Source organism: Bacillus cereus group sp. MYBK139-1, assembly GCF_051916915.1.
Classification (GTDB): Bacteria; Bacillota; Bacilli; order Bacillales; family Bacillaceae_G; genus Bacillus_A; species Bacillus_A pacificus.
In genome coordinates, this window is record NZ_JBQAHO010000002.1 from 516,705 (window position 1) to 574,375 (window position 57,671).

The following is a 57,671-nucleotide window of genomic DNA, read 5'->3' on the forward strand; positions in this document are numbered from 1 at the left end:
TATATCAATTGCTGTATAAACAAACAACGGATGAGAATTATAAAGAGTTCTTCGACGGTAGTCGAGAAATTCGTTATATTGATGCGCATACTGGGGAGAAAATTTGGAGCAAGTAAAATAAAAAGAGTTATTTTTCAAAGAAAATAACTCTTTTTATTTTTATAATTTGCCTGTTCGTTTTTCAAATGTAAATGTGATAGGAAGGTTGGAAGGAGAACTATCACTTTTAAATGTTACTTTCCATTCTTTAGAGTGGGCTTTAATTTCGAAATCAAGAAGATTCATTGCTCTACGTTTATCTATTTCTAAAAACATATTATGAATTTCTGGTTCCTGCTGTAAATTAAGAGCCTTTAGTGTGACTGTTAATGTGAAAAAATTTCGCCCTTCATATACTATTTTTGATATTTTTGTTTTTTGTGTATTTAACAGTATATAAAAACGGTCTGATGGAGTTAATTGTACAGAGTCATCAGTAATTTCATCCTCCATATTATGAAGTTCAACTAAGAAAGATGTACTATGGGAAGAATCTTTTTTACTTGTAATCTGTAATTCAGTAGGAATCATCGGTATTTCATAAAAATCATTCCTTATTATGTTGTTGTAATCCTCTGAAAATTTACGGACTTCTTTTGGGAAAGAGTCTTCTTCTTGTGTACTTAAAAAAGTTTTATGTTGCTTTGGAATTTTTTCACTAAACTTTAATGTTTCTTTAAAGTAATAATTGGATCCAGTTAAAAATAAAAAACTACAAATTAATAAAAAAATTCGATAGGGATTTTGAAAGTGAAAGAACAATAGTATACATGTAATAAATCCAATTACATAGAAAATAAAGATAAGTAGTTCTAGTTTTGAGTGAAAGGAGAAACCATAGTTATGAAAAAATTTCATTCCAATTATAATTTGAGCTCCAAAAAACAAGGAAATTCCAGATTGAAAAAATAATAAATCAGGCCCTCTCTTAATAACAAAAGTAATGAATGAAATGAAAAGTAAAAATACCCCTAAATAAATTGTTACATTTAATAATCGATCTAATGTAAGCATGAATAGTGTCCCCTTTAATAGCATATTCATATATAAATAACAATTTTATATAATTATAATATAACAATAAAATATTTTAAATATTGGAAGTGTTGAGTTTTATAAATAAACTGTACAGACACAAACAACCCCACGCCCACATACACTTAGTAAAGACCACTATTTTGGCGGAGGTGAAAGGTTTGAGTCTATTCGCCGCAATTGGATATATGGTTCGAGAAGTGTTTGTTTTTGTTTCTTATGTGAAGAACAATGCGTTTCCGCAGCCGTTATCATCAGACGATGAGAGAAAGTACTTAGAGTTAATGGAGCAAGGTGATGCTCAAGCGAGGAATCTGTTAATTGAACATAATTTACGGCTTGTAGCTCATATCGTTAAAAAATTTGAAAACACAGGGGAAGATGCAGAAGATTTAATTTCAATTGGTACAATCGGGCTCATTAAAGCGATCGAGAGTTATTCGGCAGGAAAAGGAACAAAACTTGCGACGTATGCAGCACGCTGTATTGAAAATGAAATTTTGATGCATTTACGTGTACTAAAGAAAACGAAAAAGGACGTTTCACTTCATGACCCGATCGGGCAAGATAAAGAGGGGAATGAGATATCGCTTATTGATATATTAAAATCAGAGTCTGAAGATGTAATTGATATGATCCAGCTGAGTATGGAGTTAGAAAAGATTAAAGAGTATATCGATATTTTAGACGAACGAGAGAAAGAAGTTATCGTGAAGCGTTTTGGACTGGGGCTTGATAAGGAGAAAACGCAACGAGAGATTGCAAAGGCGCTTGGTATTTCCAGAAGCTACGTATCAAGAATTGAAAAGCGCGCTTTAATGAAAATGTTTCATGAATTTGTAAGAGCAGAGAAAGAGAAAAAAGCAAAAGAATAATGTACATTGCAAGCAGCCGTATTTTAAAATGGGCTGCTTTTCTTTTTGTAAATAAGGAAAGAAAAAGAGTTGTGTTCAGAAGAAATCCATGTTCACTGTTGAAAATGACGGATTCTATCTGTAATATTAGAAGGTGCTAAACAATTTAAGAATAATACCATACTTAGCTTTCCGCATGTATACTGAAACAGTTCTATATGATATGTGGGAATAAGAACCAATTTTACATATGATATAGGAGGAAAAGAAGGGGAAGCTAAAGTTATAGACTAATTAGGAGGTTCCGCAATTTGCGACGTACATTATATCGACTTATGATCGAACTTACAAATGGTCGTTTTACTTCTTATATATTACGTAAATTTGCACAATCTCGTTTAAGCTCTATCATTATTCCATCGTATGCGAAAGTGTTTCAAATTAATCAAGATGAGATGGAAAAGGGTTTGAAGGAATATAGAACATTGCATGAATTATTTACGCGTAAGCTAAAAGAAGGAAAGCGTAGTATTGATACAGATGCATCGAGTATTGTTAGTCCTGTTGATGGTGTTTTTGCTGATCACGGTCCTATTGAGGACACAAAAACATTTGATATTAAAGGCAAGCGTTATTCGATTGTGGATATGCTAGGTAATGAAGAACGTGCACAGCGATATGCAGGTGGTACATACATGGTTATTTATTTAAGCCCAAGTCATTATCATCGTATTCATAGTCCGCTTTCTGGTTCTGTGACTGAAAGATTTGTACTCGGTAGAAAATCATATCCGGTAAATGCAGCTGGTATGGAATACGGGAAAGAACCATTGTCCAAAAATTATCGTTCTGTTACAGAAGTGAATAGTGACGGTGAACATATGGCGCTTGTAAAAGTAGGAGCTATGTTTGTAAATAGTATTGAGCTGCTGCATGAAAGAGACACTGTTCAAAAAGGTGAAGAAATGGCATACTTTACATTCGGTTCAACAGTTGTGTTATTGTTTGAAAAAGATATGATAGAAGTAGTGCAAGAATTGAAGAGTGGACAAGAGCTTCGCCTTGGTGAAAAGATTGCTACTCGATTGGCTCATAAGTAAAAAAGATTTCATAACTGTAAGTAAGATTTATGGACAAAGATGCGTAATGATGAAATTCCCTAGATGGGAGTACTTGTTTATTCGAGAGCCATCGCAGGATGGCTCTTTTTACAAGTTAGTTACTTGAAATTTCACTTTATATGTAATCAAGACGATTTGACAAGCTTGTCCTCTAATGAGCGTCTAATAATTTCTTGTTTTATAAGTAAAATGAAGTCGGGATTTAATTTTAGTTCTTTTGCTTTATAATAAGACTCAGTGAGTAACTCAGTAGATAACTGTTCCATATGTTTTGTTTTCAAGGTGAGTCACCTCCTAATAATATAAGGATTGATTCGTTGTTGCATTTAATGTACCAAAAAAATATGACAGTCACAAACGAGTGGTTATCCACATACCTAGGTGGATAAAATGTGTATAGATTGTTAGTAAATTCCAAATTAACTGAAAAATTAATGTGGAAAATGTGTACAATTTTATCCACAGGCCATATATCGAAATATGTTGTCGAAAAATTTTTATGAAAACTCCTCAAAGAGGTGAAAGAAATTGAAACTATTTTTACCAAATGAATATGTGAAAAATGTATATCATGTTCAACCAGAAGATTTGAAAAAACGTGGAATTAAAGGTGTTATTACTGATTTAGATAACACTTTAATTGAATGGGATCGTCCAAATGCAACGCCACAACTTGAAGAATGGTTTTTGAAAATGAAAGAGCAAGGCATTCAAGTAACGGTCGTTTCAAATAATAATGAGCAACGAGTGAAAGACTTTGCTGATCCATTAGGCATTCCATTTATTCATAGTGCACGTAAGCCATTTGTCCGTGCGTTTAAGCGTGCGATACAAGAGATGCAGTTGCAGCCAGATGAAGTTGTAGTAATTGGAGATCAATTACTAACGGATGTGCTAGGTGGAAACCGAGTTGGACTTCATACAATTTTAGTTGTACCAGTAGCACAAACGGACGGATTAGTAACGCGCTTTAATCGAAAAATTGAGCGAAGAATTATGAGAAACATGAAGAAAAAAGGTTTAATTAACTGGGAGGAATAAAGTTTGACTGAAACAATTAAATGTATTGGGTGCGGTGTAGAAATTCAAACAGAAGATAAAAATGAAGTGGGATATGCTCCTGCCTCATCTTTAGAAAAAGAACAAGTCATTTGTCAACGTTGTTTTCGATTGAAACATTATAACGAAATTCAAGATGTATCATTAACAGATGATGATTTCCTACGTATTCTAAACGGTATTGGAAAATCAGATGCGTTAGTAGTTAAGATTGTAGATATTTTTGATTTTAATGGTAGCTGGTTACCTGGCTTACATCGTTTCGTGGGAAATAATAAAGTATTACTTGTTGGGAATAAAGCTGATTTAATTCCTAAGTCAGTAAAACATGATAAAGTAAAGCATTGGATGCGCTATAGTGCAAAGCAGCTAGGATTAAAGCCAGAAGATGTCTTTTTAATTAGTGCAGCAAAGGGACAAGGGATTGCTGAGCTGGCAGATGCGATTGAGTATTACCGCGGCGGAAAAGATGTTTACGTTGTTGGATGTACAAATGTAGGGAAATCAACATTTATTAATCGTATGATTAAAGAATTTAGTGATGAGACTGAAAATGTAATTACAACATCTCATTTCCCAGGAACAACGCTTGATTTAATTGATATCCCGTTAGACGAAGAATCTTCTTTATATGATACGCCAGGTATTATTAACCACCATCAAATGGCTCATTATGTTGGAAAACAAAGCTTAAAGCTTATTACACCAACAAAAGAAATTAAGCCAATGGTATTCCAATTAAATGAAGAACAAACATTGTTCTTTAGCGGACTGGCACGTTTTGATTACGTAAGTGGCGGTCGTCGCGCATTTACTTGTCACTTCTCAAATCGTTTAACAATCCATCGTACAAAGCTTGAGAAAGCAGATGAATTGTATAAAAATCATGCAGGGGATTTACTAAGCCCGCCAACACCAGAAGAATTAGAAAATATGCCAGAGCTAGTGAAATACGAGTTTAATATTCGTGAACCAAAAACGGATGTTGTATTCTCTGGATTAGGGTGGGTTACTGTGAACGAACCGGGAGCAAAAATTGTTGCACACGTACCAAAAGGAGTAAGTGTTTCATTGCGTAAATCTTTAATTTAATATGGAGAGGGATTTATGAAACAATTATATGGTGTAATCGGAAATCCAATTGGACATTCATTATCACCCGTTATGCATAACGATGCATTTGAACACTTGAATATGGATGCCCATTATCATGCCTTTCTTGTTAAAGAGGAAGTGCTAGGGGAAGCAGTAAGAGGTTTAAAAGCGTTAGGTATTTCAGGATTTAATGTAACAACTCCGCACAAAGTTGCAATTATGGATTATTTGGATGAGATTGACCCGCTAGCAAAACAAATTGGTGCAGTAAATACGGTGGTTCATAAGGATGGAAAATTGATTGGCTACAATACAGATGGAATTGGTTTTGTCCGAGCGCTACAGTCAATTAGTAGTGAACCACTTCAAGAGAAACGTATTTTATTGCTTGGCGCAGGTGGTGCTAGTCGAGCTATTTATTTTTCACTTGCTGATGTAGGTGTGAAAGAGATTGATGTAGCGAATCGTACAGTAGATAAGGCGAAAGAACTTCTTGCTGCATGTACGGCTACTGTCCATTCTGTTGCTCTATCGCTAGAGAAAGCAACAGAAGAACAAGAGAATTATGATATTATCATTCAGACGACAACAATAGGTATGCATCCACGCGTCGAACATACGCCGTTACAAATTTCTTCGTTGAAAAAGGGAACGATTGTATCAGATATAATTTATAACCCATTTGAAACGAAAATTTTATGTGAGGCGAAAGAGCAAGGTGCAATGATTCAAAATGGTATTGATATGTTTGTTTATCAAGGAGCGCTTGCATTTGAAATGTGGACAGGGCGCACGCCAAATATCGAACGAATGAAACAATTAGTTATAAGAAAGCTTGGAGGCTAACATATATGTTAACAGGAAAACAAAAAAGATTTTTACGTGCACAGGCACATCATTTAACACCAATTTTTCAAGTAGGAAAAGGCGGAGTAAATGAAAATATGATTAAACAAATCGCAGATACTTTAGAAGCTCGTGAGCTATTTAAAGTAAGTGTGCTACAAAACTGTGAATTCGATCGCCGTGAAGTTGCCGAAGAACTTGCAAAAGGTGCACGTGCTGAAATCGTTCAAGTAATTGGAAGCACAATCGTTTTATACAAAGAGTCAAGAGAAAATAAACAAATTAAGCTTCCTCGATAAAAAGATTAGCATGTGCTATTTTTATCGTTGATGCGTAATGATGTAGAGAGCGAAACCAATTGAACTTTTATTAATAGCAACTCTCTTCTGTTAGGAATGAAGAGAGTTGCTGTACGTAAAAGGAAGGGGCGTTTCTTTTGAGGAAAATTGGCATCATTGGCGGTACATTTGATCCGCCACATTATGGACATTTGCTCATTGCAAATGAAGTATATCATGCTTTGAATTTAGAAGAAGTATGGTTCTTACCGAACCAAATTCCGCCGCATAAACAAGGGCGGAATATTACAAGTGTAGAAAGTCGTTTACAAATGTTAGAGCTTGCGACTGAGGCAGAGAAACATTTTTCTATTTGTTTAGAAGAGCTAAGCAGGAAGGGCCCATCTTATACGTATGACACTATGCTACAATTGACGAAGAAGCATCCGGATGTGCAGTTTCATTTTATTATTGGTGGAGATATGGTTGAGTATTTACCGAAGTGGTATAACATTGAAATGTTACTTGATCTTGTAACGTTTGTTGGGGTTGCAAGACCTGGGTATACATTGCATACACCTTATCCTATCACCATTGTGGAAATTCCGGAATTTGCTGTTTCTTCATCTTTATTACGTGAGAGATATAAAGAGAAGAAAACATGTAAATATTTACTTCCTGAAAAAGTACAGGTATATATCGAGAGGAATGGGTTGTATGAATCGTGAGAAAGCACTTCATATTGTCAAACAACAAATGCATGAAAAACGTTATATACACACAATTGGTGTAATGGAAACAGCAATTGAACTTGCTAAGTTATACGGTGTGGATGAAAAAAAGGCTGAAGTTGCAGCTATATTTCATGATTATGCGAAGTGTAGAGCGATTTCAGAGATGGAAGAGATCATTAAAAGTGAAGGTTTGCCGAAAGATTTACTTTGTTATAACAAAGAGTTATGGCATGCACCTGTTGGGGCATACTTAGTAGAAAAAGAAGTAGGTATTACAGATCCTGAAATCCTGCAAGCTATTACATATCATACAAGTGGTCATGAGAAAATGACGATGTTAGATAAAGTAATTTATGTAGCTGATTACATTGAGCCTGGGCGAAAGTTTCCAGGGGTGGAGGAAGCTCGTAAACTCGCATATACGGATATAGATCAAGCTTTATTATTTGCGCTAAAGAGAACAATTCAATTTTTAATGGAAAAAGATCAAACGATTTATCCATTAACATTCCAAACATACAATGCAGTTATCAAGGAGGAAATGAGTAAATGAAAGATAAAGATTTATTAGTATTAGCAGCAAAAGCAGCTGATGATAAGAGAGCAGAAGATATGGTTGTCCTAAATATGCAAGGTATTTCACCAATTGCAGATTATTTCATTATTTGTCACGGTAACTCAGATAAGCAAGTGCAAGCAATTGCACGTGAAATTAAAGCGAAAGCACACGAGTTCCAAATCGACGTGCAACGTATGGAAGGATTTGACGAAGCTCGCTGGGTATTAGTTGACCTTGGAGATGTAGTTGCTCATGTATTCCATAAAGATGAGCGTAATCACTATAATTTAGAGCGTCTATGGGGCGATGTGCCACGTGAAGATATTACAGAAGAGTTAGGCCAATGAACTACGAGCAATTTGCGTTGCTGTACGATGAACTAATGAATGATGTCCCTTATGATAAATGGGTGGAATTCACAGAGGAAAGCTTACAGCAAGCGGATATGAAAGAGGCGAAGATTCTTGATGTAGCATGCGGTACTGGTAATGTAACGCTTCCGCTTGTACAAAAGGGTTACGATGTAATCGGTGTCGATCTTTCGGAAGAAATGTTAGCAGTCGCACAGCAAAAACTAGGCGAGGCAGGATATTTTATTCCTTTTTACCAACAAGACATGCGAGAGCTTGATGTTCCAGGTGAGTTTGACTGTGTAACGATCTTTTGTGATTCATTAAACTATGTATTGCAAGAAGATGGAGTGCAAGAAACATTCCGAAGAGTGTTTCATCATTTACGTCAAGATGGTTTGTTTTTATTTGATGTACATTCTTTATATAAAATACATCATGTATTTCAAAATGAAACATACACAGTGAATGGAGAAGAAATATCTCTTATTTGGAATTGCTTCCCTGGTGAAGATTCAAACAGTGTAGAACATGATTTAACATTCTTTGTTCAAGACCCAGAAGAAGATGTGTACCATCGTTTTGATGAATGTCACGTACAACGTGCATATCCGGTTGAAGAGTTAACGAAATGGCTTGAAGGAGCTGGTTTTACAGTGCTTCGTGTAACTGGTGACTTTGAGCGACTTGAAGTTACAGAACAAACAGAGCGTATTTTCTTCATGGCGAAGAAAAACGGATAAAATAAAAGCAACCGAGAAGGTTGCTTTTATTTTGTGAAGAAGCTGTAATTTAAGTTCTAGGATAATAAGAAAATGACATACGTGAATTGTGAAAATGCTAGTTTAAGTAAAAATGTAATGTGAAAAATTAAGTATTTATAAAAAGGATTTGGAATGACGATGACGTATTTATTATGTGTGTTTATTGAATTGCTGATCAACGCATTTTAAATCTTCATCAAATTTCTCGTGTGTCCGCTCGATTAATTTATGAAACATATCCCCAACATGTTCTTCTAAAACCCGAATGCCTTCTCCTGTAACGCCGCCTTTTACACATACTTTTTCTTGTAAAGTAGGCAATGTGAAAATCCCTTTTTCGAGTAGTTTCCCCATTCCAACGACCATTTCACTTACTAAAGTAGTGGCTTCTTCATGTGTAATATTTGTTTTATCTACAGCAGCATTAATGAAACATTGTAATAAATAACTAAAGAATGCGGGGCCGCAGCTTGCTATATCAGATGAAACGCGCGTTATATCTTCTTCTATTACAAGGGGAGTAGAAATGTTTTTGAATAAGCGAAATAGTTTTTGTTGCCATTCTTCAGAGCAGTTACTTCCAAATGTAAATAGTGATGCGCCGGATAGGGCGCGGTTTGTAATGCTCGGAATAATACGAGCAACATGGCAAGGTACAAGTGTCTCTAATTGTGATGGAGATATTGGACTTGTGATAGAAACTAAGCACTTTTCATCAGAAAAATGTTCAGCGTATTTTTGCAAGATCGGGTATATATCTATCGGCTTTACGCAAATAAAAATAAGATGTGATCGTTCGATTACCTCATCAATAGTTTTGGCTATATGAACAGAAGGGTGTTTTTCCTTTATATGATATGCTTTGGCGGGCGTTCGATTAATAATCGTAAGGCACGAAGGTTTGACAGCACGGGTTTCTAAAAATGCATCGATTAGTATATTCCCCATGTTTCCTGTCCCTATAATTCCTATGTTCAATGTTTCATCCCTCCTTCGTAACAGCTTTCTCCTAAACAATATGAATGATGTTATAAATTTATGATTAGAGGTGAAAAATGATGTGGGATTTTCCAAAGAAATGGTTAGGATTAGCAGCTATTATTGGAACTGTGCTTTTTCTTCTTTTTTGGAAAACGAACGAGCATACAGAGCGATCAGTTATTGCAACGGATGTTCAAGAGAAAGATATAGAGAAGAAAAGTAAACCGAAAATATCGGATACAAAGCAGCAGAAAAAAATAATTGTAATTGATATGAAAGGGGCTGTTGTTAAAGAGGGGGTGTATGAAATGAAAGAAGGGGACCGGGTCAAGGATGCTATTGAAAAAGCAGGTGGTTTTTTGCCTGAGGCAGATAGGATGAAGGTAAATTTAGCACAAATGGTACAAGACCAAATGATTCTTTACGTACCGAATAAAAACGAACAAGTGCAAGAAGTAGCTGCTGTTTCAAAGGGAGAGGGAAAAATTCAAATAAATGCAGCTTCTAAAGAACAACTTGAAAAAATTACAGGTATTGGTTCTCGGAAAGCAGAAAGTATTTTGAAATATCGAGAGGAACATGGTCCGTTTCAAAAAATAGAAGATTTGTTAGAGATTGATGGGATTGGTGTGAAGTCTTTGGAGAAAATAAAAGATCAAATTATTATTCCGTAAAAGATTGACGAAGTTTTTCTTCATTCGCTACACTACAAGTAGACAAAAAAGTAGGTGAAGAATATGGAACGAATTTCATGGGATCAATATTTTATGACGCAAAGCCATTTGTTATCTTTACGTAGTACATGTACAAGGCTTGCAGTAGGAGCGACAATCGTTCGTGATAAACGAATTATTGCTGGTGGATATAATGGTTCAATTAAAGGTGGCGTACATTGTATAGATGATGGATGCTACGTTATTGATAATCATTGTGTTCGTACAATTCATGCAGAAATGAATGCTTTATTACAGTGTGCAAAATTTGGCGTGAAAACGGAGGAAGCGGAAATTTATGTTACGCATTTTCCTTGTTTACAATGTTGTAAGGCGATTATTCAAAGTGGTATTACAGCAGTTTATTATGCACAGGATTATAAAAATCATCCGTATGCCGTAGAGTTATTTGAAAAAGCGAATGTAACGGTGAAACACGTTCCACTAGAATATGATATTGCAGCATTAGAGGATCAAAAGCGTCATATGGAGTTGAAAGAACTATTTGCATCTTTAGAAAAAGAGAACTTATCAATGGAAGAATTACAGCATGTATTCACGAAAGCAAAAATGATGCTATAAGGAGTGAGTATGAGTTGCAAGGACAATGGGGCTATGTTGCAATCTCATTTATAATAGGGATTGCAATTGCCTTCTCCTCTTCAGTTGTATGGCTGACTTGTTGTCTCGTTCTAAATGTTTTCTTTTGTTTGTATCGTACTCTGCGTAAAACTTTCTTTTATTGTATGGTAGCGTGTTTAAGTGGCGCTATGTACACCACGTATGTTCAAGGGCAAAACAAGCCTCTGGGAGAGTCCTACGAAGCTACAAGAGGAGTGATACATAATACACCTCTTATTAACGGAGATCGCCTCTCATTTCAAGTTGAAGATCAGAATAAAAATATAGTGCAGTTAAGTTACAAAATGAAATCAGCCTTGGAAAAGAAACAAATGCGACAATTACATGCAGGAGTATCATGTGTATTCGAAGGTGAGAGGAAAGAACCGCAAATAGCTCGGAATTTCCATGGGTTTAATTATCGTGATTATTTATATAAGCAAAATATTCATTTCATATTGGACGCTACATATATTTCTGAATGCCATAAAACATCGTTGTCACTCGTGCAATGGATTCTTCTTTTGAGGCAACAAGCAATCTCAGAAGTTACAGAAATGTTTCCAGAGCAATCAGGCGCTTTTATGAATGCATTAGTATTTGGTGATAGACAACAAATGACATTTGAAGTTGAAGAGCAATATCAACAATTCGGTCTCGTGCATTTGTTGGCGATTTCAGGATCGCATATCGTATTGTTAATGGTAATCGTGTATTTTATTTTGCTAAGAAGCGGTGTGACAAGGGAGGTAGCAACAGTATGTCTTATCTTCTGCATTCCTCTATATATGATTTTAGCAGGAGCGTCACCATCTGTTATAAGAGCTTCTATAACAGGAGTTTTCATGTTAATTGCTTTTATGTGTTCTATTCGTTTATCTAGCTTAGATGCTTTAAGTATAACAGCTATATGTATGCTTATGTTTGATCCATATCTCGTGTTTAATATTGGCTTTCAGTTTTCTTTCGTCGGTAGTTTTGCTTTACTTTTATCTGCCCCGCTTTTACTAGAGAGTGGTAATGGAGTAATTCGAAATTCTATTTATATTTCTTTCATTTCACAGCTCGTTAGTACTCCGATTTTGTTATATCACTTCGGTTATTTTTCTCCATATAGTATTTTCTTAAATATCTTATACGTTCCGTTTTTATCTCTCGTTGTATTGCCGTGCAGTATTGTTATTTTGATATGTATACCGATCATCCCGTTTCTTGCAAAAAGGCTTGCGAATGTACTATCAATAGGTTTGAATCTTTCTAATGATTTTTTAAGTTATTGTGAAAACTTACCATTTACCCGTCTTAATTTCGGACAAACACCTATACTTCTTGTAGCCTTATATTGCGTGAGTATTATTAGTATCTTGATGGTTTGGGAAAGGCGAATGGCAAAGGGGATTCTGTTTATATCTGCGGGTGTATTTCTTTTTATTAGTACATGCCATTATGTATATCCGTATTTTCGAGAAAGTGGGAGTGTTACCTTTCTCGATGTTGGACAGGGAGATGCAATATTAATTCGCCTCCCGTATGATCAAGAGATTTACCTTATTGATACTGGTGGAACAATTCGTCCGAACAAGGAAGAATGGCAACGGAAAAAGCATGAATTTTCTGTCGGAAATGATATTTTGATCCCTTATTTACAAAAGGAAGGTATTAAAAAGATCGATAAATTAATTATAACGCATGGAGATGCGGACCATATAGGTGCTGCGCAAGAGTTATTATCAAATATAACCGTAAAAGAAGTTGTATTTGGCCGAAAGGAACAAGATGCGGAATTAGAAAAAATAGTAAAGAAACAGGCTTTAGAAAAGGAAGTGAAAATAAGAGAAGTGAGAGAAGGAGAAAGTTGGAGCATAAATGGAGCGGAATTTTTCGTATTAGCGCCAATAGGAAAGGAGAACAGTGAAAATAACGCTTCAATTGTAATGTTGGCAAAATTAGGAGGACTAACGTGGTTGTTTACAGGTGATTTAGAAGAAGAAGGCGAGAAGTTTTTAGTAGCTACGTATCCAGAGTTGCGAGCGGATGTTTTAAAGGTTGCTCATCATGGGAGTAATACGTCATCTACAACACCTTTTCTGAGCGTCATACAGCCTAATATAGCGATTATTTCTGTCGGTGAGCGTAATAGGTATGGGCACCCTCATAAGGACGTTATAGAGCGTTTTGAGAAGAGGGGGATTGAAATATGGCGTACGGATAAGCAAGGGGCTATCTCCTATGTTTTTAAAGGGGAAAACGGAACCTTTCTCAGCAAAATCACATATGATGAAACACATAATAGATAAAAAAGACTGCCAGTAAGCAGCAGTCTTTAAGAACCGATAAATTTAATAACAGTTGCAATGATGAAAAGTGTTGCGAAAAAACCAAATGAGACGATAAATCCTACCCCTGAATCAATAGCGTCATTGCGTTTACTTTGAACGTTTTGTTCAAAATCATTCATTTAGAATCCCTCCCCAACATTCCACTTTAGTATAAAATATTGTCAGAAAAAAATCTACAATTTCCATATGAAGAGAAATAGAGCGTTTTTACTACTTTTAGATCATGAAGTAACGTGAGTTTTTGTTTCCAAGCATGTTAACAGTTGGCACTTATACTCGAATTTTTATTGCGAATAATAAAGGGAAGGTGATTACCGCACACCAATAAGAAACCCGGGGCTTATTGCGTGGCGTTTAATATAAATAAAGGGACGGGTTATATTGCCTGTTCCTTTGTACTTGTAAAACAAAAGCTAGGGCATTAGTATAAATATATATTGCCAAGTTAGGGAGTAGGAAAAAGTATGAGTGATATACATAAAAAGATTAAAAAGAAGCAGTTTGCTCCGTTATATTTACTGTATGGAACAGAAGCGTTTTTTATAAATGAAACGATAAAGCTTATTACAACAGAAGCGCTTGAAGAGGAAGATCGCGAGTTTAATGTTGTGACATATGATTTAGAAGAAGCATATTTAGAAGATGTGATTGAGGATGCACGTACACTTCCTTTTTTCGGAGAACGTAAAGTGTTATTAATAAAATCACCACTCTTTTTAACTTCACAAAAAGAAAAGTTAGAACAAAATATAAAAATTTTAGAAGAATATATCGGGGAACCTTCTCCCTTTTCTATTCTTGTTTTTGTTGCGCCTTACGAAAAGCTGGATGAACGAAAAAAAATTACAAAACTATTAAAGAAAACAGCGGATGTAGTAGAAGCGAATGCAATGCAAGTGCAGGATGTTCAGAAGTGGATTGTTGCTCGGGCAGATGAAGTGCATGTGCATATTGATCATGCAGCTGTTAGTTTATTGTTAGAGCTTGTGGGAAGTAATGTAACGATGTTGGCGAAGGAAATGGACAAGTTAACGTTATATGTCGGTATGGGCGGAGACATTACACCGAAACTCGTTGCAGAGCTTGTGCCAAAATCAGTTGAACAAAATGTGTTTGCTTTGACAGAAAAAGTGGTAAAAAAAGATATCGCAGGTGCAATGCAAATTTTGGATGGATTATTTACGCAACAGGAGGAACCTATTAAATTGCTTGCGTTATTAGTAAGTCAATTCCGTTTACTGCATCAAGTGAAAGAGTTACAGCAGCGTGGTTACGGCCAAAATCAAATTGCGTCCCATATTGGTGTGCATCCATATCGTGTAAAATTAGCGATGAATCAAACGAAGTTTTTCTCTTTTGAAGAATTAAAAAAAGTGATAATAGAATTAGCGGAAGCTGATTATAGTATGAAAACGGGAAAAATGGATAAGAAACTTGTACTTGAGTTTTTCTTAATGCGGTTAAATCATATGTGATGAAACAAAAAAGTTCACGTGCTAAGAACGTGAACTTTTTTGTATATAAAAAAACGATCCGAATGGATCGTTTTTTAAACGCCTTACGCGTTTACTTGTTTCGCTAAGCGAGATTTTTGACGAGCTGCAGCGTTTTGGTGGATAAGACCTTTACGAGCTGCTTTGTCAAGTTTTTTAGAAGCAGTTTTGAAAGCTTCTTTAGCATTTTCAAGATCGTTATTAGTAACTAAAGCTTCTACAGTTTTAACAGCAGAACGCATGTCAGACTTGATAGAAGCGTTATGTGCACGACGCTCTTCGCTAAGTTTAGCGCGTTTGATAGCAGATTTGATGTTTGCCATACTTTTCACCTCCCTGGTGCAATCGAATGACTCGATTCTTAACATAGAACAAGTGATATTCTATCAAACGGTGAAGAGAATTGCAATAGTATATCTATGAAATTTCACGTAAAGGAAAGAATGACCTTATATAACTTTGGGAAATCTAACGATATTTACTATGAATGACGGAGGAGATACGATGAAAGAACCATTAGATTTAAGTAAATATAGTGTTAGAACGGACCTTGCTGTAGAGGCGCATCAAATGCTGCAAGAGCGTCAAGAAGAGCAAAAAGGGATACAAGGAGTTATTGTGAAAGAGAGGGAAGAAGAAGGTATTACCGTTACAAAAGTTACAATTGATGAAACTGCCTCTGAATCGATGGGTAAAAAACCTGGAAATTATTTAACGCTTGAAGTACAAGGTATACGTCAACAAGATACGGAGCTGCAACAAAAAGTAGAGCGTATTTTTGCAAAAGAATTTTCTTATTTCTTAGAAGAGGTTGGCGTTACGAAAGAAGCGAGTTGTTTAATTGTTGGTCTTGGAAATTGGAATGTAACGCCGGATGCGCTTGGACCGATAGTTGTAGAAAATGTATTGGTAACGAGACATTTGTTTCAATTGCAGCCTGAAAGTGTAGAAGAAGGGTTTAGGCCTGTTAGTGCAATTCGGCCGGGGGTAATGGGGATTACAGGAATTGAAACGAGCGATGTCATTTATGGAATCATTGAGAAGACAAAGCCAGACTTTGTCATTGCAATTGATGCATTAGCTGCTCGTTCTATTGAAAGGGTAAATAGTACGATACAAATTTCTGATACAGGAATTCACCCTGGGTCGGGTGTTGGGAATAAACGTAAGGAACTTAGTAAAGAAACATTAGGAATTCCTGTTATCGCAATTGGTGTGCCGACTGTGGTGGATGCCGTTTCGATTACAAGCGATACAATTGATTTTATTTTGAAACATTTTGGACGGGAGATGAAAGAAGGGAACAAACCTTCCCGATCTTTGTTACCGGCTGGTTTTACATTTGGAGAAAAGAAAAAATTAACAGAAGAGGATATGCCAGATGAAAAGAGCCGAAATATGTTTTTAGGTGCTGTAGGTACACTGGAAGATGAAGAGAAGAGAAAATTAATTTATGAAGTGTTATCTCCTCTTGGTCATAATTTAATGGTGACTCCGAAAGAAGTAGATGCCTTCATAGAGGATATGGCAAATGTAATAGCAAGTGGTTTAAATGCAGCGCTGCATCATCAAATTGACCAAGATAATACAGGAGCATATACACATTGATGGGAAGTGACGATAATCATGTAAGCCGCTTTTCGCTTTTATGTATATGTAGTGTGGCTATATGCTTACTTATGGTAATAGCAGGGGTGGCACTTGCAAATCATGGATTGAAAAGTATGAAGGGTTATCAGCAAATGTCGTATGAACAAATCGCTCATATGACAGGAACAAAAGGTGAGGCCGCTGAATCAGAAACTTTGGAAGGTTCGTTTTCCGCTACTGAAAAACAAAAACAATTAGAAAGCTTAAAAAGTTTTAATATTGTAGAAGGAATGGGTATGGCGATAGCAAGCGTTGCCTATGAAATAACAAAGTTTGGAACAGATATAGTTGTTGGGAAAGTAAGAGGGATTTTTAGTTAAGAGTCAAACGGAGGACGGTTGTTTTACAGGTTTGTAAGACAGCCGTTTTTTAATTTGAAAAAGGTTTGTCTCTTATGGTTTGTTCGCATAAGATATAAATAGAATGATTTGTATTGTAAGCAGCACGAGTTTTCATTGAATCTTTGCTGCTCTATTGATATAATCAGTGCTAGTGTATATTGGCGAGACTATTAGGAGTTGAGAACATAGATGAACAAAGAAGAAAGAGCAAAAAGACAGTCCAAAATTCGTAATTTCTCTATCATTGCTCATATTGACCACGGAAAGTCAACGTTAGCAGACCGTATTTTAGAGAAAACAAACGCGTTAACACAACGTGAAATGAAAGCTCAGTTGCTTGACTCTATGGATTTAGAGCGTGAGCGTGGTATTACAATTAAATTAAACGCAGTACAATTAAACTATAAAGCAAAAGACGGCGAAGAATATATTCTTCACTTAATTGATACACCAGGACACGTCGACTTTACGTACGAAGTATCTCGTAGTTTAGCGGCTTGTGAAGGTGCGATTCTTGTAGTAGATGCAGCGCAAGGTATTGAAGCGCAAACGTTAGCGAACGTATACTTAGCGCTTGATAACAATTTAGAAATTTTACCGGTTATTAATAAAATCGACTTACCAAGTGCAGACCCAGAGCGTGTACGCCAAGAGGTAGAAGATGTAATTGGTTTAGATGCATCAGAAGCTGTACTTGCTTCTGCAAAAGCTGGGATTGGTATTGAAGATATTTTAGAACAAATCGTTGAAAAAGTACCAGCACCAACAGGTGATTCTGAAGAGCCTTTACAATGTATGATTTTTGACTCTTTATATGATCCGTACCGCGGTGTAATTGCTTATATCCGTGTTGTAAATGGAACGGTAAAAGTTGGCGATAAAGTACGTATGATGGCAACTGGTAAAGAATTTGAAGTAACAGAAGTAGGTGTATTTACACCGAAAACTACGCAACGTGACGAGTTAACAGTAGGTGATGTAGGTTTCTTAGCAGCATCGATTAAAAATGTTGGTGATACACGCGTTGGTGATACGATTACACACGCGAAACGTCCAGCAGCTGAGCCGTTAGCAGGTTATCGTAAATTAAACCCAATGGTATTCTGTGGTTTATATCCGATTGATTCTGCACGTTACAACGACTTACGTGATGCATTAGAAAAGTTAGAGTTAAACGATTCTGCTCTTGAGTTTGAACCAGAAACATCTCAAGCGCTAGGATTTGGTTTCCGTTGTGGTTTCTTAGGACTTCTTCACATGGAAATCATTCAAGAGCGTATTGAACGTGAATTTAAAATTGACTTAATTACAACGGCGCCAAGCGTTATTTATAAAGTTTATTTAACAAACGGTGAAGATGTTATTGTTGATAACCCATCTAATATGCCAGATCCACAGTCTATCGATCGTGTAGAAGAGCCGTTTGTGAAGGCTTCAATTATGGTTCCGAATGACTATGTTGGAGCTGTAATGGAAATCTGCCAAGGTAAACGTGGAACGTTTATTGATATGCAATATTTAGATGAAACACGTGTTACATTGACATATGAAATTCCATTATCAGAAATCGTATATGACTTCTTCGATCAGTTGAAATCAAATACGAAAGGATATGCATCATTTGATTACGAGTTAATTGGTTACAAACCATCTAAACTTGTGAAAATGGATATTCTTTTAAACAATGAACAAGTCGATGCTCTATCATTTATCGTACACCGTGATTCAGCGTATGACCGTGGTAAAGTGATTGTAGAAAAATTAAAAGATTTAATTCCAAGACAGCAGTTCGAAGTGCCAATTCAAGCGACGATCGGAAACAAAGTTGTAGCGCGTTCTACAATTAAGGCGATGCGTAAAAACGTACTTGCGAAATGTTACGGTGGTGACATTTCTCGTAAGCGTAAACTTCTTGATAAGCAAAAAGAAGGTAAAAAACGTATGAAGTCTGTTGGTTCTGTAGAAGTACCGCAAGAAGCATTCATGGCTGTACTGAAAATGGATGACAACTAATAGTTGGAATGAAAAAAGAAGTCGTTTATGCGGCTTCTTTTTTACGTATAATTACTTTTTAGACATCTGAGTAGCTCTCATTTACAATAGTGAGAGAGCTTTTTAGTTCATATAGAGTTAGGAGTTTGTTAATGTCCGAAAATATTCGAAAAGATATTCAAGAAAAAATACAAAATGGCAATTTTAATTGTGAAAAGGAATTGACGCTTTCTATTATTAGTGGAAAGTGGAAAGTTGTAATATTGTGGCATCTTGGTGTGGAAGGGCCTCATCGTTTTAGTGAATTACAGCGATTATTTCCGAGCATTTCTCATAAAGTTTTGTCAAACCAATTAAAAGAGTTAATGGAAGATGGGATTGTTGATCGAACAGTATACCCAGAAATTCCACCGCGAGTGGAATATTATATGACGGGATTAGGCATGTCGCTTTTACCAATCGTTGAAATGATGTATGATTGGGGAAAAATGCGAATGGAACAAATTCGTAATACGTTAGAGAAGTAAAAGAAGCCTCCCGAGCGCGGAGGTTTTCTTTTTAGAAAGGTAGGAGTTATTTTTGGTGCAAGCTGCATATATTCATATTCCGTTTTGTCAGCATATTTGTCACTATTGTGATTTTAATAAAGTGTTTATTGAACGCCAGCCGGTCGATCAATATTTAGAGTATTTAGAGAAAGAAATAATAAATACAGTTCAAAAGGTACCGTTTGATAGTATGAAAACGATTTTTGTTGGCGGGGGAACTCCAACAGCATTAAATATGGAACAGACAAAGAAATTATTAGATATTATAAATCGTCGTTTACGTCCGTTTGCCCCGAATTGTGAATTAACATTTGAAGCGAATCCAGGTGATTTGCCGAAAGAGAAATTAAATGTATTGCTAGAAGGTGGAGTGAACCGAATTAGTTTTGGGGTGCAAACATTTCGAGATGAATTGCTTGAGAAAATTGGACGTAAGCATACGAGAGAAGATGCGTTTGTAGCAATTAGAGAAGCGCAGGAAGTAGGCTTTAAAAATATAAATGTAGATATTATTTATGCTCTGCCAGGGCAGACGATAGAAGATGTAAAAGAGACATTAGACATTGCTTTTACGCTTGGTGTACAACATTTCTCGGCATATTCATTAATTGTGGAACCGAAAACAGTATTTTATAACTTAATGAATAAAGGGAAATTAAGACTTCCAGGTGAAGATCATGAAGCGAAAATGTACGAAATGGTAATGGATGAAATGGAGAAACATGGCTATACTCAGTATGAAATTAGTAATTTTTCAAAAGGTAATAATGAAAGTAGACATAATCTCACATACTGGAATAATGAAGAGTATTATGGATTTGGAGCTGGAGCGCATAGTTATGTAAATGGAGAACGTATCCAAAATGTAGGGCCGCTCAAGCAATATTTCAATAAGATCGATGAAACCGGATTTCCGTATTTAGATGTTCATGTGGTGACGGAGAAAGAAAAAATGGAAGAAGAGTTGTTCTTAGGACTCCGAAAAACAAAAGGTGTATCTAAAATAGCGTTTCAAAAGAAATTTAATATGGAAATGGATCAAGTTTTCGCGAAGCAGTTACAAAACAACCAAGAACAAGGATTGCTTGAAGAGAGCGATGGATATGTTCGTTTAACGCGAAAAGGCAAATTATTAGGGAATGAAGTATTCCAATCATTTTTGATTGACTAATTAAATGTTCCATTAACGTGAAAAAGTTTCATTATTTCGTGACGTTTCCGTTGACAATTGAATGTCAATTTTGGTAAGTTATTAATAGATTTAGCACTCGAAGACAAAGAGTGCTAACAGAGGTGATGATGAGATGCTTACGGAACGTCAGCTCTTAATTTTACAAACAATTATTGATGACTTTATTGGATCAGCGCAACCTGTTGGGTCAAGGACGTTGGCTAAAAAAGATGAAATTACATTTAGTTCAGCTACTATACGAAATGAAATGGCCGACTTAGAGGAACTAGGATTTATTGAGAAAACGCATAGTTCTTCTGGACGTGTTCCTTCTGAAAAAGGATACCGATTTTATGTAGACCATCTTTTAGCGCCGCAAAACTTACCGAAAGATGAAATTGTACAAATTAAAGATTTGTTTGCTGAAAGAATTTTTGAAGCTGAAAAGATTGCACAACAATCGGCTCAAATTTTATCAGAGCTTACAAATTATACGGCCATTGTTCTTGGACCGAAGTTAAGCACAAATAAACTTAAAAACGTACAAATTGTTCCGCTTGATCGTCAAACTGCAGTCGCTATTATTGTAACGGATACAGGGCATGTACAAAGCAAAACGATTACCGTTCCGGAATCTGTTGATTTATCAGATTTAGAAAAAATGGTTAATATTTTAAATGAAAAGCTATCGGGCGTACCAATGTCGGAACTCCATAATAAAATCTTTAAGGAGATTGTTACGGTATTGCGCGGGTATGTTCATAATTACGATAGTGCAATAAAAATGTTAGATGGTACATTTCAAGTTCCTTTATCGGAAAAGATATACTTTGGAGGAAAAGCAAATATGCTTTCGCAACCAGAGTTCCATGACATTCACAAAGTAAGATCCTTGCTGACAATGATTGATAACGAAGCCGAGTTTTATGATATTTTGCGTCATAAACAAGTAGGTATTCAAGTGAAAATTGGTAGGGAAAACTCTGCGACAGCCATGGAAGATTGTAGTTTGATTTCTGCAACATATTCGATTGGAGAAGAACAGCTTGGAACAATTGCTATTTTAGGTCCGACAAGAATGCAATACTCTCGGGTAATTAGTTTATTACAGTTATTTACGAGACAATTTACAGATGGACTTAAAAAGTAAATGAGAGTAATACATTCGCTCAAGTGATGAACTTTTCATTGCTGTGTGTAATATATAATGCTTAGGTAATTGTGTTTAACATAGTACCTAATACCTTTTAAGGAGGTGAATATTGTGGAAGAGCGTAACGAACAAGTGGTAGAAGAAGTAAAAGAAGCGCAAGTTGAAGAAGCTGTCACGCCAGAAAACAGTGCAGAAACTGTAGAAGAAAAAAGTGAGGCTGCTCTTTTACAAGAAAAAGTAGATGAGTTACAAGCGAAACTAACGGAAACGGAAGGTCGCACATTACGTCTACAAGCTGATTTTGAAAATTATAAGCGCCGTGTCCAAATGGATAAACAGGCTGCTGAAAAATATAGAGCACAAAGTCTAGTTTCAGATATTTTGCCAGCTCTTGATAATTTTGAAAGAGCGATGCAAGTGGAAGCAACTGATGAGCAAACGAAATCCTTGTTACAAGGTATGGAAATGGTGCATCGTCAATTGCTAGAAGCGTTGAATAAAGAAGGTGTTGAAGTGATTGAAGCTGTTGGTAAACAGTTTGATCCTAATGAACACCAAGCTATTATGCAAGTGGAAGACAGTGAATTTGAATCAAATGCGGTAGTTGAAGAATTCCAAAAAGGTTATAAACTAAAAGACCGTGTGATTCGCCCATCAATGGTAAAAGTAAATCAATAATTTACATAAAAGTAGGAGGATTCGCCATGAGTAAAATTATCGGTATTGACTTAGGTACAACAAACTCTTGTGTAGCTGTTATGGAAGGTGGAGAGCCAAAGGTTATCCCAAATCCAGAAGGAAACCGTACAACACCTTCTGTTGTAGCTTTCAAAAATGAAGAGCGTCAAGTTGGGGAAGTTGCAAAGCGTCAAGCAATTACAAACCCAAATACAATCATGTCTGTTAAACGTCATATGGGTACAGACTACAAAGTAGAAGTTGAAGGTAAAGATTATACACCTCAAGAAATTTCTGCAATCATTTTACAAAACCTAAAAGCTTCTGCTGAAGCATACTTAGGTGAAACAGTAACGAAAGCTGTTATTACAGTACCTGCATACTTCAACGATGCAGAACGTCAAGCAACGAAAGATGCTGGTCGTATCGCTGGTTTAGAAGTTGAGCGTATCATTAACGAACCAACAGCAGCAGCGCTTGCTTACGGTTTAGAGAAACAAGATGAAGAGCAAAAAATCTTAGTATATGACTTAGGTGGCGGTACATTTGACGTATCTATCCTTGAGTTAGCAGACGGAACATTCGAAGTTATTTCAACTGCTGGTGACAACCGTCTTGGTGGAGATGACTTTGACCAAGTTATTATTGACCACTTAGTAGCTGAGTTCAAAAAAGAAAATAACATTGATTTAAGCCAAGATAAAATGGCACTTCAACGTCTGAAAGATGCAGCTGAAAAAGCGAAAAAAGATCTTTCTGGTGTAACACAAACACAAATTTCATTACCATTCATTAGTGCTGGAGCTGCTGGTCCATTACACTTAGAATTAACATTAACAAGAGCGAAATTCGAAGAGCTTTCAGCAGGTCTTGTTGAAAGAACATTAGAGCCAACTCGCCGTGCATTAAAAGACGCTGGTTTTGCTCCAAGTGAATTAGATAAAGTTATCCTTGTTGGTGGATCTACTCGTATCCCAGCTGTACAAGAAGCTATTAAACGTGAAACTGGTAAAGAACCATATAAAGGTGTAAACCCGGATGAAGTTGTAGCATTAGGTGCTGCAGTTCAAGGTGGCGTACTTACTGGTGATGTAGAAGGCGTACTATTATTAGACGTAACTCCACTTTCTTTAGGTATTGAAACTATGGGTGGCGTATTCACGAAATTAATCGAGCGTAACACTACAATTCCAACAAGTAAGTCACAAGTATTCTCAACAGCTGCTGATAACCAACCAGCAGTAGATATTCACGTATTACAAGGTGAGCGTCCAATGTCAGCTGACAACAAAACGTTAGGTCGTTTCCAATTAACAGACCTTCCACCGGCACCGCGTGGTATTCCACAAATCGAAGTAACATTCGATATTGATGCAAACGGTATTGTTAACGTACGTGCGAAAGATTTAGGAACAAGCAAAGAGCAAGCTATTACAATCCAATCTTCTTCAGGTCTTTCTGATGAAGAGGTAGAGCGTATGGTACAAGAAGCAGAAGCAAATGCTGACGCTGACCAAAAACGTAAGGAAGAAGTTGAACTTCGTAACGAAGCTGACCAACTTGTATTCCAAACTGATAAAGTTGTAAAAGATTTAGAAGGTAAAGTGGATGCGGCTGAAGTTGCAAAAGCAACAGAAGCGAAAGAAGCATTACAAGCTGCGATTGAGAAGAACGAGCTTGAGGAAATCCGTGCGAAAAAAGATGCTTTACAAGAAATCGTACAACAATTAACTGTTAAATTATACGAGCAAGCTCAAGCAGCTGCAGGGCAAGCAGAAGGTGCACAAGGAGCACAAGATGCTGGCGCGAAGAAAGACAATGTAGTAGACGCTGAGTTTGAAGAAGTAAAAGAAGATAAGTAATTCAACTTTAAACATAATAAGTAAGATGACAAAAAGTCAAAGTCAAGCGTGCCTTGGCTTTGGCTTTTTTCACGAATGAGAAGGAATGTGTGAGGGTCTTAAGTTTTTAACTTTGCATACTGTAAGTGAGGAAACTTTGTTGCAAAGCACTTTCTTTCGGTGTTAAAATTACGTTTATGTGAAAGATTCGGGGGTTGTAAATTTATGAGTAAACGAGATTATTATGAGGTCCTTGGACTTAGCAAGGGTGCTTCAAAAGATGAAATTAAAAAAGCGTATCGTCGTTTGGCTAAAAAATACCATCCAGACGTAAGTAAAGAAGAAAATGCAATTGAAAAGTTTAAAGAAGTACAAGAAGCATACGAAGTATTAAGCGACGATCAAAAGCGTGCGCAATATGATCAATTTGGTCATGCTGGTGCTAATCAAGGCTTCGGTGGCTTTGGCGGCGGAGGAGACTTCGGCGGTGGCTTCGGTTTTGAAGATATCTTTAGTTCATTCTTTGGCGGCGGTGGCGGCAGACGTCGTGATCCAAATGCTCCGCGCCAAGGTGCTGACTTACAATATCAAGTCACTTTAGATTTTGAAGAAGCGATTTTTGGTAAAGAATTAAATGTCGAGATTCCGGTAGAAGATCCATGTGATACTTGTAAAGGTAGCGGGGCAAAACCAGGAACTTCAAAAGAAACATGTAAACATTGCTCAGGATCAGGGCAAGTAAGTGTAGAACAAAATACACCATTTGGTCGTATCGTAAACCGTCAAGCTTGTGGTCATTGTTCAGGAACTGGTCAAATGATTAAAGAAAAATGTACGACATGCCACGGTTCTGGTAAAGTACGTAAACGTAAAAAAATCAACGTTAAAATTCCAGCAGGTATCGATAATGGTCAACAAATCCGTGTATCTGGAAAAGGTGAAGCGGGCGTAAATGGCGGACCGGCAGGAGATTTATATGTTGTTGTTCATGTAAGAGATCATGAATTCTTTGAACGTGAAGGAGATCACATTATTTGCGAAATGCCATTAACATTCGCGCAAATGGCACTTGGTGCTGAAGTGGAAGTTCCTACTGTTCATGGGAAAGTGAAGCTGAAAATTCCAGCAGGCACACAAACAGGAACAGAATTCCGCTTAAAAGGGAAAGGTGCTCCGAACGTACGTGGATATGGTCAAGGAGATCAATATGTAGTCGTTCGTGTTGTTGTACCGACGAAATTAACTTCACATCAAAAAGATTTATTGCGTGAATTTGCGGGACAAGAAGAGCAGGATGATAGTTTATTCGGAAAGCTTAAACGTGCTTTCAAAGGGGAATAATGGAAATAAAAAATGGAGTTGGTAAATTGTGAAATGGTCAGAAATTAGTATTCATACAACAGAAGAAGCAGTAGAAGCTGTCTCTCATATTTTACATGAAGCTGGTGCTAGTGGAGTTGCGATTGAGGATCCGGCAGAGTTGACGAAAGAGCGCGAGCAACAATATGGTGAAATTTATGCATTGAACCCAGATGAGTATCCGGCGGAAGGTGTATTAATAAAAGCATATTTCCCGCAAACGGATTCTTTACATGAAACAATTGCAGGTGTAAAATCATCTATTGATGTGCTTCCATCTTACGACATCGAAATTGGTACTGGAAATATTACCGTTAACGAAGTCAATGAAGAAGATTGGGCTACTGCTTGGAAAAAATATTACCATCCAGTACAAATTTCTGATACATTCACAATTGTGCCGACTTGGGAAGAATATACACCATCTTCTCCGGAAGAAAAAATTATTGAATTAGATCCAGGTATGGCATTTGGAACGGGAACTCATCCGACAACAACGATGTGTATCCGTGCTTTAGAAAAAACAGTACAGCAAGGTGATACTATCATTGATGTAGGAACAGGTTCTGGTGTACTGAGTATTGCAGCAGCAAAATTAGGTGCGTCTTCTGTTCAAGCATATGATTTAGATCCGGTTGCGGTTGAAAGTGCAGAAATGAATGTACGTTTAAATAAAACAGATGGTATTGTATCTGTTGGACAAAATAGTCTTTTAGAAGGTATTGAAGGTCCTGTTGATTTAATCGTAGCTAACTTATTAGCAGAAATTATTCTATTATTCCCTGAAGATGCAGCGAGAGTTGTGAAGTCAGGCGGATTATTTATTACATCGGGCATTATTGCTGCGAAGGAAAAAGTAATTTCTGAAGCGTTAGAAAAAGCTGGATTTACAATTGAAGAAGTGTTACGAATGGAAGATTGGGTAGCAATTATTGCACGAAATGCGTAATATAGATTTTAGTCTATAATGAAAAGGGGAGTCTCTCACTATAAGGTGAGGGACTTGCCGTTTGTTATATGAAAAATGATAACGTTTCGTTCTTTTCGTAAGTATTGGCTTACGAAAGGAACGAAACTCTACTAAGGTGATTATATGCAACGTTATTTTGTAGAAGAGAAATATGTAAATGAGACAAGTATTCGCATTGTAGGTGATGACGTCCATCATATCGCAAGAGTAATGCGTATGTCAGCTGGAGATCACATTTATTGCTGTGTAAACGGAAAAACAGCCGTATGTTCAATTGATGAAATTACCAGTGAATTTATTAATACGGCTATTGTAGAATGGGTAGAGGCGTCAAGTGAACTTCCTGTTTTCGTGACGATTGCAAGTGGACTGCCGAAAGGAGACAAGCTAGAGTTAATTTTTCAAAAAGGAACTGAGCTTGGGGCAGCTGCATTCTTACCATTTCAAGCATCTCGCTCTATCGTAAAATGGGATGCAAAAAAAGCTGATAAAAAAGTTGAGCGTTTAAGAAAAATTGTGAAAGAAGCTGCGGAACAATCACATAGAAGTGAAATTCCAGAAGTACACGCCCCAGCATCGTTTAAACAATTGCTGTCAATGAGTGGTGAGTATGATGTTTGCCTTGTTGCTTACGAAGAGGAAGCGAAACAAGGCGAGAAATCTAATTTTGCGAAAGCTTTAACGATGATGAAACCAGGTCAAAAGTTATTGATTGTATTTGGCCCAGAAGGCGGTTTGGCTGAGGAAGAGATTACAGCGCTTCGTGAACATAAATTTGTACCATGTAGTTTAGGACCAAGAATTTTAAGAACAGAAACGGCGCCGTTATACGCGTTAAGTGCTGCTTCGTATCATTTTGAATTGATGGGGTGATGATCAATGTCAACTGTTGCGTTCCATACGTTAGGTTGTAAAGTAAACCACTATGAAACAGAAGCCATTTGGCAATTGTTTAAACAAGGTGGATATGAAAGAACTGAATATGAAAAAAAAGCTGATGTATATGTTATTAATACATGTACAGTAACGAATACGGGGGATAAGAAAAGTCGTCAAGTTATTAGACGTGCTGTTCGTCAAAACCCAGATGCGGTTATTTGTGTAACAGGATGTTATGCACAAACATCTCCAGCGGAAATTATGGCGATTCCAGGTGTAGATATTGTAGTTGGTACACAAGATCGTGAAAAGATGTTAGGATACATCGAAGAATTCCGTAAAGAGCGTCAGCCAATTAATGCTGTGCGTAACATTATGAAAACACGTGTATATGAAGAACTTGATGTACCTTACTTCACGGACCGTACACGTGCATCTTTAAAAATACAAGAAGGTTGTAATAACTTCTGTACATTCTGTATTATTCCTTGGGCGCGTGGTTTAATGCGCTCTCGCGATGGGAAAGAAGTTATTAAACAAGCGCAGCAATTAGTAGATGCAGGCTATAAGGAAATCGTATTAACGGGTATTCATACAGGTGGGTACGGTGAAGATATTAAAGATTATAACTTAGCTGGATTACTTCGTGATATGGAAGCGGAAGTAGACGGATTAAAACGTCTTCGTATTTCTTCTATTGAAGCGAGTCAGATTTCAGATGAAGTAATTGAAGTGTTAGATAAGTCTGAAGTAGTTGTACGTCACTTACACATTCCATTGCAATCTGGATCTAATACTGTATTAAAGCGTATGCGTCGTAAGTATACGATGGAATTTTTCCAAGAGCGCTTAGATCGTTTGAAAGAAGCGTTACCAGGTCTTGCGATTACATCAGACGTAATCGTTGGTTTCCCAGGTGAAACAGAAGAAGAATTCATGGAAACATACAATTTCATTAAAGAGAATCGCTTCTCTGAGTTGCACGTATTCCCGTACTCAAAACGTACAGGAACACCTGCAGCGCGTATGGAAGATCAAGTTCCTGAAGATGTGAAGAATGATCGTGTTCACCGTTTAATTGAACTATCAAATCAATTAGCGAAAGAGTATGCATCACAGTTTGAAGGAGAAGTACTTGAAATTATTCCAGAAGAACAATTTAAAGAGGGCGACCGTGAAGGCCTATATGTAGGTTATACAGATAACTACTTGAAAATTGTATTTGAAGGATCAGAAGAATTAATTGGTAAACTAGTGAAAGTAAAAATCACAAAAGCTGGTTATCCATATAACGAAGCGCAATTTGTTCGTGTCCTTGAAGATGATGTGAAAAAGGAATCAGCAAGCGCATAAAGTGAAACTTTAATGAGCGTGGGATTCATTCCCCGTTCATTATTAGCCCGCACCAATCGGGATAAGAAAGCATGCAAACGGAAACGATTTGCATGCTTTCTTTTTTAGTGGAGAAGTTAAGTACTGAAAATGTATGAAATGAGTAGTTGTTTCGTACGTTCCTGCATGAAAAAAGGTGTAATGACAAAAATATAGTTGCCTTCAGGGGAAAGGATAACAGCTATCTGCATAGTTTTTGAAAAAGGAAGAGCATCTATTCTTCTTTTATTCTGCCAAATAGTTGACCTGAAGTGATAAAATGTATTATAATCGTAAAAGACATGCTGAAGAAGTGTTTCTTTTTGCATGCTGAAGTTAGTATGTAAGTGTGATGTTTCGGAGGGAGGGAAAGAGAATGTCAAAAACAGTCGTTCGTAAAAACGAGTCTTTGGAGGATGCACTTCGCCGTTTTAAAAGATCGGTTTCTAAAACTGGTACACTTGCTGAAGCAAGAAAGCGCGAGTTTTATGAAAAACCAAGTGTAAAACGTAAGAAGAAATCTGAAGCGGCAAGAAAGCGTAAATTCTAAGAGAGGGTGTAAGTTATGAGTCTTCTCGGTCGTTTAAACGATGATATGAAACAAGCGATGAAGAATAAACAAAAAGAAAAATTAACCGTCATTCGTATGGTTAAGGCTGCTTTACAAAATGAAGGTATTAAACTACAGCATACTCTTACTGAAGAAGAGGAACTAACAGTTTTAGCTCGTGAAGTAAAACAGCATAAGGACTCCCTCCTTGAATTTAAAAAAGCTGGTCGTGAAGACCTTGTTAATAAACTGCAAAGTGAAATTCAGATTTTAAGCGCATATTTGCCGAAGCAACTAACGGAAGAAGAGCTAGTTGATATAATCAAGCAAGTTATTTCTGAAGTTGGTGCGACTTCTAAAGCAGATATGGGTAAGGTGATGACTGCTGTTATGCCGAAAGTAAAAGGTAAAACAGATGGATCGCTTGTGAATAAGTTGGTTATCCAGCTATTAGCATAAAAAAACGTCTCATTTCGTATGAGACGTTTTTTTATGCTTTTTTTCAGTTTGGACGTGATATTACAAGCTCTTTTTTCATACATATGGGATGAGAGGGGGTCTTTTGGGATGAAAAAATTAGAACAAATGAAGAATTGGTTAACGAAGCAAATAGACCTGCCAGTGGATGTGCTAATGGATCTACCTCGGATCACGCTTGTTGGGCAAGTGCATATCTATATAGAAAATCATCGAGGTTTATTAGTGTTTTCAGATAAAGAAGTAAGATTGTTGTTAAAGCATGGTCAGTTATTAATTAAGGGGCAGTCCTTTGTTATTAAAACAATCCTTCCGGAAGAACTTTTGCTTGAAGGGATAATTGAGCAAGTGACATTTTTAGAAGACGAACAGAAAGAGAAGTAAGGGAAACTTCCGTATGTGAAGTTTTTCTTCTTTATTCTAATGATTCGCCCCTACTATGTAGTTTATCCCGCTATTTATGGAAAATAAAACTCTTTATTTCATTTTCGTACGAGCTATTTTACTAATTAAAGTGAAAAGTAGTGTGTCTACTTTTGGAAAGGTAGTGAAGGTAGTAGATGAAAAATAAATGGTTTATAAAGTGGCTTGGATATGTAAAGGTACGAATTGAAGGTAGAGGAGCGGAACGGTTCGTTAATGAATGTGTGCGTAGGAAATTATTAGTTTGGGATGTTAAGAAAATTGCCGATGAAACGTTAGTCTTCTGTATGCTATTACGAGATGTGAAAAAAATAAAGCCGATTTATAGAAAAAATGAGTGTAAACTATATTTTATTGGGCGTTACGGTTTTCCTTTTTGGAATAAGCGCCTAATTAAAAATAGTGGATTCTTAATTGGGTTTTTAATTTTCTTTTTTGGTATGATTGCATTATCGAATATGGTTTGGAAAATTGAAATTACAGGAGCGAAACCTGAAACAGAATATATATTGATGAAAGAATTGGACAAAATGGGTATTAAAAAAGGAAAATTACAATTCCAAATGCCTAGTGTAGAAGATGTACAACGTCATTTGACGGACAATATTAATGCGATTACTTGGGCAGGACTAGAAGTAAGGGGAACGACGTACCATTTTAAAATTGTTGAAAAAAATGAGCCAAAAAAAGAAAAAGAACAAAGGCCGCAAAATTTAGTGGCAAAAAAAGAAGCGATTGTTACAAAAACATTTGTTGAAGTTGGAAAACCAGTCGTTTTAAAAAATGATCATGTAGAAAAAGGGCAGCTTCTCGTATCAGGGATATACGGTAATGAGGAGAGTCCAACGATTGTTTCGGCGAAAGGTATCGTATATGGAGAAACGTGGTACACATCTGAGGTGAATGTACCACTCAAGACGCAATTTCAAGTATATACTGGTAATACGTATAATGAGCATTATCTTACATTTGGGAGTACGAAAATAAAAATATGGGGATTTCAGCATGATAAGTATAAACGCTCCCGTACGGAAAGTGTAAAACATGATGTGAAATTATTTGGTTTTACACTGCCGATTGCATATGAAAAAGATATAGTGCGAGAAGAGGAAGAGGCGAACCGAGAATATACAGAAAAACAGGCAATGAAAGTAGCGAAAGAAATGGCTGAAAAAGAACTAAAGAAAAAATTGGATGAACATGCTATGATTGTAAGTGATAAGATTTTGAGTAAAGAGGTTGAGGCGGATCAACTAAAAGTCACTTTGCATTATACTGTGATTGAAAATATTGCAGAGCCACAACCAATATCCGAATCCGATATTCAAGGAGACTGAGTAATGGCAGAACAATTAGTAGAAATGAACCAACAATTGGAAAATACTAACGAAGCAATCGCTCTTTTTGGAGTTAATGATGCTCATTTGAAAGTAATTGAACGGGAACTGAATGTATCGATTGTAACTAGAGGTGAAACTGTTCATGTATCTGGAGCAGTTGAAACTGTGACACTCGTAGAAAAAATCTTACAGCAATTACTTGTTGTTATTCGAAAAGGTGTGTCAATTACAGAAAGAGATGTTGCGTATGCAATTCAGCTCGCACAACAAGGAAAAATTGCTCAATTTGAAGAGTTATATGAAGAAGAAATCTTTAAAACGGCAAAAGGTAAATCCATTCGTGTAAAAACGATGGGACAAAGAAGATATATTCATGCAATGAAGAAAAATGATATTGTATTTGGAATAGGACCTGCCGGGACTGGGAAAACATACTTAGCTGTAGTAATGGCTGTAAGAGCTTTAAAACAAGGGTATGTAAAGAAAATCATTTTAACGAGACCGGCTGTAGAAGCTGGAGAAAGTTTAGGATTTTTACCAGGTGATTTGAAAGAGAAGGTAGATCCGTATTTACGTCCATTGTATGATGCTCTGCACGATATTCTTGGACAAGAATATACGCAGCGTATGATGGAGAGAGGTGTAATTGAAATCGCGCCTCTTGCTTATATGAGAGGACGTACGCTCGATGATTCATTTGTTATTTTAGATGAAGCGCAAAATACAACGGGTGCACAAATAAAAATGTTTTTAACAAGATTAGGTTTTAGTTCTAAAATGGTTATTACGGGGGATCCCTCACAAGTAGACTTACCAAAAGGGGTAAAATCAGGGCTTACGCTAGCCTCTAACATTTTATCTGGTGTATCAGGTCTTTCATTCATTACGTTAGAACAAACGGACGTTGTAAGGCATCCACTGGTACAACGTATTATTGAGGCATATGATAAAATGGAATGATCCTATTTGTCAGGATCATTTCTTTTTGTATTAAGGTTGGCGAACGGCATATTTTTTACTATCATAAAAGATAAGAGAAATAAACTATAGGTACTGGTGTATAAAAATGTTACCTAAAAGTATCGTTGGCTAGAAGAAATGAAAGCTATAAATAGTTTCACTTTATTTCTAGAGAGGAGAAGGTATTGAAATCATGTTAAGATCTCAAGAAATTTCTAAGTGGTTTCGTAATTTACAACATTCGAAAAAACTAAGTTGGATTTCTTACGTTTTATTAGGGGCAGTGCTGTTTTTTGCACTTATGAATAATGTGAAACCAGAGCAATTAGATGTTGATATGTATTCTATTGCGAAAAAAACAATTCATTCTCCTATTAAAATTGAAGATAAGGTTATAACGGAAAGGAAAAAACAAGAGGCCGCTCAAAAAGTCGGGGATCAATATACATATAGAAGTGAATATAAACAAAATAGAGTAGATATTGTAAATGATGTTTTTGCTAAGGTGAATGAAGTAATTCAGGAGATGAAAGCTGCTGGACCTGAAGAGCAAAAAAAGATGACCGATGCGAATAAATTAGAAAAGTTGAAGAAGAAGTTGCCATCTAATTTAACGAAGGAATTATCGGATGAGAATTTATTATACTTTATTAATGCAGAACCGGATCAATTAGAATTAGCGAAGAATGCGGCTTTAACGTCTGTTAGCGTTATCATGGGTGGAAATATTAAAATGTCCGAAGAAATGGCAGCGAAAGAGCGATTTGTTAATGAAATGAAAAGCCTGAATGTGAATAGCGGATTGAAAGAAGCTGTGAATGCGCTAGGATCATATGCGATTACAGCAAATTATTTCTATGATCCGGCTGTAACGAAAGAGAAGAAGAAAGCAGAAGAAGATTTAGTTCCACCTGTTTATATTCTTCAAGGACAAGTTATTGTTAGAGAAGGTGAAACAATTTCAAGTGATATGTATAATCAGTTGAAATTAGTCGGTTTATTAGAAAAAGGTAATAGTTTTCAGCCTTATGTTGGATTAGCGGTGCTCATTGGTGTGTTACTATACTTTATGCATAAACAGTTTGAAGTATTTTTACAGCGGAAAAGAGAAGACAAACCGTACATTTTAGCGTATATTACAATTTTGTCTATCACGATTGTTTTAATGAAAATTATTAGTTTGTTTCAAAAGCTTGAATATGCAGGAATTGCGTATGTTGTCCCAGTTGCGATGGGAACGATACTTGTAAAACTAATGATTGGCGATCGATTTGTATTTTTAACAAGTATGATTTTTTCTGTGTGCGGAAGTATTATGTTTAATGAAGGAGTAACAAGTACACTGAATTATAGTGTGGGTATTTATGTGTTATTAAGTTCATTATCAGTGAGTATTTTCTTAAGAGAAAAAAATCGTCGTACGATGATTTTACAAGCTGGTATACTCGTATCTATCTTAAATGTAGTCGTCTTGGCGGCGTTATTATTATTACGTAATGGGAATTTTTCACCTCTTGAAATTGGTACGCAATTATTAATGGCTTCCCTTTCAGGAATTATCTCATCCGTTTTGGCTATGGGGATATTACCATATTTAGAAAGTGGACTTGGAATTGTATCAAGTATGAAGCTTATGGAATTATCAAGTCCGAATCATCCGCTTTTGCGTAGAATTTTATTAGAAGCGCCAGGAACATATCATCACAGTGTAATGGTAGCGAATCTCTCTGAGGCAGCTTGTGAAGCAGTTGGAGCAAATGGTGTATTAGCGCGTGTAGGGGCGTATTATCATGATGTAGGAAAAACAGTACAACCGCAATTCTTTATTGAAAACCAGATGGGAATTGAGAATCCACATGATAAATTAGATCCTGTGACGAGTAAAGACATTATCATTGCTCATGTAACCGATGGAGTAAAGATGCTCGAAGAATACCATATTCCGCAAGAAATTATTGATATTGCTGGGCAACACCATGGTACAACGCTTCTTAAATATTTTTATTATAAGGCGATTAAAGAAGATAAAGAAAAATATACAGAAGAGATGTTCCGATATCCGGGATCAAAAGCAACTTCTAAAGAATCGGCAATCGTTGGTATTGCGGATAGTGTTGAGGCGGCGGTACGTTCTATGAATCACCCAACGCCAGAGCAAATTAATAATTTAGTACAAAGTATTATTAAAGATCGCCTGCAAGATGGGCAATTTAGTGAATGTGATTTGACATTTAAGGAACTACAAATCGTTGGAAAAACGTTATGTGAAACGTTAAATGGTATTTTCCATTCGCGTATTACATATCCGGAACCACCGGAAGAAAAGGAGAAAGAATGAGTTTATTAATTGATTTCATTGATGAAACAGAAGAAGTGAAAGAAGAATATGTGAATTTAATTCGTGAGATATTAGGAAAAGCAGCTCAAATGGAAAAAATAGAGGATGGTGCGGAGTTATCAGTGACATTTGTAGATAATGAACGCATTCGCGAGATTAATCGTGATTACCGAGATAAAGATCAGCCTACTGATGTCATTTCCTTTGCCATGGAAGAAATGGGAGAAGGGGAAATGGAAATTGTGGGCGCAGAAATGCCGCGTATGTTAGGTGACCTTATTATTTCTATTCCGAGAGCGAAAGAACAAGCTGAAGAGTATGGACATTCTTTTGATCGTGAACTTGGCTTTTTAGCGTTACATGGCTTTTTACATTTGCTTGGTTATGACCACATGACAGAAGAGGATGAAAAAGAAATGTTTGGAAGACAAAAAGAAATTTTAGAAGCATTTGGATTAGGACGATGAAAAAAGGAAAACTTATAGATAGTTTTGGATATGCTATAGCAGGTGTATTCTTTTGTCTTCGTCATGAACGAAATATGAAAATTCATTATGTAGCCGCAGTCATTGTTATATGCTGCGGCTTTTATTTCCATATTACGAAGGTAGAGTGGATGATATTACTTATTGTAATAGGAATTGTAATGAGCTTAGAGATGGTAAATACGGCTGTGGAAAAAACAGTAGATTTAGCGACTGCTGATATACATCCGTTTGCGAAAGTCGCAAAGGATGTCGCAGCAGGAGCGGTTTTGTTGTTTGCGATAATAGCCGTTATAATTGGTGCTATTATCTTTTTACCGTATGTGGTATAGTTGCATTCCAAAGCTTTTATTAAGCTTTGAAGGTGCCGTAAAGGCCTTTAATAAGAGAGTGTATCTATTCACAGCTGGGAACAGGAAGGATGCGGGAATATGAATAGTAAACAATTAATTCAAGAAGCAATCGAAGCGCGTAAACAAGCGTACGTACCATATTCTAAATTTCAAGTAGGTGCAGCATTATTAACACAGGATGGAAAAGTATATCGTGGATGTAATGTTGAGAATGCATCATATGGTTTATGTAACTGTGCAGAAAGAACAGCTTTATTTAAGGCGGTTTCTGAAGGAGATAAAGAGTTTGTAGCTATCGCAATTGTGGCGGATACGAAGCGTCCAGTACCTCCTTGTGGAGCATGTCGACAAGTTATGGTAGAATTATGTAAACAGGATACGAAAGTATACCTATCAAATTTACATGGTGACGTTCAAGAGACAACAGTCGGAGAATTGTTACCAGGAGCATTTTTAGCGGAGGATTTACATGAATAGAAAAGGTTATAAATCAGGTTTTGTCTCTATTATTGGCAGACCGAATGTTGGGAAATCTACATTTTTAAATCGTATTATTGGTCAAAAAATTGCTATTATGAGTGACAAGCCACAAACAACTCGTAATAAAATTCAAGGCGTATATACAGAAAATGATTCACAAGTAATTTTCATTGATACACCAGGAATACATAAACCTAAACATAAACTAGGCGACTTCATGGTGAAGATGGCGCAAACGACATTAAAAGAAGTTGATATTGTTCTGTTTATGGTTAATGCTGTTGAAGGCTTTGGTCGTGGTGAAGAATTCATCATCGAGAAGTTAAAAGAAACGAAACAACCAGTATTTTTAGTTATTAATAAAATTGACCAAGTTCACCCAGAACAATTATTAGAGCTAATTGATCAATATCGCAAATTACATGACTTTGCAGAAATCGTACCAATTTCTGCATTAGACGGTAATAATGTGGAAGCTCTAATTGGAACAATTAAAAAGTATTTACCGGAAGGACCACAATACTACCCAGATAATCAAGTAACGGATCATCCGGAGAGATTTATTATTGCAGAGCTTATTCGTGAGAAAGTACTACATTTAACACGTGAAGAAGTGCCGCATTCTGTGGCTGTTGTTATCGATGCAATTCAAAAACGCGAGGGCGGGGCGGTTTATATTAATGCAACTATTGTTGTTGAACGTCCGTCGCAAAAAGGGATTATTATCGGAAAACAAGGGAAGATGTTAAAAGAAGTCGGTAAGCGAGCTCGTTTTGATATTGAAGCATTACTTGGTTCTAAAGTATTTTTAGAAGTATGGGTAAAAGTGCAAAAAGATTGGCGAAATAAAATGTCTCAGCTTCGTGACCTTGGTTTCCGCGAAGACGAGTATTAAAATAGAGTAAAGCTGTAATCAGCGGATGTTTTGTTCATCCGCTGATTATTGGTTTTTATGAGTTTTGATAAATTAGGAAAAATTTTTCTCACATGAAAATGGACAAAATGGGTCAATTTAATAACAACAAAAGAAATTGGTTTATAGGCTACGCTTATTGAGAAAGGTGGATTCTTATGCTAGATTTTACCTGGAAGTTTTTCTCCAAAACAGGAAGCATTGAGACGTATTTGCTTTTGAAAGAAATGGAAAAAGACGTAAACGATGAGATGGATCAACATGAAGAGGAGCTAGCGCATCTAGACTCTCCAATTTCTTGACCCGTTTTGTTCAAACCTTGGATGGTGACGAACATGTTTCAAAAAGTTGAGGGCATCGTTATCCGTACGACAGATTACGGAGAAACGAACAAGATTGTTACAATATTCTCAAGAGAATTGGGTAAGGTAAGTGCAATGGCAAGAGGAGCGAAAAAACCGAAAAGCCGGTTAGCATCTGTTTCGCAACTTATGACACATGGTCATTTTCTTATTCAAATGGGATCTGGACTTGGAACTTTGCAACAAGGCGAGATTATTTCAACTATGAAAGAAATTCGCGAGGATATATTTTTAACTGCTTATGCATCATTTATTGTTGAGTTAACTGATAAAGCAACAGAAGATAAAAAACATAATCCATATTTATTTGAAATGTTATATCAAACGTTGCATTATATGTGTGAGGGTGTTGATCCAGAAGTATTATCATTAATTTATCAAACGAAAATGCTTCCGGTATTAGGGATGCGCCCGTACTTTGATACATGTGCGATTTGTCATCAAGAAACAGATTTTGTCGCCTTCTCTGTTAGGGAGGGCGGTTTTCTGTGCTCACGTCATGCTGAGCAAGATCAGTATCGTATACCAGTGGGGGAAGCCGTTCATAAATTATTACGTCTTTTCTACCACTTCGATTTACATAGACTTGGCAATGTATCAGTGAAGGATAGCACAAAAAAACAAATGCGTTTAGTATTGAATACATATTATGATGAATATTGCGGGATTTATTTGAAATCAAGACGTTTCTTAGAACAACTTGATAAGTTTCAAATATAATTTGGGGCCGTATACGGTCCTTTTTACATCCTTTCTTTTTCGAATAGCATATTTAGTATATAATATTTAAGAGATAGTATAACTTTTTTCGTTGTGCATTAAAGGTGGTGATTATCATAGAGCTGAATAAACGGCAAGAACATATCATTCAGATTGTAAAAGATCACGGTCCTATTACAGGGGAGTCAATTGCTGCGCAATTGGGATTAACACGTGCAACGCTAAGACCAGACTTAGCAATTTTAACGATGGCTGGTTATTTAGAAGCACGTCCGCGCGTAGGTTATTTTTATACGGGTAAAACTGGGGGGCAGTTATTATCTGAAGCTGTTAAGAAAATTAAAGTACAAGATTATCAATCTAGACCGGTTGTAATTGATAAAAATGTATCAGTATACGATGCGATTTGTACTATGTTTTTAGAGGATGTAGGTACATTATTCGTTGTAGATCAATCGACTCTATTAGTAGGCGTTGTATCTCGTAAAGATTTATTACGAGCTAGCTTAGGGAAGCAGGATTTAACCTCACTTCCGGTTAATATTATCATGACAAGGATGCCAAACATTGCGATGTGTCGTAGAGAAGATTCTTTATATGATATTGCGATGGAATTAATAGAAAGACAGATTGATGCGATGCCAGTTGTAAAAGATACGAAACAAGGTTTAGAAGTGGTTGGACGAATTACAAAAACAAATATTACACGTGCGTTTGTAAACTTAGTAAATAACGAATAAGTGTAATTTGTTTAAAGTGAGGTAATGTAATGGATAATAAAATCGTATATGTCGTATCTGACTCTGTAGGAGAAACGGCTGATTTGGTTGTTCGAGCAGCAATGGGGCAATTCCCATTTGCTCCTGATATTAGACGTGTGCCGTATGTAGAAGATACAGGGACATTAAAAGAAGTGATTTCGATTGCTAAGAGCAATCAAGCACTTATTTGTTTTACGTTAGTAAAGCCTGACATGCGCCAATATTTAGTGACAGAGGCTGCAAAAGAAGGTGTAGAGGCATATGATATTATCGGCCCTCTAATCGATCAAATTGAAGAAATTACAGGGCAAGTGCCTAGATATGAGCCTGGTGTTGTTCGTAGATTAGATGAAGAATACTTTAAAAAGATTGAAGCGATTGAGTTTGCTGTGAAGTATGATGATGGTAGAGATGCACGTGGTATTTTAAAAGCAGATATCGTGTTAATTGGGATTTCGCGCACATCAAAAACACCACTTTCTCAATATTTAGCTCATAACAAACGTTTGAAAGTTGCCAACGTACCACTAGTACCAGAAGTAGATCCGCCTGAAGAATTATATCAAGTGGCTAAAGAAAAATGCTTCGGTTTGAAAATTACGCCAGAGAAGTTAAATCATATTCGAAAAGAGCGATTGAAATCACTTGGACTAAGTGACGGAGCAACATATGCCAATATTAATCGTATTAAAGAAGAGATTGATCACTTTGAGAATGTAGTTAGTAAAATAAATTGTCAAGTAATTGATGTATCGAACAAAGCGATTGAAGAAACAGCTAACATTATTGTGAATGCAGTGCAAAACCAAAAAATGTTTTAGCACATTTACCAAAGGTGAATGTGCTTTTTTCGCTCGTGAGAAACACAGTGCCTGCTGATTTCGTAATAGATGATAGTGAAGTGGTTATACTTATATTCTTCTGTCTTTTTATTATGTTAAAAGTAGGGTTTCGCTATCCTGAAATAGAAGATGAAAAAATAAAGGGATATGTAGCGTAGTTGAAGAAAATATATTATAATAAAAAATTGTGATAAAAACCTATATTTTACGTTTAGACTTTAATTTTTCAGAATAAACTAGGGATATGATTTAAGAAATGACATGTAATTACGTTAAATCGACAAAATCTATACAAGAAAACGCACATTATGGAAGGATTCGCAGAAGGGATGTAGAATACAGAAATATGCAAAACATCAATATGGTATGAGTTGATGCAGATGCATATACTGTGAAAGCTGACAATTGTGCGAGTTGGAACGAATTTTCATGTCAAAATGTTGTTTGTCACATCGTATGCTCATCGTTTAAGGAAGCAGCGAGGGAATTTGGATCTATGTAGATGCTGAATAAGCAAAAGTTGATTTCTTTATATGTATCAACATGCAAAAAACAGATCTCGTGATCACATAGGATATGGTGCTTGCTAGTCTTCTTGTGAAAAAGTGCATATGTATTGTCTCCATGAGGTACATTTGTAATAGATGAGCAAATGGATACAATTTTATATAATTAGGTACGTATCTGCGAAATTACGCAGAAAAGAGTCTGCAAAATCGCTGGATAACGTGATCGACAACATTTTCTAATAAGTTTAGAAAAAATATTGTCGAATTATAAAGGAATTTTTTAATTTATATCGAATACAAAATACGACACGGAGATGGAGTTATGGGGAACAGAATTCCTGAAGAAGTTGTTGAACAAATTCGGACGTCATCCGATATTGTCGAAGTGATTGGTGAATACGTTCAACTTAGAAAACAGGGACGTAACTATTTCGGCCTTTGTCCGTTTCATGGTGAGAATTCTCCTTCATTCTCTGTTTCATCTGATAAGCAAATTTTTCATTGCTTCGGATGTGGAGAAGGTGGAAATGTATTTTCCTTTCTAATGAAAATGGAAGGACTGGCTTTTACCGAAGCTGTTCAAAAGCTAGGTGAAAGAAATGGAATTGCGGTTGCAGAGTATACATCAGGGCAAGGACAACAAGAAGACATATCTGATGACACTGTCATCATGCAACAGGCTCATGAACTTTTAAAAAAGTATTATCATCATTTATTAGTAAATACAGAAGAAGGAAATGAAGCACTTTCGTATTTGTTAAAACGTGGTATTACAAAAGAGATGATTGAGAAGTTTGAAATTGGTTATGCGTCACCTGCTTGGGATGCAGCAACGAAAATTTTACAAAAAAGAGGTTTATCGTTGTCTAGTATGGAACAAGCTGGTCTTCTCATAAGAAGCGAGAAGGATGGTAGTCATTATGATCGCTTCCGTGGACGAGTTATGTTCCCAATCTATACGTTACAAGGTAAAGTGATAGCGTTTAGTGGAAGGGCGTTAGGAGATGACACTCCGAAATATTTAAATAGTCCAGAAACACCAATTTTTCACAAAAGTAAATTGTTGTATAACTTCCATCAAGCAAGGCCGTTTATTAGAAAACGTGGGCAAGTGGTCCTTTTTGAAGGGTATGCCGACGTACTAGCTGCGGTAAAAAGTGGTGTGGAAGAAGCTGTTGCGACAATGGGAACAGCTTTAACTGAAGAACAAGCAAAACTTCTGCGACGTAACGTTGAAACTGTTGTTCTTTGCTATGATGGTGATAAAGCAGGGCGAGAAGCGACGATGAAAGCAGGGCAATTATTGTTGCAAGTTGGTTGCCAAGTGAAAGTTACATCCTTGCCAGATAAGCTTGATCCTGATGAATATGTGCAACAATATGGGACAACTGCTTTTGAAAATCTTGTGAAATCAAGTATAAGTTTTGTTGGTTTTAAAATAAATCATTTGCGTTTAGGGAAAAATTTGCAAGATGAGTCGGGCAAAGAAGAGTATGTGAAAAGTGTTTTAAAAGAGTTATCGTTGTTACAGGATGCGATGCAGGCAGAATCATATTTGAAGTCATTATCGCAAGAATTTTCGTATTCAATGGAAACACTTTTGAATCAATTGCACCAATATCGCAAAGAACAAAAGGTACAACAAAAACAAGTAAAGCAGGTTTCTAAGCCGTCTCAAATTGTTCAAACAAAACCGAAGTTAACAGGTTTTGAAAGGGCTGAAAGAGAAATTATTTACCATATGTTGCAAAGTCCAGAAGTGGCCGTTCGTATGGAATCCCACATAGAAGATTTTCATACAGAAGAACATAAAGGGATTTTATATGAACTATACGCATATTATGAAAAGGGAAATGAACCTTCAGTCGGAACATTTTTAAGTTGGCTCTCTGATGAAAAGTTGAAAAATATTATTACTGATATTTCGACGGATGAATTTATTAATCCAGAATACACAGAAGAAGTGTTACAAGGCCATTTGGAGACGCTTAGACGTCATCAAGAAAAACTTGAAAAGATGGAAATCATCTTCAAGATAAAACAAATGGAAAAGACAGATCCTGTAGAGGCTGCTAAATATTATGTAGCATATTTACAAAATCAAAAAGCGAGAAAATAGCTTTTTTGATAAATTTTTAGTATAATGAATGTTTGTATCTCGCGTAAGGAGGGGAACAGATGGCTGACAAACCAGCTCGTTCTAAACAAATTGAAACTGAAATGACCCTTGAGCAAGTGAAAGAACAACTCACTGAGCTCGGAAAAAAACGTGGCGTTCTTACATATGAAGAGATTGCAGAACGCATGAATGGATTTGAAATTGAATCCGATCAAATGGATGAATACTATGAATATTTAGGTGAACAAGGGATTGACTTAGTTGGTGACAATGACAACGACGAAGGCCCTAATAATCGCCAAATAGCAAAATCGGAAGAAGAATTCGACCTCAATGATTTAAGCGTACCACCAGGGGTTAAAATCAACGATCCTGTTCGTATGTATTTAAAAGAAATTGGTCGTGTAGATTTACTATCTGCAGAAGAAGAAATTCGACTTGCAACGCGCATTGAAGAAGGCGATGAAGAAGCGAAACGTCGTCTTGCAGAAGCAAACTTACGTCTTGTAGTAAGTATTGCAAAGCGCTACGTGGGCCGTGGCATGCTTTTCTTAGACTTAATCCAAGAAGGGAATATGGGTCTAATTAAAGCGGTTGAAAAGTTCGATTATCGTAAAGGTTTCAAATTTAGTACGTATGCAACTTGGTGGATTCGCCAAGCAATTACACGTGCGATTGCAGACCAAGCAAGAACAATTCGTATCCCAGTTCATATGGTTGAAACGATTAATAAGTTAATTCGTGTACAACGTCAATTATTACAAGATTTAGGACGTGAACCATCTCCTGAAGAGATTGGTGAAGAAATGGATCTTGCTCCAGAAAAAGTACGTGAAATCTTAAAAATTGCACAGGAGCCAGTTTCTCTTGAAACACCGATTGGTGAAGAAGATGACTCCCATTTAGGTGATTTCATTGAAGACCAAGAAGCAACATCACCTGCGGACCATGCAGCGTATGAATTGCTAAAAGAACAATTAGAAGATGTGTTAGATACACTAACAGATCGTGAAGAAAATGTTCTACGTCTTCGTTTTGGTTTAGATGATGGACGAACTCGTACGCTTGAAGAAGTTGGGAAAGTATTCGGCGTAACGAGAGAACGTATCCGTCAAATTGAAGCAAAAGCATTACGTAAATTGAGACATCCAAGCCGTAGTAAGCGCCTTAAGGATTTCTTAGAATAGGCTACCTTTAAGTTTACTTCACCTTTGTGAAGTAAACTTTTTTATTTTGTTAATTTTTGTTAAACTTTAACTGTCAGCAACGATTACAATTTCTTGTAATTTATTTTACAGAATTGTCTTTTGATTTGCAAATGCTCATTTTTCGATTTTTCGATTAATTTTGTTTATTCTATACAAAAATATATGTAGAAAAGTGAAAAATATGATGAGAAACGTTAGTAATTATCGAAATAATAAGCGATATAACAATAAAAAACAATAAACTGAATTTATGGAATATTTTTAACGATTAGTAGTTTACTCTTTTCTGATAGAGCGTTTTCAAGTACAATGGAAATGACTGAATCATCTAACTATTTAGGGGTATAGAGGGGGGAGAAGAGATATGAAACGTAATCCGCTGATTCCGTTCGCTCTTATTGCAGCATTGGGTATTATCGTTATGTTTGTATTTTCATTTCAGGGGCTAAATAAATCTAAAGAGTTAGCTGATGCAAAAAATGGCGGGAAACCAGCACAAACAGCATCCAAGCCAGAGGATATTGTGAAGCAAAGCTGTACGAGCTGCCACGGTGATCAATTACAAGGGGCGGTAGGACCTAATTTACAAAAAATTGGTGGGAAACTTTCAAAGGATGAAATTAAAGAAATTCTTTCGAAAGGAAAAGGCAATATGCCTGCCAATATAGTTCCAGCTGATCAAGCTGCTAAAGTAGCTGATTGGTTATCGAAGAAAAAATAAAGTTCCGTATGACAAGCCTTTTGCTTAAGCAAAAGGCTTGTTTTTCTATATTTTCTAAAATACGATGAATGATAGAGAAGTGAATTGTTGTTATGGGCTTGCAACAACTACTATAAATTCATTATCATGGAGACAGACTGACAAGAGAAGGAGTAATGGAAATACATGAATGAAGTAAAGCTTTCGAAACGATTAGAAGAGGTTGTGCGTGAAATACCAGTAGGATCTACAGTTGCTGATATTGGATCGGATCATGCGTATTTACCGTGTTATACAATTATAAATAATATTGCTACTAAAGCAGTTGCTGGAGAGGTTGTAGATGGACCATTTCGTTCTGCGCAGGCAACTGTAGCTGAAAGTGGCTTACAAGATAAAGTAGATGTGCGTAAAGGGAATGGATTAGCTGTTATCGCGCCAGGAGAAGTAGATGTAATTACGGTTGCCGGAATGGGCGGAGCGTTAATTCGTGATATTTTAGAAAGTGGTAAAGAAAAATTAGAAGGTGTAACACGTTTAATTTTACAGCCGAATATTGCAGCGCATCACATTCGTGAATGGTTTATTGAGAATGGATGGGAGCTTATCCATGAAAAAATCGTAAAAGAAGATGGGAAAATTTACGAGATTTTAGTAGGGGAGCGAGGAAATATCATGGTTCCTTACTCTGAAAATAAACAGGCTGAATTATTTATGGGACCATTTTTAATGAAAGAAAAAAGTGAAGCTTTCGTTGAAAAGTGGGAAGGAGAATTAAAAAACTTCCAAAATATTTTAAAGCAGTTAGAACGTGCGGCTGATTCTGAAGAAACAAAAGCGAAGCGTGCGGAAGTAGAAGCGAAAATGAAAATGATAGGGGAGGTTTTATCATGAGTAAAATTCCAAATGGCCATGAAATTATTTCGTTATTTGAAAGTATGTATCCGAAGCATTTGGCGATGGAAGGAGATAAGATTGGCCTGCAAATTGGGGCGCTTAATAAACCCGTGCAGCACGTATTAATTGCGTTAGATGTAACGGAAGAAGTTGTGGATGAAGCAATTCAATTAGGAGCGAATGTCATTATTGCGCATCACCCTTTAATTTTTAACCCACTAAAAGCGATTCATACAGATAAGGCGTATGGGAAAATTATTGAAAAGTGTATGAAAAATGATATTGCAATCTATGCAGCGCATACAAATGTGGATGTTGCTAAGGGCGGGGTAAATGATTTACTTGCTGAGGCGTTAGGATTGCAAAATACAGAAGTTTTGGCACCGACATACGCAGAAGAAATGAAAAAAATCGTAGTGTTTGTGCCTGAAACTCATGCAGAAGAAGTAAGAAAAGCATTAGGAGATGCAGGTGCTGGTCATATCGGCAATTATAGCCACTGTACGTTTAGCAGTGAGGGTACAGGCATGTTTATGCCTCAAGAGGGAACAAATCCTTATATCGGGGAAACTGGGCAGTTAGAACGCGTAGAAGAAGTGCGAATCGAAACGATTATTCCAGCTTCATTCCAGCGAAAAGTGATTAAAGCAATGGTAACGGCACATCCATATGAAGAAGTAGCATATGATGTGTATCCACTTGATAACAAAGGTGAAACGTTAGGGCTTGGAAAAATAGGGTATTTACAAGAAGAAATGACACTTGGACAGTTTGCGGAACATGTAAAGCAATCGTTAGATGTAAAGGGTGCGCGAGTTGTTGGGAAATTAGATGATAAAGTGCGCAAAGTAGCTGTACTTGGTGGCGATGGTAACAAATACATCAATCAAGCTAAATTTAAAGGTGCGGATGTATATGTAACAGGTGACATGTATTATCACGTGGCTCATGATGCGATGATGCTCGGTTTAAATATCGTCGACCCAGGACATAATGTTGAAAAGGTAATGAAGCAAGGTGTACAAAAGCAATTACAAGAAAAAGCAGATGCAAAGAAACTGAATGTACATATTCATGCTTCGCAGTTACATACAGATCCATTTACATTTGTATAAGAAAAATAAAAACCGTTGCTCATATAGGCAACGGTTTTTATTATTGTTCTTTTTTCACTTTTACACGAGGTAATATTTTTTGTAATGGTACTTTTCGAACCCTTTCCCATGTAGCAGGATTCATTGGGTCATATTGCTCTAAGAAAGCGATAACCTCTTTTGTAATTGGTGTTGGAGTAGAAGCACCTGCTGTAACAGCTACGTTCTCGACACCTTGTAGCCATTCTAATTTGATTTCACTTACGTCTGCAACGCGGTATGCTTTCGTACCAGCGATTTCTTGTGATACTTGTGCTAAACGGTTTGAGTTATTACTTTTCGGATCACCAACAACAATTGTTAAGTCTGCAACATCAGCTTGTTTGGCAACCGCTTCTTGGCGAACTTGAGTTGCTAAACAAATTTCCTTATGGAATTCTGCTGTTGGGAATTTCTTCTGAATGTCCTCCATTAAATGTTGAACATCCCATTGACTCATCGTTGTTTGATTTGTAACTAAAATTTTATCGGTTGGAATTTCTAATGTTTTTAAATCATCGGCTCTTTCGATAAGATGAACGATATCAGGTGCGATACCAACTGCGCCTTCTGGTTCTGGATGATTTTTTTTGCCGATATAAATGACATGGTAACCTTCAGCTTTCTTTGCTTCAATAAGGTCATGTGTTTTTGTAACATCTGGGCAAGTGGCATCAATTGTTGTTAAACCTTTTTCTTTTGCACGTTGTTTAACTTCTGGAGAAACACCGTGTGCAGTGAAAATAACAGTACCAGAATCGATTTTATCTAAAATGTCTAATCGACTTGGACCATCTAATGTAATGATGCCATCTTCTTCGAATGCATCTGTTACATGTTTGTTGTGAACAATCATACCTAAAATATAAATAGGTCTTGGTAATGATGTATCTAATGCGGCGTTACGTGCAATAACCATCGCGTCCACAACACCGTAGCAATAACCACGAGGGGAAATTTTAACAATTTTCATATGAGTAATCCTCTCCTTCTAAACAAGGGATACTTTTGTGCATAGTCCTTTACATTATAAAGGAGGAGTGGATAGAAAACAAAGGATTGTTACACATATAGTTTTGGTTTTGTTGCTATTTTTTGAACAGGCTCCTCTCGTACTTCTTTTTCTATGACTGGCTCAATCACCATTTTTTTTCTTTTTCTTTTTTTTTGTGGAGGAGGTGGAGTTGCTACCTCAACCTTTTCTGTTAAATCTTCAGTTTGATCTTCGGTTGGATTTTCTTCCGTACTTTTTCCAGAGGTGAGGATTTTAACAATGGTTGGTAGGTTACGCATAATAGGACCGTACTGTTCGACGACAGGGCTTACAGATTGAACGACTTGTGATACCTTTTCGATATTATTTATCATATTAGTTGGATTCGAAATTAAATTCGAAAAAAAACTACCGATGCCGCTACTTGATGCGGCTGGAGTTGCTGCACCGCCGCGCGTTTCGTTTGATTCATACATTTGAGGAGGGATCATTTGCTCGGGATGCTGCTGCATGTATGGTTGATATTGCTGTTGCTGTTGATATTGCTGCGGGTATTGTTGCTGATATTGTTGCTGATATTGCTGTTGATATTGCTGTCGATATTGGGGTGGCGATTGCTGGTGCATCATTGGCGGCGGTCCTTCCATTTGTCGATAAGGCGGAACCATTTGCATGAAAGGTTCGGTTGGATCGTGTTTTTTAAAGAGTTTAGCAAGAAACCCTTTCTTTTTTTGTGCCATTGGTGGTAGTTGTGGGATTGGATATGGTGTATAAGGTTGCTGCCCTGGATTCGGATACATTTGCCTCATGGGGGATTTTGGAAACATGTGAGAAATCCTCCTTTCTTCAGTTAGGTATATACACATACAATATGCAATAAGTGGGAAGAAGGTTAGTTTTTGAAGTAAAAACCTAAACTAAAGATGGATTTTACTTGTAGATTTCGATATAATGTAGACTTGACTGATTTGTGCGCGCAGTAGAAATTTAGAAAGAAGGTGTAACTTATGACACAACAAACTTTTACACAGTATGATTTTAAACCATTTTTAATAGATGCAGTTCGTGAACTACGCTTTACAGAGCCGACAGGAATTCAACAGAAAATTTTCCCGGTCGTGAAAAAAGGTGTAAGTGTAATTGGACAATCCCAAACAGGTTCTGGGAAAACACATGCATACTTACTTCCTACATTGAACAGAATTAACCCAGGTCGTGAAGAAGTACAACTTGTTATTACAGCGCCTACTCGTGAGTTAGCACAACAAATTTACGAAGAAATCGTGAAATTAACAAAGTTCTGTGCGGAAGATCAAATGATTACAGCGCGTTGTTTAATTGGTGGAACTGATAAACAACGATCAATTGAAAAGTTGAAAAAACAACCTCATATTGTAGTTGGAACACCAGGACGTATTAAAGACTTAGTAGAAGAACAAGCACTGTTTGTTCATAAAGCAAATACGATTATTGTCGATGAAGCAGACTTAATGCTTGATATGGGATTCATTCATGATGTAGATAAAATTGCAGCACGCATGCCTAAAAACTTGCAAATGCTAGTTTTCTCTGCAACAATTCCTCAAAAACTAAAACCGTTTCTGAAGAAATATATGGAGAATCCAGAGCATATTCATATCAATCCAAAACAAGTTGCAGCTGGAAATATTGAACATTATTTAGTTCCGTCTAAACATCGTAACAAAATCGATTTAGTGAATAAAATGTTGCTACAATTTAAACCGTATTTAGCAGTTGTTTTTACGAATACGAAGAAGATGGCGGATCAGGTTGCTGACGGATTAATGGAGCGCGGCTTAAAAGTTGGACGAATTCACGGAGATTTATCACCGCGTGATCGTAAAAAAATGATGAAACAAATTCGTGACCTAGAATTCCAATATATTGTTGCAACTGATTTAGCGGCACGTGGTATCGATATTGAAGGAATTAGTCATGTTATTAACTATGAGCTTCCATCAGATTTAGATTTCTTCGTTCACCGCGTTGGAAGAACAGCACGTGCAGGGCATTCAGGTATTGCAGTGACGATTTATGATCCAGCAAACGAAGAAGCGCTAGATAGTTTAGAAAAACAACGTCATATTGAGTTTAAACATGTAGATTTACGCGGAGATGAGTGGGCGGATTTAGGTGAACGCCGTCGTCGTAAGAGCCGTAAAAAACCAAATGATGAACTTGACGTTATGGCAACGAAAGTTATTAAAAAGCCGAAAAAAGTAAAACCAAACTATAAACGTAAACTTGCAACTGAACGTGACAAAGTGAAGAGAAAATATAGCAATAAAAAAAGATAAGGGATTTCCCTTATCTTTTTTTATTCAGCTATTTGTGAGAGCCGTAATCAATATGGATAGAAAATATTGATTAAAGTTTCGCTTCATCTAGATAATGTAAATGAAGAGTATAGTTTGTTTAAATAGTCATATAAATTTGTGTAGTGCGTTTTTTGTGAACAAACAATTCACTACATATTTCTACAAATTATGCTATCATTATATCTATTGTATATTGAAGAGGTGATTGTATGTTAAAGATTGGATCTCATGTTTCTATGAGTGGTAAGAAAATGTTATTAGCAGCAAGTGAAGAGGCTGTTTCATACGGTGCAACGACGTTTATGATTTATACAGGTGCACCGCAAAATACAAGAAGAAAACCAATTGAAGAATTGAACATAGAAGCAGGAAGAAAACATATGGAACAAAACGGTATCGAAGAGATTATCGTACATGCGCCATATATTATTAATGTTGGAAATACGACGAAGCCAGAAACATTCCAATTAGGTGTAGATTTCCTTCGGATGGAAATTGAGAGAACATCAGCATTAGGTGTGGCAAAACAAATCGTTCTTCACCCAGGTGCGCACGTTGGTGCAGGGGCAGACGCTGGTATTCAACAAATTATTAAAGGACTTAATGAAGTATTAACGCCAGATCAGACGGTGAACATTGCGTTAGAAACGATGGCAGGAAAAGGAACAGAATGCGGCCGTAGCTTTGAAGAAATTGCAAAAATTATTGATGGTGTAAAATATAATGAAAAACTATCAGTATGCTTTGATACATGCCATACGCACGATGCAGGATATGACATTGTAAATGACTTTGACGGTGTATTAAACGAATTTGATAAGATTGTTGGTATCGATCGTTTACAAGTACTTCATATTAATGATAGTAAAAATGTACGCGGCGCAGGAAAAGACCGTCATGAAAATATTGGTTTCGGTCATATCGGCTATAAAGCGTTGCATCATATTGTGCATCATCCGCAGTTAACGCACGTACCAAAAATTCTGGAAACGCCATATGTAGGTGAAGATAAAAAAGATAAGAAGCCACCGTATAAATTAGAAATCGAAATGCTGAAAAATGGTACTTTTGATGAAGGACTTCTTGAAAAAATTAAAGCGCAATAAGGAGGGGAATATCCCCTCCTTATTTTAGTAGTTGCTGAAATAAAGTATTTACTTGTTGGGCAGTAGCGGGCGAGGTTACTTGAGCTATTTGTTTTAAGAGCGCTAGTCGTTCGTCATTATCGTAAATGTTAATATTCTTTCCTTTCATAAGTCCAACAATTTGATCAGCTTGTGCAGTCGTAATTGGAACGTCATATTCTTTACTATATTTCAATAATTCCTTTGTAGAAATATGATTTAATTTTTTATTTACAAGTTGTTTAATGAGGTTCATCGAGGTATCCTCCTTCACACGTTCTTCTATCGAAATATATGAGTACGTAGCTTGTACATATTCGTATAGAGTTTCTTTTTTCATGAGAAAAAGAAGCGTATGTTATAATATAAGGACAAAACTATAGAAAAAGAGTATAGGGAGGACTTATGGAGCAAAAGCAACATCGAAAAGAAAGTGTTATCCATCTTATTTATCGTTTAGTTATGATTATTTTTGGGGCAGCATGCGCAGCGGTAGCAATTGAATTGTTTTTAATGCCAAATAAAATTATTGATGGTGGAATTATTGGTATTTCTCTTATATTAGATTATCTTACTCCTAACATTTGGTGGTTAAGTTTTTCTACTTTGGTCGTTATTCTCAATATCCCATTTATGTATTCGGGTTATAAGCAAATCGGAAAAACGTTCATGCTATCTTCGGCGTTCGGTATTGTAGCTTTAGCGTTTATTGAATCAACGTTACATGCTGTGCCGCCATTTACAACAGAGCCAATTTTAGCTACAGTGTTTGGTGGTCTTATTTTAGGTCTTGGTGTAGGGCTCGTTATTCGTCATGGTGGATCAATGGACGGAACAGAAATTATGGGTATTTTATTAACGAAGAAATTACCTTTCTCCGTTGGCGAATTTGTAATGTTTGTGAACTTATTTATTTTTGCATGGGCAGCATTTGTATTTGGTGTTGAACAAGCGATGTATTCTGTTATGACGTACTACATTGCATTCAAAACAATTGATACAGTCATTCAAGGTTTAGATGAAACGAAAGCTGTTTTAATTGTATCAGATCAATATGAGGAAGTATCAAATGCGATTTTGCATCGTCTTGGTCGTGGAACTACAAAGCTTGTAGCGAAAGGCGGTTACACGGATAAAGAAAAAGAAGTGATTTATGCAGTTGTAACACGTCTAGAAGTGACAAAGTTAAAATCAATTGTGTATGAAATTGATGCGAATGCGTTTGTTACGATTATGAGTACACAAGAGACAAATGGTGGTAAGTTTAAATCAGCTATTCACTAAAAAATTAATTATAATATCTTTTGAAAGCAGAGAATTTTTCTCTGCTTTTTGTTATAATAGTAAGGTTTCTTGAAAAAGTAGATATATTTTAGGCAGATTGGTTTACAACTATAATAAGCTGTACTATAATTCAAATAGATATAAATCGGAATCATTCTGAATTAAAATAGGTGAGATGCTATGAACAATATATTAGAAATAGAAGGATTGTCATTTCGATATGAAGATCGAAATGTGTTAGAAGATATAAATTTGCAAGTTCCGAAGGGAGCTTTTTTAGGTTTAGTTGGGCCAAATGGTTCAGGGAAATCAACTTTGCTAAAATGTTTATTAGGCGTTTTAAAGCCAAAACAGGGAAGCATTCGTTTGTTTGGTGTTGATAGTAAGAAGTTTAAAGAATGGAACAAAGTTGGTTATGTGTCGCAAAAGGCAAATAGCTTTAATTCTGGTTTTCCGGCAACTGTGTTTGAAGTTGTGTCAATGGGACTCGTTTCGAAAAAAGGGTTGTTCCGCTTTTTTACGAAAAACGATAAGAAAAAGGTAGAAAAAGCGATTGCTGATGTAGGAATGAGTGAGTTTCAAGGACGTAATATTGGAGAACTTTCTGGTGGACAACAACAGCGCGTATTTATTGCCCGTGCGCTCGTTAGTGATCCTGAATTACTTATTTTGGACGAGCCCACTGTTGGAATCGATGTGAAGAATGTAGAAAGTTTTTATGAGATATTAGAGGATTTAAACAAAAGGCTAGGAATTACATTAATTCTCGTTACGCATGATATGGGAGCTGTTACCGAGAAGGTAACACATGTTGCATGCTTAAACCAACATTTACATTTCCATGGAAATGTAGAAAAGTTCCGAGAGTTAGAAGATGCAGAAATGTCCGTCTTATATGGACATCATGTTCATCGTTTAGAACACGAGCATGAGCATCACGGGAGGATATAATGATACAAGATTTTTTACAATATGACTTTTTACGTAACTCTTTATATGCAGGGATTTTAATAGGACTTGTTGCGCCGCTTATCGGTGTATTTGTTGTCATTCGTCGTATGTCGCTTATTGCAGATGCGTTAAGTCACGTGACATTATCGGGTATTGCTGCAAGTTTATTACTAGAAAAAACAATTTTCACAGGAGGATTTTTAAATCCGTTATATATGGGTATGATTTTTTCTATGGGTGGGGCGTTACTTATTGAAAAACTACGTACTGTATATAAACATTATCAAGAATTAGCAATTCCAATTATTCTTTCAGCAGGAATGGGGATTGGCGTTATTTTTATTTCACTTGCAAATGGATTTAACACAGATTTATTTAGTTATTTATTTGGTAGTGTAAGTGCTGTAACAAGTACGGATTTAATAATCATTGGCATTGTAGCAATTGTTGTTATTGTAACGATTACTTTATTATACAAAGAGCTGTTTTTACTATCGTTCGATGAGGAATACGCTGTATCAACCGGTTTGAGTGCAAAGTGGATTCACTTTATTTTCATTATATTGGTTGCGCTTGTCATTGCGGTATCAATGCGTGTAGTAGGGGTTCTTCTCGTATCATCATTAATGACGTTACCAGTTGCAGCAAGTATTCGTATTGCGAATGGATTTAAACAAACAATTTTCTTCTCCATTTTATTTGGTGAAATTGCAGTAATTGGTGGAATGTTTGCTTCGTATCAACTTGATTTAGCACCAGGTGGTACAATTGTTATGATAGCGGTTCTTATTTTAATTGGTGCGATTTTATGGAAAAAGAAAAAAACTGCATAAAGTAGGGATAGATATGAATCTAACAGAAGCTTTACGCCTAATGAAAGATAAAGGATACAAACATACTGGGAAAAGGGAAGAAATGCTCAGGTTATTTGCAGCTCACAATCGTTATTTAACGGCGAAGGACGTTTTAGAGCATATGAAGGATGATTATCCAGGTCTTAGTTTTGACACGATTTATCGTAACTTAACGGTGTTTGCTGAAATCGGTGTTTTAGAACAAACGGAATTAAACGGTGAAAAACATTTTCGTTTTACATGTTCTATTATGGAACATCATCATCATTTCATTTGTTTAGATTGCGGAGGGACGAAAGAGATTACTTCTTGCCCGATGGATTTTATGAATAAAGATTTTAACGGTTATGAAGTAACTGGTCATAAGTTTGAAATATACGGCCGTTGTCCAAAATGTGCAAAGTAAAAGCTCGTCAGTTCTATAACTGACGAGCTTTTTTACGTAGAAAAGAAGGTTGCTCACAAATATAGTGGGCAACCTTCTTTTTATTGTTCTTGTGTTTCTTTTTATTGTTCTTGTGTTTCTTTTTCTTTTTCTCGTTCAGCAGCCATTTCAGCAGCAATTACGTCGATTTCTTTTTTCAGTTCTTCTACCATTATTTCTTCTGGTACTTTACGAACGACTTGCCCTTTACGGAATAATAGTCCTTCTCCGCGTGCGCCGGCAATACCGATATCAGCTTCACGAGCTTCACCAGGACCATTTACAGCGCAGCCAAGTACTGCAACTTTAATTGGTACTTGTAGTGTAGAAATATATTCTTCCACTTCGTTAGCGATACTAATTAAATCAATTTCAATACGACCGCAAGTTGGACAAGAAATAAGTGTTGCTGCATTAGATGCAAGGCCGAATGACTTTAATAGTTCACGCGCAACTTTTACTTCTTCAACTGGGTCAGCACTTAATGAAATACGTAGTGTATTTCCGATACCTTTACTTAAGATTGCTCCAAGACCAGCGGCACTTTTTACAGTTCCGGCAAATAACGTTCCAGATTCTGTGATACCTAAATGTAGTGGATAATCAAAAGCACGTGCAGCTTTTTCGTATGCTTCAATTGCCAAGTTAACATCAGAGGCTTTCATAGATACGATAATATCATGGAAATCTAAGTCCTCTAAAATTTTAATGTGATGTAGGGCGCTCTCAACCATACCATCTGCAGTTGGGTATCCGTACTTTTCTAAAATGTGACGCTCTAATGAACCTGCGTTTACACCGATACGGATTGGAATACCACGTTCTTTTGCTGCATTTACAACAGCTTCTACTTTATGGCGACGACCAATGTTACCTGGATTGATACGTACTTTATCAATGCCGCCTTCAATTGCTTTTAAAGCAAGGCGATAATCAAAATGAATATCAGCAACAAGTGGAATGTTGATTTGTTTTTTAATATCAGCAATAGCATTTGCTGCGCGTTCGTCTGGAACAGCAACACGCACGACTTGACAGCCAGCTTCTTCTAAACGTTTAATTTCAGCAACTGTTGCTTCAACATCATGTGTTTTTGTTGTTGTCATACTTTGTATAATTAATTCATTATTACCGCCAATTGTTAAATTACCGACTTTAACTGGACGTGTTTTTGTACGATGAGTCATTTCATTCACGAATAGATCGCTCTCCTTATAAAAGAAGTTTCTTATTTAGTCCCTTATATCAATGATAGTATACGTGATACAGGGCTATAGAAACCGAAGTGCTCGGTTTCACTTTTACTATTGTATCAGCGCCTTTATGTAATTGACAAGGATTAAGTGATTGCTTATTGATATAACGGGAATTTATAAGACTTTCCAAGTTGTATTTTTGTAGCAGATGTATTTTTATTTAATTGTTTAAAATCATCAATTACTTTTTCGATAGAAGGAATTTTCTTCTTATTGATCGCTTCTGTAATGGAAAGAACCGTATCACCTGTTTTGACTTCAATTGTTTTATAAGTGACATCTGTTTCTTTTTCCACTTTGTTTTCTTTCTTTTGTTTTGTATTTGTACTTTCTTGTTTTATCGTTTCGGCCGCATTTGTCTTTTTATATGAACTTAACATCGGTAAAGTGCCGATTTTTATATCGTAATAAAATATATAACCAAGCACAAGCACGAATAAGAATATACCTAATCTCTTCATATTCTTCACTCCTTTGCTAGGAATATATGCTTGTCCAAAAAAAAAATGCCTATTTAGGCATTTTTTTCGTTCGGCTTTGGAACTTCTTTAATTGTTAAGTATAGAACAATTAAAACAACTGCGATATAAATGAATGTTGAGCCAGGTACAACGATTTTGAATAAATCCATAATCATAAAGAAGATTGTTGGAATTGTGTAGCTGTAGGCAGTTAACGTCCATACTTGCTTATAAGATAATTTACGTTGACCACTCATAGCAGAACCGATAAACGCGAGTAAAGTAATTCCTAAGAAAGTAATGAACAATTGGAATAGATATACTAACACGCCGATAACAGCTAGTAAAATTGGATAAATACTATCGAATACAGAAATGAAATCTTGCAAATCTTTTTTCTCAAGAGATGTCCCTAATAAATCATTGTAGGAGTATGTTTGCGTCTGGCCATTTCCTATAGAAACTACTTTATCTTTTAAAATAAATAAACCAGTTTTATTTTGATACTTTTCGATATCTGTTGTATTTGGATCAAATACGAAAAGAGCATCTCCCTCTTCTTTTTGAATAGGTTGTTCAATATCAGCTTTTAGTTCACCATTTTCGATTTTAAAATCAGGTAAATCTTTTTCAATTGCTTGATTTACCATAGTAACACTATCTTGGATAAAGCTACCGTAAAAGAATGTTCTTGGAATAGTAGTGATTAGACAAAGTAGCATAATATACAAAATGGTTTTTCCGATTTTTTGAAAACGGAATAGCGCCATATCTTTAGGCGAATATACGCTTTTGGCTAATTGGGTAAATATGGACATAGATTCACTTCCTTTATGTATGTATAAAATCATTGTAACGTAGGAATCTAGGGAATCTCAAGATATATTATATTTACATATAGTAGAGATAACTAAATTTCTTTTTATTAATTTTCTTCTTTTAAATGAGAAAAATACAATTGACACTTTTCTTTTCTATATGGTAAATTTATCTTACATTTCTTAAAGGATATATCCGATAGGAATTCCTTTATTTGATGTATTGTTACATACATAATTGTGGACCCTTAGCTCAGCTGGTTAGAGCAGACGGCTCATAACCGTCCGGTCGTAGGTTCGAGTCCTACAGGGTCCATATCCATTTCACGTGTTTATTATGTCAGTAGGAAGCTTCCTTGTAGAAGGGGGCTTTTTTTATGAAATATATGAGCATTTTAATTGAAAAGAAGTGGGAATTTTGCTACTTTAATGATAGCAAGACAATGTGATTTATTTGTTTGCACCCTATGGCAATTAGGGTAGAATGTAGTTGTATGTCACTTAAGTGGCAATACATAAACTGGGAGGAATATAACAATGGCAAAACACGAATTACCAAATTTACCTTATGCGTATGATGCTTTAGAGCCTCACTTTGACAAAGAAACAATGAACATCCATCATACAAAACACCATAACACGTACATCACAAACTTAAACGCTGCTTTAGAAGGTCATGCAGAATTAGCTGACAAAAGCGTAGAAGAATTAGTTGCAAACTTAAACGAAGTACCAGAAGCAATCCGTACAGCAGTACGTAAC

At 36.3% G+C, this 57,671-nt stretch carries 64 protein-coding genes and 1 tRNA gene (2 of these 65 cut by a window edge); 54 read left to right on the forward strand and 11 right to left on the reverse strand.

Annotated elements, in window-relative coordinates; genetic code table 11:
• Positions 1–116, forward strand: partial view of a YcdB/YcdC domain-containing protein gene (locus ACTFRS_RS13775; protein ID WP_139866608.1) — the end only. Its footprint begins 1,378 nt before the window's first position; 116 of the gene's 1,494 nt are visible here — the last part of the coding sequence; the start codon falls outside the window, past its left edge; the stop codon is at positions 114–116.
• A 43-nt stretch (positions 117–159) separates the two neighbouring features.
• Here the strand turns inward: ACTFRS_RS13775 and ACTFRS_RS13780 are convergent, their stop codons facing one another.
• Entirely contained in the window at positions 160–1,053 is an 894-nt protein-coding gene (locus tag ACTFRS_RS13780; RefSeq protein WP_139866610.1) for a hypothetical protein, read from the reverse strand.
• A 182-nt stretch (positions 1,054–1,235) separates the two neighbouring features.
• Here ACTFRS_RS13780 and sigK point away from each other — a divergent pair, with 182 nt between their 5' ends.
• Both sigK and ACTFRS_RS13790 read left to right on the forward strand, forming a co-directional pair.
• Positions 1,236–1,949, forward strand: coding sequence for an RNA polymerase sporulation sigma factor SigK (gene sigK, locus ACTFRS_RS13785; RefSeq protein WP_000051382.1), 714 nt, complete (start codon positions 1,236–1,238; stop codon positions 1,947–1,949).
• Positions 1,950–2,239: 290 nt separating this feature from the next.
• Positions 2,240–3,028 (forward strand): phosphatidylserine decarboxylase, encoded by a 789-nt coding sequence (locus ACTFRS_RS13790; RefSeq protein WP_001254997.1) that lies wholly within the window; start codon positions 2,240–2,242, stop codon positions 3,026–3,028.
• A 146-nt stretch (positions 3,029–3,174) separates the two neighbouring features.
• Here ACTFRS_RS13790 and ACTFRS_RS13795 read toward each other — a convergent pair whose 3' ends face one another.
• Positions 3,175–3,330 carry a sporulation histidine kinase inhibitor Sda gene (locus ACTFRS_RS13795; protein WP_000850094.1) on the reverse strand — a complete coding sequence of 52 codons (156 nt, stop codon included), beginning with the start codon at positions 3,328–3,330 and terminating at the stop codon, positions 3,175–3,177.
• A gap of 247 nt (positions 3,331–3,577) precedes the next feature.
• On the opposite strand from ACTFRS_RS13795, the gene ACTFRS_RS13800 reads away from it, so the two are divergent.
• The 8 genes from ACTFRS_RS13800 to ACTFRS_RS13835 all read left to right on the forward strand — a co-directional run bounded on the left by ACTFRS_RS13800 (position 3,578) and on the right by ACTFRS_RS13835 (position 8,713).
• Positions 3,578–4,090: a YqeG family HAD IIIA-type phosphatase gene (locus ACTFRS_RS13800; protein ID WP_000765309.1), complete on the forward strand. Its 513-nt coding sequence runs from the start codon at positions 3,578–3,580 to the stop codon at positions 4,088–4,090.
• Positions 4,091–4,093: 3 nt separating this feature from the next.
• Entirely contained in the window at positions 4,094–5,200 is a 1,107-nt protein-coding gene (gene yqeH, locus ACTFRS_RS13805) for a ribosome biogenesis GTPase YqeH (protein WP_000140795.1), read from the forward strand.
• A gap of 15 nt (positions 5,201–5,215) precedes the next feature.
• Positions 5,216–6,049 (forward strand): shikimate dehydrogenase, encoded by an 834-nt coding sequence (gene aroE, locus ACTFRS_RS13810; protein WP_139866613.1) that lies wholly within the window; start codon positions 5,216–5,218, stop codon positions 6,047–6,049.
• A 5-nt stretch (positions 6,050–6,054) separates the two neighbouring features.
• Positions 6,055–6,348, forward strand: a complete 294-nt coding sequence (yhbY, locus tag ACTFRS_RS13815) for a ribosome assembly RNA-binding protein YhbY (RefSeq protein ID WP_000955224.1) — start codon at positions 6,055–6,057, stop codon at positions 6,346–6,348.
• Between the two features lie 137 nt (positions 6,349–6,485).
• Positions 6,486–7,055 carry a nicotinate-nucleotide adenylyltransferase gene (nadD, locus tag ACTFRS_RS13820; RefSeq protein WP_139866614.1) on the forward strand — a complete coding sequence of 190 codons (570 nt, stop codon included), beginning with the start codon at positions 6,486–6,488 and terminating at the stop codon, positions 7,053–7,055.
• Complete coding sequence (gene yqeK / locus ACTFRS_RS13825; RefSeq protein WP_087954261.1) at positions 7,045–7,614, forward strand: bis(5'-nucleosyl)-tetraphosphatase (symmetrical) YqeK; 570 nt, start codon at positions 7,045–7,047, stop codon at positions 7,612–7,614. Before nadD ends, yqeK begins: the two co-directional genes overlap by 11 nt.
• A complete protein-coding gene (gene rsfS, locus ACTFRS_RS13830; protein ID WP_000653200.1) occupies positions 7,611–7,967 on the forward strand; it encodes a ribosome silencing factor in 357 nt (118 codons plus the stop codon). The genes yqeK and rsfS overlap by 4 nt, the downstream gene beginning before the upstream one ends.
• Entirely contained in the window at positions 7,964–8,713 is a 750-nt protein-coding gene (locus ACTFRS_RS13835; RefSeq protein ID WP_139866616.1) for a class I SAM-dependent DNA methyltransferase, read from the forward strand. Before rsfS ends, ACTFRS_RS13835 begins: the two co-directional genes overlap by 4 nt.
• A 171-nt stretch (positions 8,714–8,884) precedes the next feature.
• Here ACTFRS_RS13835 and comER read toward each other — a convergent pair whose 3' ends face one another.
• Positions 8,885–9,712, reverse strand: coding sequence for a late competence protein ComER (gene comER, locus ACTFRS_RS13840; protein ID WP_001020541.1), 828 nt, complete (start codon positions 9,710–9,712; stop codon positions 8,885–8,887).
• A gap of 77 nt (positions 9,713–9,789) precedes the next feature.
• Between comER and ACTFRS_RS13845 the strand changes: the two genes are divergently transcribed.
• From ACTFRS_RS13845 to ACTFRS_RS13855, 3 genes are all read left to right on the forward strand, one after another.
• The gene (locus ACTFRS_RS13845; RefSeq protein ID WP_041184493.1) at positions 9,790–10,389 is read left to right on the forward strand and encodes a helix-hairpin-helix domain-containing protein; all 600 of its coding nucleotides are present in this window, start codon (positions 9,790–9,792) and stop codon (positions 10,387–10,389) included.
• A 63-nt stretch (positions 10,390–10,452) separates the two neighbouring features.
• Positions 10,453–11,010, forward strand: coding sequence for a ComE operon protein 2 (locus ACTFRS_RS13850; protein WP_000439783.1), 558 nt, complete (start codon positions 10,453–10,455; stop codon positions 11,008–11,010).
• A 14-nt stretch (positions 11,011–11,024) separates the two neighbouring features.
• Entirely contained in the window at positions 11,025–13,346 is a 2,322-nt protein-coding gene (locus ACTFRS_RS13855) for a DNA internalization-related competence protein ComEC/Rec2 (RefSeq protein ID WP_440024813.1), read from the forward strand.
• Positions 13,347–13,372: 26 nt separating this feature from the next.
• On the opposite strand, the gene ACTFRS_RS13860 is transcribed toward ACTFRS_RS13855, so the two are convergent.
• Entirely contained in the window at positions 13,373–13,507 is a 135-nt protein-coding gene (locus ACTFRS_RS13860) for a YqzM family protein (RefSeq protein WP_000997609.1), read from the reverse strand.
• A 345-nt stretch (positions 13,508–13,852) separates the two neighbouring features.
• Here ACTFRS_RS13860 and holA point away from each other — a divergent pair, with 345 nt between their 5' ends.
• Positions 13,853–14,863, forward strand: a complete 1,011-nt coding sequence (holA, locus tag ACTFRS_RS13865) for a DNA polymerase III subunit delta (RefSeq protein ID WP_440024812.1) — start codon at positions 13,853–13,855, stop codon at positions 14,861–14,863.
• A gap of 83 nt (positions 14,864–14,946) precedes the next feature.
• On the opposite strand, the gene rpsT is transcribed toward holA, so the two are convergent.
• On the reverse strand, positions 14,947–15,204 hold the full coding sequence (gene rpsT / locus ACTFRS_RS13870) for a 30S ribosomal protein S20 (protein WP_001274011.1): 258 nt from the start codon (positions 15,202–15,204) through the stop codon (positions 14,947–14,949).
• 181 nt (positions 15,205–15,385) lie between these two features.
• Between rpsT and gpr the strand changes: the two genes are divergently transcribed.
• From gpr to ACTFRS_RS14025, 31 genes are all read left to right on the forward strand, one after another.
• Entirely contained in the window at positions 15,386–16,489 is a 1,104-nt protein-coding gene (gpr, locus tag ACTFRS_RS13875; RefSeq protein WP_139866622.1) for a GPR endopeptidase, read from the forward strand.
• Positions 16,489–16,851, forward strand: a complete 363-nt coding sequence (locus tag ACTFRS_RS13880; RefSeq protein WP_139867101.1) for a YqxA family protein — start codon at positions 16,489–16,491, stop codon at positions 16,849–16,851. The genes gpr and ACTFRS_RS13880 overlap by 1 nt, the downstream gene beginning before the upstream one ends.
• Positions 16,852–17,061: 210 nt before the next feature.
• Positions 17,062–18,885, forward strand: a complete 1,824-nt coding sequence (gene lepA / locus ACTFRS_RS13885) for an elongation factor 4 (RefSeq protein ID WP_029439954.1) — start codon at positions 17,062–17,064, stop codon at positions 18,883–18,885.
• A gap of 131 nt (positions 18,886–19,016) precedes the next feature.
• Positions 19,017–19,391: a winged helix-turn-helix transcriptional regulator gene (locus ACTFRS_RS13890; protein WP_139866624.1), complete on the forward strand. Its 375-nt coding sequence runs from the start codon at positions 19,017–19,019 to the stop codon at positions 19,389–19,391.
• 52 nt (positions 19,392–19,443) lie between these two features.
• Complete coding sequence (hemW, locus tag ACTFRS_RS13895; RefSeq protein WP_016718498.1) at positions 19,444–20,583, forward strand: radical SAM family heme chaperone HemW; 1,140 nt, start codon at positions 19,444–19,446, stop codon at positions 20,581–20,583.
• A 133-nt stretch (positions 20,584–20,716) separates the two neighbouring features.
• Positions 20,717–21,733, forward strand: a complete 1,017-nt coding sequence (gene hrcA / locus ACTFRS_RS13900) for a heat-inducible transcriptional repressor HrcA (protein WP_061687119.1) — start codon at positions 20,717–20,719, stop codon at positions 21,731–21,733.
• Between the two features lie 114 nt (positions 21,734–21,847).
• Positions 21,848–22,414 (forward strand): nucleotide exchange factor GrpE, encoded by a 567-nt coding sequence (gene grpE, locus ACTFRS_RS13905; protein ID WP_048550889.1) that lies wholly within the window; start codon positions 21,848–21,850, stop codon positions 22,412–22,414.
• A gap of 26 nt (positions 22,415–22,440) precedes the next feature.
• Positions 22,441–24,276 (forward strand): chaperone protein DnaK, encoded by a 1,836-nt coding sequence (gene dnaK / locus ACTFRS_RS13910; RefSeq protein WP_000034700.1) that lies wholly within the window; start codon positions 22,441–22,443, stop codon positions 24,274–24,276.
• A 204-nt stretch (positions 24,277–24,480) separates the two neighbouring features.
• Complete coding sequence (dnaJ, locus tag ACTFRS_RS13915; protein ID WP_071757255.1) at positions 24,481–25,596, forward strand: chaperone protein DnaJ; 1,116 nt, start codon at positions 24,481–24,483, stop codon at positions 25,594–25,596.
• Between the two features lie 28 nt (positions 25,597–25,624).
• Positions 25,625–26,563: a 50S ribosomal protein L11 methyltransferase gene (gene prmA / locus ACTFRS_RS13920; RefSeq protein WP_439195084.1), complete on the forward strand. Its 939-nt coding sequence runs from the start codon at positions 25,625–25,627 to the stop codon at positions 26,561–26,563.
• A gap of 144 nt (positions 26,564–26,707) precedes the next feature.
• Positions 26,708–27,457, forward strand: coding sequence for a 16S rRNA (uracil(1498)-N(3))-methyltransferase (locus tag ACTFRS_RS13925; RefSeq protein WP_001190157.1), 750 nt, complete (start codon positions 26,708–26,710; stop codon positions 27,455–27,457).
• Positions 27,458–27,463: 6 nt separating this feature from the next.
• Positions 27,464–28,816, forward strand: coding sequence for a tRNA (N(6)-L-threonylcarbamoyladenosine(37)-C(2))-methylthiotransferase MtaB (gene mtaB, locus ACTFRS_RS13930; protein ID WP_000108677.1), 1,353 nt, complete (start codon positions 27,464–27,466; stop codon positions 28,814–28,816).
• Positions 28,817–29,210: 394 nt separating this feature from the next.
• Complete coding sequence (rpsU, locus tag ACTFRS_RS13935; protein ID WP_000048061.1) at positions 29,211–29,384, forward strand: 30S ribosomal protein S21; 174 nt, start codon at positions 29,211–29,213, stop codon at positions 29,382–29,384.
• A 15-nt stretch (positions 29,385–29,399) separates the two neighbouring features.
• On the forward strand, positions 29,400–29,843 hold the full coding sequence (locus tag ACTFRS_RS13940) for a GatB/YqeY domain-containing protein (protein WP_139866629.1): 444 nt from the start codon (positions 29,400–29,402) through the stop codon (positions 29,841–29,843).
• Positions 29,844–29,951: 108 nt separating this feature from the next.
• Entirely contained in the window at positions 29,952–30,245 is a 294-nt protein-coding gene (gene yqfC / locus ACTFRS_RS13945; protein WP_000732266.1) for a sporulation protein YqfC, read from the forward strand.
• A 176-nt stretch (positions 30,246–30,421) separates the two neighbouring features.
• Complete coding sequence (gene yqfD, locus ACTFRS_RS13950) at positions 30,422–31,621, forward strand: sporulation protein YqfD (RefSeq protein ID WP_000792484.1); 1,200 nt, start codon at positions 30,422–30,424, stop codon at positions 31,619–31,621.
• A 3-nt stretch (positions 31,622–31,624) separates the two neighbouring features.
• A complete protein-coding gene (locus ACTFRS_RS13955; RefSeq protein WP_139866633.1) occupies positions 31,625–32,584 on the forward strand; it encodes a PhoH family protein in 960 nt (319 codons plus the stop codon).
• A gap of 193 nt (positions 32,585–32,777) precedes the next feature.
• The gene (locus tag ACTFRS_RS13960; RefSeq protein WP_016718495.1) at positions 32,778–34,922 is read left to right on the forward strand and encodes an HD family phosphohydrolase; all 2,145 of its coding nucleotides are present in this window, start codon (positions 32,778–32,780) and stop codon (positions 34,920–34,922) included.
• Positions 34,919–35,389 carry an rRNA maturation RNase YbeY gene (gene ybeY, locus ACTFRS_RS13965; protein WP_000054691.1) on the forward strand — a complete coding sequence of 157 codons (471 nt, stop codon included), beginning with the start codon at positions 34,919–34,921 and terminating at the stop codon, positions 35,387–35,389. Before ACTFRS_RS13960 ends, ybeY begins: the two co-directional genes overlap by 4 nt.
• The gene (locus ACTFRS_RS13970) at positions 35,386–35,739 is read left to right on the forward strand and encodes a diacylglycerol kinase family protein (protein ID WP_000715476.1); all 354 of its coding nucleotides are present in this window, start codon (positions 35,386–35,388) and stop codon (positions 35,737–35,739) included. Before ybeY ends, ACTFRS_RS13970 begins: the two co-directional genes overlap by 4 nt.
• Positions 35,740–35,838: 99 nt before the next feature.
• Entirely contained in the window at positions 35,839–36,237 is a 399-nt protein-coding gene (locus ACTFRS_RS13975) for a cytidine deaminase (protein WP_001086294.1), read from the forward strand.
• A complete protein-coding gene (gene era / locus ACTFRS_RS13980) occupies positions 36,230–37,135 on the forward strand; it encodes a GTPase Era (protein WP_001080241.1) in 906 nt (301 codons plus the stop codon). The genes ACTFRS_RS13975 and era overlap by 8 nt, the downstream gene beginning before the upstream one ends.
• A gap of 176 nt (positions 37,136–37,311) precedes the next feature.
• A complete protein-coding gene (locus ACTFRS_RS13985) occupies positions 37,312–37,455 on the forward strand; it encodes a YqzL family protein (RefSeq protein WP_000883924.1) in 144 nt (47 codons plus the stop codon).
• Between the two features lie 33 nt (positions 37,456–37,488).
• Positions 37,489–38,235, forward strand: coding sequence for a DNA repair protein RecO (gene recO, locus ACTFRS_RS13990; protein WP_000487010.1), 747 nt, complete (start codon positions 37,489–37,491; stop codon positions 38,233–38,235).
• A 107-nt stretch (positions 38,236–38,342) separates the two neighbouring features.
• Positions 38,343–38,975, forward strand: a complete 633-nt coding sequence (locus ACTFRS_RS13995; protein WP_000583759.1) for a helix-turn-helix transcriptional regulator — start codon at positions 38,343–38,345, stop codon at positions 38,973–38,975.
• A gap of 29 nt (positions 38,976–39,004) precedes the next feature.
• A complete protein-coding gene (locus ACTFRS_RS14000) occupies positions 39,005–39,817 on the forward strand; it encodes a pyruvate, water dikinase regulatory protein (protein WP_000368943.1) in 813 nt (270 codons plus the stop codon).
• An 852-nt stretch (positions 39,818–40,669) separates the two neighbouring features.
• Positions 40,670–42,466: a DNA primase gene (gene dnaG, locus ACTFRS_RS14005; protein ID WP_048550869.1), complete on the forward strand. Its 1,797-nt coding sequence runs from the start codon at positions 40,670–40,672 to the stop codon at positions 42,464–42,466.
• Positions 42,467–42,525: 59 nt separating this feature from the next.
• Positions 42,526–43,653, forward strand: coding sequence for an RNA polymerase sigma factor RpoD (gene rpoD, locus ACTFRS_RS14010; RefSeq protein WP_000764060.1), 1,128 nt, complete (start codon positions 42,526–42,528; stop codon positions 43,651–43,653).
• A gap of 385 nt (positions 43,654–44,038) precedes the next feature.
• Complete coding sequence (gene cccA, locus ACTFRS_RS14015; protein WP_000828141.1) at positions 44,039–44,395, forward strand: cytochrome c550; 357 nt, start codon at positions 44,039–44,041, stop codon at positions 44,393–44,395.
• Between the two features lie 165 nt (positions 44,396–44,560).
• Positions 44,561–45,268: a tRNA (adenine(22)-N(1))-methyltransferase gene (locus ACTFRS_RS14020; RefSeq protein ID WP_139866635.1), complete on the forward strand. Its 708-nt coding sequence runs from the start codon at positions 44,561–44,563 to the stop codon at positions 45,266–45,268.
• Positions 45,265–46,386 (forward strand): Nif3-like dinuclear metal center hexameric protein, encoded by a 1,122-nt coding sequence (locus ACTFRS_RS14025; RefSeq protein WP_139866637.1) that lies wholly within the window; start codon positions 45,265–45,267, stop codon positions 46,384–46,386. Before ACTFRS_RS14020 ends, ACTFRS_RS14025 begins: the two co-directional genes overlap by 4 nt.
• Before the next feature lie 40 nt (positions 46,387–46,426).
• Here the strand turns inward: ACTFRS_RS14025 and ACTFRS_RS14030 are convergent, their stop codons facing one another.
• Both ACTFRS_RS14030 and vrrA read right to left on the reverse strand, forming a co-directional pair.
• Positions 46,427–47,377, reverse strand: coding sequence for a 4-hydroxy-3-methylbut-2-enyl diphosphate reductase (locus ACTFRS_RS14030; RefSeq protein WP_000706669.1), 951 nt, complete (start codon positions 47,375–47,377; stop codon positions 46,427–46,429).
• Between the two features lie 89 nt (positions 47,378–47,466).
• Positions 47,467–48,225: a VrrA/YqfQ family protein gene (gene vrrA / locus ACTFRS_RS14035; RefSeq protein ID WP_139866639.1), complete on the reverse strand. Its 759-nt coding sequence runs from the start codon at positions 48,223–48,225 to the stop codon at positions 47,467–47,469.
• Positions 48,226–48,405: 180 nt separating this feature from the next.
• Here vrrA and ACTFRS_RS14040 point away from each other — a divergent pair, with 180 nt between their 5' ends.
• The gene (locus tag ACTFRS_RS14040) at positions 48,406–49,716 is read left to right on the forward strand and encodes a DEAD/DEAH box helicase (protein ID WP_000194030.1); all 1,311 of its coding nucleotides are present in this window, start codon (positions 48,406–48,408) and stop codon (positions 49,714–49,716) included.
• Between the two features lie 230 nt (positions 49,717–49,946).
• Positions 49,947–50,843, forward strand: a complete 897-nt coding sequence (locus ACTFRS_RS14045; protein ID WP_000912466.1) for a deoxyribonuclease IV — start codon at positions 49,947–49,949, stop codon at positions 50,841–50,843.
• Between the two features lie 19 nt (positions 50,844–50,862).
• Here the strand turns inward: ACTFRS_RS14045 and ACTFRS_RS14050 are convergent, their stop codons facing one another.
• The gene (locus ACTFRS_RS14050) at positions 50,863–51,117 is read right to left on the reverse strand and encodes a DUF2624 domain-containing protein (RefSeq protein ID WP_001048963.1); all 255 of its coding nucleotides are present in this window, start codon (positions 51,115–51,117) and stop codon (positions 50,863–50,865) included.
• 149 nt (positions 51,118–51,266) lie between these two features.
• Between ACTFRS_RS14050 and ACTFRS_RS14055 the strand changes: the two genes are divergently transcribed.
• The 4 genes from ACTFRS_RS14055 (at position 51,267) to ACTFRS_RS14070 (ending at position 54,356) form a co-directional block, all read left to right on the forward strand.
• Complete coding sequence (locus ACTFRS_RS14055; protein ID WP_000435958.1) at positions 51,267–52,145, forward strand: YitT family protein; 879 nt, start codon at positions 51,267–51,269, stop codon at positions 52,143–52,145.
• A gap of 180 nt (positions 52,146–52,325) precedes the next feature.
• A complete protein-coding gene (locus ACTFRS_RS14060) occupies positions 52,326–53,096 on the forward strand; it encodes a metal ABC transporter ATP-binding protein (RefSeq protein ID WP_001059653.1) in 771 nt (256 codons plus the stop codon).
• On the forward strand, positions 53,096–53,929 hold the full coding sequence (locus ACTFRS_RS14065) for a metal ABC transporter permease (RefSeq protein WP_000613827.1): 834 nt from the start codon (positions 53,096–53,098) through the stop codon (positions 53,927–53,929). Before ACTFRS_RS14060 ends, ACTFRS_RS14065 begins: the two co-directional genes overlap by 1 nt.
• A 13-nt stretch (positions 53,930–53,942) precedes the next feature.
• On the forward strand, positions 53,943–54,356 hold the full coding sequence (locus tag ACTFRS_RS14070) for a Fur family transcriptional regulator (RefSeq protein WP_001054512.1): 414 nt from the start codon (positions 53,943–53,945) through the stop codon (positions 54,354–54,356).
• 101 nt (positions 54,357–54,457) lie between these two features.
• On the opposite strand, the gene ispG is transcribed toward ACTFRS_RS14070, so the two are convergent.
• From ispG to ACTFRS_RS14085, 3 genes are all read right to left on the reverse strand, one after another.
• A complete protein-coding gene (gene ispG / locus ACTFRS_RS14075; protein WP_011040674.1) occupies positions 54,458–55,561 on the reverse strand; it encodes a flavodoxin-dependent (E)-4-hydroxy-3-methylbut-2-enyl-diphosphate synthase in 1,104 nt (367 codons plus the stop codon).
• Positions 55,562–55,725: 164 nt separating this feature from the next.
• A complete protein-coding gene (locus ACTFRS_RS14080; RefSeq protein ID WP_139866641.1) occupies positions 55,726–56,091 on the reverse strand; it encodes a hypothetical protein in 366 nt (121 codons plus the stop codon).
• A 53-nt stretch (positions 56,092–56,144) separates the two neighbouring features.
• Positions 56,145–56,909, reverse strand: coding sequence for a DUF1189 domain-containing protein (locus tag ACTFRS_RS14085; RefSeq protein ID WP_000021903.1), 765 nt, complete (start codon positions 56,907–56,909; stop codon positions 56,145–56,147).
• A gap of 242 nt (positions 56,910–57,151) precedes the next feature.
• On the opposite strand from ACTFRS_RS14085, the gene ACTFRS_RS14090 reads away from it, so the two are divergent.
• Both ACTFRS_RS14090 and sodA read left to right on the forward strand, forming a co-directional pair.
• A tRNA-Ile gene (locus ACTFRS_RS14090) sits at positions 57,152–57,225 on the forward strand.
• A 221-nt stretch (positions 57,226–57,446) separates the two neighbouring features.
• Positions 57,447–57,671 carry the 5' end (the start) of a superoxide dismutase [Mn] gene (gene sodA / locus ACTFRS_RS14095; RefSeq protein ID WP_001052031.1) on the forward strand. 387 nt of this gene lie beyond the right edge of the window, so 225 of the gene's 612 nt are visible here — the first part of the coding sequence; its start codon is at positions 57,447–57,449; its stop codon lies beyond the right edge, outside the window.

Bases quoted from the DNA above. Each gene is read 5' to 3' on its own strand.
- ACTFRS_RS14055 (WP_000435958.1), top strand. From the start codon at position 51,267: ATGGAGCAAAAGCAACATCGAAAAGAAAGTGTTATCCATCTTATTTAT.
- ACTFRS_RS14070 (WP_001054512.1), top strand. From the start codon at position 53,943: ATGAATCTAACAGAAGCTTTACGCCTAATGAAAGATAAAGGATACAAA.
- dnaJ (WP_071757255.1), top strand. From the start codon at position 24,481: ATGAGTAAACGAGATTATTATGAGGTCCTTGGACTTAGCAAGGGTGCT.
- ACTFRS_RS13960 (WP_016718495.1), top strand. From the start codon at position 32,778: ATGTTAAGATCTCAAGAAATTTCTAAGTGGTTTCGTAATTTACAACAT.
- ACTFRS_RS13975 (WP_001086294.1), top strand. From the start codon at position 35,839: ATGAATAGTAAACAATTAATTCAAGAAGCAATCGAAGCGCGTAAACAA.
- yhbY (WP_000955224.1), top strand. From the start codon at position 6,055: ATGTTAACAGGAAAACAAAAAAGATTTTTACGTGCACAGGCACATCAT.
- ACTFRS_RS14030 (WP_000706669.1), bottom strand. From the start codon at position 47,377: ATGAAAATTGTTAAAATTTCCCCTCGTGGTTATTGCTACGGTGTTGTG.
- ACTFRS_RS14025 (WP_139866637.1), top strand. From the start codon at position 45,265: ATGAGTAAAATTCCAAATGGCCATGAAATTATTTCGTTATTTGAAAGT.
- ACTFRS_RS14060 (WP_001059653.1), top strand. From the start codon at position 52,326: ATGAACAATATATTAGAAATAGAAGGATTGTCATTTCGATATGAAGAT.
- rsfS (WP_000653200.1), top strand. From the start codon at position 7,611: ATGAAAGATAAAGATTTATTAGTATTAGCAGCAAAAGCAGCTGATGAT.
- aroE (WP_139866613.1), top strand. From the start codon at position 5,216: ATGAAACAATTATATGGTGTAATCGGAAATCCAATTGGACATTCATTA.
- lepA (WP_029439954.1), top strand. From the start codon at position 17,062: ATGAACAAAGAAGAAAGAGCAAAAAGACAGTCCAAAATTCGTAATTTC.
- ACTFRS_RS13955 (WP_139866633.1), top strand. From the start codon at position 31,625: ATGGCAGAACAATTAGTAGAAATGAACCAACAATTGGAAAATACTAAC.
- holA (WP_440024812.1), top strand. From the start codon at position 13,853: ATGAGTGATATACATAAAAAGATTAAAAAGAAGCAGTTTGCTCCGTTA.
- ACTFRS_RS13925 (WP_001190157.1), top strand. From the start codon at position 26,708: ATGCAACGTTATTTTGTAGAAGAGAAATATGTAAATGAGACAAGTATT.
- cccA (WP_000828141.1), top strand. From the start codon at position 44,039: ATGAAACGTAATCCGCTGATTCCGTTCGCTCTTATTGCAGCATTGGGT.
- rpoD (WP_000764060.1), top strand. From the start codon at position 42,526: ATGGCTGACAAACCAGCTCGTTCTAAACAAATTGAAACTGAAATGACC.
- dnaK (WP_000034700.1), top strand. From the start codon at position 22,441: ATGAGTAAAATTATCGGTATTGACTTAGGTACAACAAACTCTTGTGTA.
- ACTFRS_RS13970 (WP_000715476.1), top strand. From the start codon at position 35,386: ATGAAAAAAGGAAAACTTATAGATAGTTTTGGATATGCTATAGCAGGT.
- era (WP_001080241.1), top strand. From the start codon at position 36,230: ATGAATAGAAAAGGTTATAAATCAGGTTTTGTCTCTATTATTGGCAGA.
- ACTFRS_RS13780 (WP_139866610.1), bottom strand. From the start codon at position 1,053: ATGCTTACATTAGATCGATTATTAAATGTAACAATTTATTTAGGGGTA.
- ACTFRS_RS13845 (WP_041184493.1), top strand. From the start codon at position 9,790: ATGATGTGGGATTTTCCAAAGAAATGGTTAGGATTAGCAGCTATTATT.
- ACTFRS_RS13880 (WP_139867101.1), top strand. From the start codon at position 16,489: ATGGGAAGTGACGATAATCATGTAAGCCGCTTTTCGCTTTTATGTATA.
- ACTFRS_RS14085 (WP_000021903.1), bottom strand. From the start codon at position 56,909: ATGTCCATATTTACCCAATTAGCCAAAAGCGTATATTCGCCTAAAGAT.
- ACTFRS_RS14040 (WP_000194030.1), top strand. From the start codon at position 48,406: ATGACACAACAAACTTTTACACAGTATGATTTTAAACCATTTTTAATA.
- vrrA (WP_139866639.1), bottom strand. From the start codon at position 48,225: ATGTTTCCAAAATCCCCCATGAGGCAAATGTATCCGAATCCAGGGCAG.
- ACTFRS_RS14000 (WP_000368943.1), top strand. From the start codon at position 39,005: ATGGATAATAAAATCGTATATGTCGTATCTGACTCTGTAGGAGAAACG.
- gpr (WP_139866622.1), top strand. From the start codon at position 15,386: ATGAAAGAACCATTAGATTTAAGTAAATATAGTGTTAGAACGGACCTT.
- ybeY (WP_000054691.1), top strand. From the start codon at position 34,919: ATGAGTTTATTAATTGATTTCATTGATGAAACAGAAGAAGTGAAAGAA.
- ACTFRS_RS14050 (WP_001048963.1), bottom strand. From the start codon at position 51,117: ATGAACCTCATTAAACAACTTGTAAATAAAAAATTAAATCATATTTCT.
- ispG (WP_011040674.1), bottom strand. From the start codon at position 55,561: ATGACTCATCGTACAAAAACACGTCCAGTTAAAGTCGGTAATTTAACA.
- ACTFRS_RS13940 (WP_139866629.1), top strand. From the start codon at position 29,400: ATGAGTCTTCTCGGTCGTTTAAACGATGATATGAAACAAGCGATGAAG.
- ACTFRS_RS14080 (WP_139866641.1), bottom strand. From the start codon at position 56,091: ATGAAGAGATTAGGTATATTCTTATTCGTGCTTGTGCTTGGTTATATA.
- ACTFRS_RS13835 (WP_139866616.1), top strand. From the start codon at position 7,964: ATGAACTACGAGCAATTTGCGTTGCTGTACGATGAACTAATGAATGAT.
- ACTFRS_RS13850 (WP_000439783.1), top strand. From the start codon at position 10,453: ATGGAACGAATTTCATGGGATCAATATTTTATGACGCAAAGCCATTTG.
- ACTFRS_RS13860 (WP_000997609.1), bottom strand. From the start codon at position 13,507: ATGAATGATTTTGAACAAAACGTTCAAAGTAAACGCAATGACGCTATT.
- ACTFRS_RS14065 (WP_000613827.1), top strand. From the start codon at position 53,096: ATGATACAAGATTTTTTACAATATGACTTTTTACGTAACTCTTTATAT.
- ACTFRS_RS13890 (WP_139866624.1), top strand. From the start codon at position 19,017: ATGTCCGAAAATATTCGAAAAGATATTCAAGAAAAAATACAAAATGGC.
- yqeK (WP_087954261.1), top strand. From the start codon at position 7,045: ATGAATCGTGAGAAAGCACTTCATATTGTCAAACAACAAATGCATGAA.
- recO (WP_000487010.1), top strand. From the start codon at position 37,489: ATGTTTCAAAAAGTTGAGGGCATCGTTATCCGTACGACAGATTACGGA.
- dnaG (WP_048550869.1), top strand. From the start codon at position 40,670: ATGGGGAACAGAATTCCTGAAGAAGTTGTTGAACAAATTCGGACGTCA.
- ACTFRS_RS13985 (WP_000883924.1), top strand. From the start codon at position 37,312: ATGCTAGATTTTACCTGGAAGTTTTTCTCCAAAACAGGAAGCATTGAG.
- hrcA (WP_061687119.1), top strand. From the start codon at position 20,717: ATGCTTACGGAACGTCAGCTCTTAATTTTACAAACAATTATTGATGAC.
- yqfD (WP_000792484.1), top strand. From the start codon at position 30,422: ATGAAAAATAAATGGTTTATAAAGTGGCTTGGATATGTAAAGGTACGA.
- ACTFRS_RS14020 (WP_139866635.1), top strand. From the start codon at position 44,561: ATGAATGAAGTAAAGCTTTCGAAACGATTAGAAGAGGTTGTGCGTGAA.
- rpsT (WP_001274011.1), bottom strand. From the start codon at position 15,204: ATGGCAAACATCAAATCTGCTATCAAACGCGCTAAACTTAGCGAAGAG.
- ACTFRS_RS14045 (WP_000912466.1), top strand. From the start codon at position 49,947: ATGTTAAAGATTGGATCTCATGTTTCTATGAGTGGTAAGAAAATGTTA.
- mtaB (WP_000108677.1), top strand. From the start codon at position 27,464: ATGTCAACTGTTGCGTTCCATACGTTAGGTTGTAAAGTAAACCACTAT.
- rpsU (WP_000048061.1), top strand. From the start codon at position 29,211: ATGTCAAAAACAGTCGTTCGTAAAAACGAGTCTTTGGAGGATGCACTT.
- yqfC (WP_000732266.1), top strand. From the start codon at position 29,952: ATGAAAAAATTAGAACAAATGAAGAATTGGTTAACGAAGCAAATAGAC.